This is a genomic window from Pseudomonas hefeiensis (genome assembly GCF_030687835.1).
Classification (GTDB): domain Bacteria; phylum Pseudomonadota; class Gammaproteobacteria; order Pseudomonadales; family Pseudomonadaceae; genus Aquipseudomonas; species Aquipseudomonas hefeiensis.
Map to the genome: position 1 here is coordinate 4,995,065 of NZ_CP117449.1, position 55,993 is coordinate 5,051,057.

Annotated in this window: 52 protein-coding genes and 1 pseudogene (2 of these 53 cut by a window edge); 36 read left to right on the plus strand and 17 right to left on the minus strand. The window is 60.4% G+C overall.

What is annotated here, in order from left to right; all coding sequences use genetic code 11:
• Positions 1 to 695: the start of an arginine-ornithine antiporter gene (gene arcD, locus PSH57_RS22425; protein ID WP_305385629.1), read on the minus strand. Its footprint begins 733 nt before the window's first position; 695 of the gene's 1,428 nt are visible here — the first part of the coding sequence; it begins with the start codon at positions 693 to 695; the stop codon falls past the left edge of the window.
• A gap of 399 nt (positions 696 to 1,094) precedes the next feature.
• On the opposite strand from arcD (PSH57_RS22425), the gene arcD (PSH57_RS22430) reads away from it, so the two are divergent.
• From arcD (PSH57_RS22430) to PSH57_RS22455, 6 genes are all read left to right on the plus strand, one after another.
• Positions 1,095 to 2,522: an arginine-ornithine antiporter gene (arcD, locus tag PSH57_RS22430; RefSeq protein WP_305385630.1), complete on the plus strand. Its 1,428-nt coding sequence runs from the start codon at positions 1,095 to 1,097 to the stop codon at positions 2,520 to 2,522.
• 33 nt (positions 2,523 to 2,555) lie between these two features.
• Positions 2,556 to 3,812: an arginine deiminase gene (arcA, locus tag PSH57_RS22435; protein WP_305385632.1), complete on the plus strand. Its 1,257-nt coding sequence runs from the start codon at positions 2,556 to 2,558 to the stop codon at positions 3,810 to 3,812.
• 69 nt (positions 3,813 to 3,881) lie between these two features.
• Positions 3,882 to 4,892, plus strand: coding sequence for an ornithine carbamoyltransferase (locus PSH57_RS22440; protein WP_305385634.1), 1,011 nt, complete (start codon positions 3,882 to 3,884; stop codon positions 4,890 to 4,892).
• A 166-nt stretch (positions 4,893 to 5,058) separates the two neighbouring features.
• Positions 5,059 to 5,988, plus strand: a complete 930-nt coding sequence (gene arcC, locus PSH57_RS22445; protein WP_305385637.1) for a carbamate kinase — start codon at positions 5,059 to 5,061, stop codon at positions 5,986 to 5,988.
• A 64-nt stretch (positions 5,989 to 6,052) separates the two neighbouring features.
• A complete protein-coding gene (locus PSH57_RS22450) occupies positions 6,053 to 6,412 on the plus strand; it encodes a DUF5064 family protein (protein ID WP_305385638.1) in 360 nt (119 codons plus the stop codon).
• 279 nt (positions 6,413 to 6,691) lie between these two features.
• Complete coding sequence (locus tag PSH57_RS22455; protein WP_256232061.1) at positions 6,692 to 6,868, plus strand: hypothetical protein; 177 nt, start codon at positions 6,692 to 6,694, stop codon at positions 6,866 to 6,868.
• Positions 6,869 to 6,875: 7 nt separating this feature from the next.
• On the opposite strand, the gene PSH57_RS22460 is transcribed toward PSH57_RS22455, so the two are convergent.
• The gene (locus tag PSH57_RS22460) at positions 6,876 to 7,769 is read right to left on the minus strand and encodes a helix-turn-helix domain-containing protein (RefSeq protein WP_305385639.1); all 894 of its coding nucleotides are present in this window, start codon (positions 7,767 to 7,769) and stop codon (positions 6,876 to 6,878) included.
• Positions 7,770 to 7,932: 163 nt separating this feature from the next.
• Here PSH57_RS22460 and pobA point away from each other — a divergent pair, with 163 nt between their 5' ends.
• Positions 7,933 to 9,123, plus strand: coding sequence for a 4-hydroxybenzoate 3-monooxygenase (gene pobA / locus PSH57_RS22465; RefSeq protein WP_305385641.1), 1,191 nt, complete (start codon positions 7,933 to 7,935; stop codon positions 9,121 to 9,123).
• Positions 9,124 to 9,171: 48 nt separating this feature from the next.
• A complete protein-coding gene (locus tag PSH57_RS22470) occupies positions 9,172 to 10,707 on the plus strand; it encodes an MDR family MFS transporter (protein WP_422766053.1) in 1,536 nt (511 codons plus the stop codon).
• Between the two features lie 145 nt (positions 10,708 to 10,852).
• Here PSH57_RS22470 and PSH57_RS22475 read toward each other — a convergent pair whose 3' ends face one another.
• A complete protein-coding gene (locus tag PSH57_RS22475) occupies positions 10,853 to 12,202 on the minus strand; it encodes a spinster family MFS transporter (protein WP_305385644.1) in 1,350 nt (449 codons plus the stop codon).
• 363 nt (positions 12,203 to 12,565) lie between these two features.
• On the opposite strand from PSH57_RS22475, the gene PSH57_RS22480 reads away from it, so the two are divergent.
• Positions 12,566 to 14,743, plus strand: a complete 2,178-nt coding sequence (locus PSH57_RS22480) for a hypothetical protein (protein ID WP_305385646.1) — start codon at positions 12,566 to 12,568, stop codon at positions 14,741 to 14,743.
• A 298-nt stretch (positions 14,744 to 15,041) separates the two neighbouring features.
• Here the strand turns inward: PSH57_RS22480 and PSH57_RS22485 are convergent, their stop codons facing one another.
• Positions 15,042 to 15,347: a DUF2288 domain-containing protein gene (locus PSH57_RS22485; RefSeq protein WP_256232055.1), complete on the minus strand. Its 306-nt coding sequence runs from the start codon at positions 15,345 to 15,347 to the stop codon at positions 15,042 to 15,044.
• Positions 15,348 to 15,685: 338 nt separating this feature from the next.
• Here PSH57_RS22485 and PSH57_RS22490 point away from each other — a divergent pair, with 338 nt between their 5' ends.
• The 9 genes from PSH57_RS22490 to PSH57_RS22530 all read left to right on the plus strand — a co-directional run bounded on the left by PSH57_RS22490 (position 15,686) and on the right by PSH57_RS22530 (position 23,393).
• Positions 15,686 to 16,813 (plus strand): branched-chain amino acid ABC transporter substrate-binding protein, encoded by a 1,128-nt coding sequence (locus PSH57_RS22490; RefSeq protein WP_305385648.1) that lies wholly within the window; start codon positions 15,686 to 15,688, stop codon positions 16,811 to 16,813.
• Positions 16,814 to 17,043: 230 nt separating this feature from the next.
• Entirely contained in the window at positions 17,044 to 17,967 is a 924-nt protein-coding gene (gene livH / locus PSH57_RS22495; protein ID WP_047228386.1) for a high-affinity branched-chain amino acid ABC transporter permease LivH, read from the plus strand.
• On the plus strand, positions 17,964 to 19,220 hold the full coding sequence (locus PSH57_RS22500) for a high-affinity branched-chain amino acid ABC transporter permease LivM (protein WP_305385654.1): 1,257 nt from the start codon (positions 17,964 to 17,966) through the stop codon (positions 19,218 to 19,220). The genes livH and PSH57_RS22500 overlap by 4 nt, the downstream gene beginning before the upstream one ends.
• A complete protein-coding gene (gene livG, locus PSH57_RS22505) occupies positions 19,217 to 19,984 on the plus strand; it encodes a high-affinity branched-chain amino acid ABC transporter ATP-binding protein LivG (RefSeq protein WP_047228388.1) in 768 nt (255 codons plus the stop codon). The genes PSH57_RS22500 and livG overlap by 4 nt, the downstream gene beginning before the upstream one ends.
• The gene (locus tag PSH57_RS22510) at positions 19,985 to 20,686 is read left to right on the plus strand and encodes an ABC transporter ATP-binding protein (protein WP_092397010.1); all 702 of its coding nucleotides are present in this window, start codon (positions 19,985 to 19,987) and stop codon (positions 20,684 to 20,686) included.
• A gap of 266 nt (positions 20,687 to 20,952) precedes the next feature.
• Entirely contained in the window at positions 20,953 to 21,258 is a 306-nt protein-coding gene (locus tag PSH57_RS22515) for a BufA1 family periplasmic bufferin-type metallophore (protein ID WP_139050991.1), read from the plus strand.
• A gap of 25 nt (positions 21,259 to 21,283) precedes the next feature.
• Positions 21,284 to 22,153 (plus strand): MNIO family bufferin maturase, encoded by an 870-nt coding sequence (gene bufB / locus PSH57_RS22520; RefSeq protein ID WP_305385659.1) that lies wholly within the window; start codon positions 21,284 to 21,286, stop codon positions 22,151 to 22,153.
• Positions 22,150 to 22,920, plus strand: coding sequence for an HvfC/BufC N-terminal domain-containing protein (locus PSH57_RS22525; RefSeq protein WP_305385661.1), 771 nt, complete (start codon positions 22,150 to 22,152; stop codon positions 22,918 to 22,920). Before bufB ends, PSH57_RS22525 begins: the two co-directional genes overlap by 4 nt.
• Positions 22,917 to 23,393, plus strand: coding sequence for a DoxX family protein (locus PSH57_RS22530; protein WP_305385662.1), 477 nt, complete (start codon positions 22,917 to 22,919; stop codon positions 23,391 to 23,393). The genes PSH57_RS22525 and PSH57_RS22530 overlap by 4 nt, the downstream gene beginning before the upstream one ends.
• 143 nt (positions 23,394 to 23,536) lie before the next feature.
• On the opposite strand, the gene PSH57_RS22535 is transcribed toward PSH57_RS22530, so the two are convergent.
• Entirely contained in the window at positions 23,537 to 24,451 is a 915-nt protein-coding gene (locus PSH57_RS22535; RefSeq protein ID WP_305385664.1) for a LysR family transcriptional regulator, read from the minus strand.
• Positions 24,452 to 24,555: 104 nt separating this feature from the next.
• On the opposite strand from PSH57_RS22535, the gene PSH57_RS22540 reads away from it, so the two are divergent.
• From PSH57_RS22540 to PSH57_RS22550, 3 genes are all read left to right on the plus strand, one after another.
• Positions 24,556 to 25,155, plus strand: a complete 600-nt coding sequence (locus tag PSH57_RS22540) for a short chain dehydrogenase (RefSeq protein ID WP_305385665.1) — start codon at positions 24,556 to 24,558, stop codon at positions 25,153 to 25,155.
• Positions 25,156 to 25,214: 59 nt separating this feature from the next.
• Complete coding sequence (locus PSH57_RS22545) at positions 25,215 to 25,889, plus strand: COG3650 family protein (RefSeq protein WP_305390457.1); 675 nt, start codon at positions 25,215 to 25,217, stop codon at positions 25,887 to 25,889.
• A 74-nt stretch (positions 25,890 to 25,963) separates the two neighbouring features.
• Complete coding sequence (locus PSH57_RS22550; RefSeq protein ID WP_305385666.1) at positions 25,964 to 27,577, plus strand: NAD(P)/FAD-dependent oxidoreductase; 1,614 nt, start codon at positions 25,964 to 25,966, stop codon at positions 27,575 to 27,577.
• Between the two features lie 61 nt (positions 27,578 to 27,638).
• Here PSH57_RS22550 and PSH57_RS22555 read toward each other — a convergent pair whose 3' ends face one another.
• Positions 27,639 to 28,733: a PLP-dependent cysteine synthase family protein gene (locus tag PSH57_RS22555; RefSeq protein WP_305385667.1), complete on the minus strand. Its 1,095-nt coding sequence runs from the start codon at positions 28,731 to 28,733 to the stop codon at positions 27,639 to 27,641.
• A gap of 269 nt (positions 28,734 to 29,002) precedes the next feature.
• Here PSH57_RS22555 and nhaA point away from each other — a divergent pair, with 269 nt between their 5' ends.
• Entirely contained in the window at positions 29,003 to 30,193 is a 1,191-nt protein-coding gene (gene nhaA, locus PSH57_RS22560) for a Na+/H+ antiporter NhaA (protein WP_305385668.1), read from the plus strand.
• A 1,067-nt stretch (positions 30,194 to 31,260) separates the two neighbouring features.
• On the opposite strand, the gene PSH57_RS22565 is transcribed toward nhaA, so the two are convergent.
• A complete protein-coding gene (locus PSH57_RS22565; RefSeq protein WP_047228399.1) occupies positions 31,261 to 31,725 on the minus strand; it encodes an outer membrane lipoprotein in 465 nt (154 codons plus the stop codon).
• 172 nt (positions 31,726 to 31,897) lie between these two features.
• On the opposite strand from PSH57_RS22565, the gene PSH57_RS22570 reads away from it, so the two are divergent.
• Positions 31,898 to 32,182, plus strand: a complete 285-nt coding sequence (locus tag PSH57_RS22570) for a hypothetical protein (RefSeq protein WP_305385669.1) — start codon at positions 31,898 to 31,900, stop codon at positions 32,180 to 32,182.
• Here PSH57_RS22570 and pdxH read toward each other — a convergent pair.
• The 4 genes from pdxH to dinG form a co-directional block, all read right to left on the minus strand.
• Positions 32,130 to 32,777, minus strand: coding sequence for a pyridoxamine 5'-phosphate oxidase (gene pdxH / locus PSH57_RS22575; protein WP_305385670.1), 648 nt, complete (start codon positions 32,775 to 32,777; stop codon positions 32,130 to 32,132). The genes PSH57_RS22570 and pdxH overlap by 53 nt on opposite strands.
• A gap of 24 nt (positions 32,778 to 32,801) precedes the next feature.
• Positions 32,802 to 33,911, minus strand: a complete 1,110-nt coding sequence (locus PSH57_RS22580) for an OmpA family protein (RefSeq protein WP_305385672.1) — start codon at positions 33,909 to 33,911, stop codon at positions 32,802 to 32,804.
• 118 nt (positions 33,912 to 34,029) lie between these two features.
• Positions 34,030 to 35,175 carry a serine hydrolase domain-containing protein gene (locus PSH57_RS22585; protein ID WP_305385673.1) on the minus strand — a complete coding sequence of 382 codons (1,146 nt, stop codon included), beginning with the start codon at positions 35,173 to 35,175 and terminating at the stop codon, positions 34,030 to 34,032.
• Between the two features lie 240 nt (positions 35,176 to 35,415).
• Entirely contained in the window at positions 35,416 to 37,560 is a 2,145-nt protein-coding gene (gene dinG, locus PSH57_RS22590) for an ATP-dependent DNA helicase DinG (protein WP_305385674.1), read from the minus strand.
• Positions 37,561 to 37,659: 99 nt separating this feature from the next.
• On the opposite strand from dinG, the gene PSH57_RS22595 reads away from it, so the two are divergent.
• Positions 37,660 to 38,124: a CopD family protein gene (locus PSH57_RS22595; RefSeq protein WP_305385675.1), complete on the plus strand. Its 465-nt coding sequence runs from the start codon at positions 37,660 to 37,662 to the stop codon at positions 38,122 to 38,124.
• Positions 38,125 to 38,253: 129 nt separating this feature from the next.
• On the opposite strand, the pseudogene PSH57_RS22600 reads toward PSH57_RS22595, so the two are convergent.
• From PSH57_RS22600 to PSH57_RS22615, 4 genes and pseudogenes are all read right to left on the minus strand, one after another.
• Positions 38,254 to 39,013 (minus strand): annotated as a pseudogene (locus PSH57_RS22600) (collagen-like protein).
• Positions 39,006 to 39,278, minus strand: coding sequence for a DUF1145 domain-containing protein (locus PSH57_RS22605; RefSeq protein WP_305385676.1), 273 nt, complete (start codon positions 39,276 to 39,278; stop codon positions 39,006 to 39,008). The pseudogene PSH57_RS22600 and the gene PSH57_RS22605 overlap by 8 nt, the downstream one beginning before the upstream one ends.
• A 145-nt stretch (positions 39,279 to 39,423) precedes the next feature.
• Positions 39,424 to 40,149: a PA1041 family peptidoglycan-binding anchor lipoprotein gene (locus PSH57_RS22610; protein ID WP_305385677.1), complete on the minus strand. Its 726-nt coding sequence runs from the start codon at positions 40,147 to 40,149 to the stop codon at positions 39,424 to 39,426.
• A 90-nt stretch (positions 40,150 to 40,239) separates the two neighbouring features.
• Complete coding sequence (locus PSH57_RS22615; protein WP_305385678.1) at positions 40,240 to 40,935, minus strand: PA1041 family peptidoglycan-binding anchor lipoprotein; 696 nt, start codon at positions 40,933 to 40,935, stop codon at positions 40,240 to 40,242.
• Between the two features lie 194 nt (positions 40,936 to 41,129).
• Here PSH57_RS22615 and PSH57_RS22620 point away from each other — a divergent pair, with 194 nt between their 5' ends.
• From PSH57_RS22620 to PSH57_RS22635, 4 genes are all read left to right on the plus strand, one after another.
• Positions 41,130 to 41,627, plus strand: a complete 498-nt coding sequence (locus PSH57_RS22620; RefSeq protein WP_305385681.1) for a DUF6231 family protein — start codon at positions 41,130 to 41,132, stop codon at positions 41,625 to 41,627.
• A gap of 14 nt (positions 41,628 to 41,641) precedes the next feature.
• Positions 41,642 to 42,118 (plus strand): YchJ family protein, encoded by a 477-nt coding sequence (locus tag PSH57_RS22625; protein ID WP_305385683.1) that lies wholly within the window; start codon positions 41,642 to 41,644, stop codon positions 42,116 to 42,118.
• Positions 42,119 to 42,186: 68 nt separating this feature from the next.
• Complete coding sequence (locus PSH57_RS22630; protein WP_305385684.1) at positions 42,187 to 42,672, plus strand: LEA/WHy family protein; 486 nt, start codon at positions 42,187 to 42,189, stop codon at positions 42,670 to 42,672.
• Between the two features lie 5 nt (positions 42,673 to 42,677).
• Positions 42,678 to 42,881 carry an SEC-C metal-binding domain-containing protein gene (locus PSH57_RS22635; protein WP_256232572.1) on the plus strand — a complete coding sequence of 68 codons (204 nt, stop codon included), beginning with the start codon at positions 42,678 to 42,680 and terminating at the stop codon, positions 42,879 to 42,881.
• A 265-nt stretch (positions 42,882 to 43,146) separates the two neighbouring features.
• Here the strand turns inward: PSH57_RS22635 and PSH57_RS22640 are convergent, their stop codons facing one another.
• Complete coding sequence (locus tag PSH57_RS22640; protein ID WP_305390458.1) at positions 43,147 to 43,704, minus strand: cysteine hydrolase family protein; 558 nt, start codon at positions 43,702 to 43,704, stop codon at positions 43,147 to 43,149.
• Between the two features lie 140 nt (positions 43,705 to 43,844).
• Here PSH57_RS22640 and PSH57_RS22645 point away from each other — a divergent pair, with 140 nt between their 5' ends.
• The 4 genes from PSH57_RS22645 (at position 43,845) to PSH57_RS22660 (ending at position 50,146) form a co-directional block, all read left to right on the plus strand.
• A complete protein-coding gene (locus tag PSH57_RS22645; protein WP_305385685.1) occupies positions 43,845 to 44,489 on the plus strand; it encodes a glutathione binding-like protein in 645 nt (214 codons plus the stop codon).
• A gap of 338 nt (positions 44,490 to 44,827) precedes the next feature.
• Positions 44,828 to 47,278 carry a penicillin acylase family protein gene (locus PSH57_RS22650; protein ID WP_305385686.1) on the plus strand — a complete coding sequence of 817 codons (2,451 nt, stop codon included), beginning with the start codon at positions 44,828 to 44,830 and terminating at the stop codon, positions 47,276 to 47,278.
• 154 nt (positions 47,279 to 47,432) lie between these two features.
• On the plus strand, positions 47,433 to 48,458 hold the full coding sequence (locus PSH57_RS22655) for a ligase-associated DNA damage response exonuclease (protein WP_305385687.1): 1,026 nt from the start codon (positions 47,433 to 47,435) through the stop codon (positions 48,456 to 48,458).
• Positions 48,455 to 50,146, plus strand: a complete 1,692-nt coding sequence (locus tag PSH57_RS22660; RefSeq protein WP_305385688.1) for an ATP-dependent DNA ligase — start codon at positions 48,455 to 48,457, stop codon at positions 50,144 to 50,146. Before PSH57_RS22655 ends, PSH57_RS22660 begins: the two co-directional genes overlap by 4 nt.
• Before the next feature lie 36 nt (positions 50,147 to 50,182).
• On the opposite strand, the gene PSH57_RS22665 is transcribed toward PSH57_RS22660, so the two are convergent.
• Complete coding sequence (locus PSH57_RS22665; RefSeq protein ID WP_305385689.1) at positions 50,183 to 52,093, minus strand: ECF-type sigma factor family protein; 1,911 nt, start codon at positions 52,091 to 52,093, stop codon at positions 50,183 to 50,185.
• Positions 52,094 to 52,528: 435 nt separating this feature from the next.
• On the opposite strand from PSH57_RS22665, the gene PSH57_RS22670 reads away from it, so the two are divergent.
• The 4 genes from PSH57_RS22670 to PSH57_RS22685 form a co-directional block, all read left to right on the plus strand.
• Positions 52,529 to 53,677 carry an acyltransferase family protein gene (locus PSH57_RS22670; protein ID WP_305385690.1) on the plus strand — a complete coding sequence of 383 codons (1,149 nt, stop codon included), beginning with the start codon at positions 52,529 to 52,531 and terminating at the stop codon, positions 53,675 to 53,677.
• Between the two features lie 216 nt (positions 53,678 to 53,893).
• A complete protein-coding gene (locus PSH57_RS22675) occupies positions 53,894 to 54,676 on the plus strand; it encodes a transporter substrate-binding domain-containing protein (protein WP_256232578.1) in 783 nt (260 codons plus the stop codon).
• Positions 54,677 to 54,733: 57 nt separating this feature from the next.
• Positions 54,734 to 55,462 (plus strand): ABC transporter permease, encoded by a 729-nt coding sequence (locus PSH57_RS22680; RefSeq protein ID WP_092397737.1) that lies wholly within the window; start codon positions 54,734 to 54,736, stop codon positions 55,460 to 55,462.
• Positions 55,459 to 55,993, plus strand: the 5' portion of a protein-coding gene (locus tag PSH57_RS22685; protein ID WP_256232579.1) for an ABC transporter permease. Its footprint extends 176 nt past the window's final position; 535 of the gene's 711 nt are visible here — the first part of the coding sequence; its start codon is at positions 55,459 to 55,461; its stop codon lies off the right edge, out of view. Before PSH57_RS22680 ends, PSH57_RS22685 begins: the two co-directional genes overlap by 4 nt.

The following is a 55,993-nucleotide window of genomic DNA, read 5'->3' on the forward strand; positions in this document are numbered from 1 at the left end:
CGGCCTACGTCCGCACGCTTGTGCGCCCGCGCCGAATACACGCTGGCCCCTTCGATGCCGATGAACACGAACACCGTCACCAGCATCATGTTGCGCACCTGATTCATCACGCTGCCCAGGTCCGGGTTCATCGCCCCCCAGATATCCCGGGAAAACACCTCGGCCCTGAACGCCACGGCGGCGATGACAACGAACATCACCAGCGGTACCACCTTGGCGATGGTGGTCACCAGGTTGATGAACGCGGCTTCTCTGATGCCCCGCAGCACCAAAAAATGCACCGCCCACAGCAGCAACGACGCGCAAGCGATGGCCACCGGCGTGTTGCCCTGGCCGAACACCGGAAAGAAATACCCCAAAGTGCTGAACAACAGGACGAAGTAGCCGACATTGCCCAGCCAGGCGCTGATCCAGTAGCCCCAGGCCGATGAAAAGCCCATGTAGTCGCCGAACCCGGCCTTGGCGTAGGCGTACACCCCCGAGTCCAGTTCCGGCTTGCGGTTGGCCAGGGTCTGGAATACGAAGGCCAGGGTCAACATGCCCACCGCGGTGATCCCCCAACCGATCAGCACCGCACCGACATCGGCCCGAGCCGCCATGTTTTGCGGCAGGGAAAAGATCCCGCCGCCAATCATCGAGCCCACCACCAGTGCGATCAATGCACCGAGTCGGAGCTTTTGCATCGGCTGCGCCATATTTTTCTCGCTACTAATTAATTAGATAAAGCGTCATAACGTTTTTAAATAACGACATCCATTTAAAGTCTGTAAGTTTATTAACGCAGTCAACAGCCGAAAATAACAATGAAAAAGACCAAAATGGCAGATTCATTCTGTCATGAAAGCAACCTACAAATAGTTGCCAACTCGTAAAAACCAACTAACGTGAATATTCCGATGCCGCGACAGGACTGCTTGCCCACCCTGGAAAACCTCTCTAAGCCGGACATCACAGCCCCACCTTGATCTTCCCACCAGGGACATTAAGTCTTTCATTAACAATGGAATGTTGTCATGCACTGATCCAGATCAGCTATTCAATTTTCAAATCGACTTAGTCTGTTGACTCTCTTCTCCTGCACTGGAGTCTCGCAAATGTCTGATACCCCCGGAAAACTTCGATTGGGTGCGCTGGTTGCACTGGTGGTCGGTTCAATGATCGGCGGGGGAATTTTTTCCTTGCCACAAAACATGGCGGCCAGTGCCGATGTCGGCGCCGTACTGATCGGCTGGGCGATTACCGCCGTCGGCATGCTGACCCTGGCCTTCGTGTTCCAGACCCTGGCCAACCGTAAACCCGATCTGGACGGCGGTGTATATGCCTATGCCAAGGCCGGTTTTGGCGACTACATGGGCTTCTCGTCGGCCTGGGGTTACTGGATCAGCGCCTGGCTGGGCAACGTCGGTTACTTCGTGTTGCTGTTCAGCACCTTGGGCTACTTCTTCCCGATTTTTGGCGAGGGCAACACCGTAGCCGCAGTGATTGGCGCCTCGGTATTGTTGTGGGCGGTGCATTGGCTGGTGCTGCGCGGCATCAGAGAAGCCGCGTTCATCAACCTGGTAACCACCGTCGCCAAGGTCGTGCCGCTGGTGCTGTTCGTGCTGATTGCAGTGTTCGCCTTCAAGCTCGATATCTTCACCGCCGACATCTGGGGCCTGAAGAACCCAGACTTGGGCAGCGTGATGGATCAGGTACGCAACATGATGCTGGTCACCGTGTGGGTGTTCATCGGCATCGAGGGCGCGAGTATTTTTTCCGCCCGCGCCGAAAAACGCACCGACGTGGGCAAGGCCACCGTCATCGGCTTCATCACCGTGCTGCTGTTTCTGGTGCTGGTGAACGTGCTGTCGCTGGGGATCATGACTCAGCCTGAACTGGCAAAACTGCAAAACCCGTCCATGGCTGCGGTGCTGGAGCATGTCGTCGGCCATTGGGGCGCGGTGCTGATCAGCGTCGGCCTGATCATCTCGCTGCTCGGCGCCCTGCTGTCCTGGGTGCTGCTGTGCGCCGAGATCATGTTCGCCGCCGCCAAGGACCACACCATGCCGGCGTTCCTGCGTAAAGAAAACGCCAACCACGTCCCGGCCAACGCCCTGTGGCTGACCAACGCGATGGTCCAGGTGTTTTTGGTCATCACCCTGTTTTCGGCCAGCACCTACTTGTCGCTGATCTACCTCGCCACCTCGATGATCCTGGTGCCGTACCTGTGGTCAGCCGCCTATGCGCTGCTGCTGGCGGTGCGCGGCGAGACCTACGAGAACGCGCTGGCCGACCGCCGCAAGGACCTGACGGTTGCGGCGATCGCCCTGATCTACGCGGTGTGGCTGCTGTATGCCGGCGGGATCAAATACCTGCTGCTTTCCGCCCTGCTCTACGCCCCCGGCGCGATCCTGTTCGCCAAGGCCAAGCGCGAAGTGGGCAAACCGGTTTTCACCTCTGTCGAGAAGCTGATTTTCGCCGCAGTGATCGCAGGCGCCGTGGTGGCTGCCTACGGGCTCTACGACGGCTTCCTGACTCTGTAACCGACTGATTGTTTTATCTGGAGGATCTTTGTAATGACCACGGAAAAAGTGAAGTACGGCGTCCATTCCGAAGCCGGCAAACTGCGCAAAGTCATGGTGTGCTCCCCAGGCCTGGCCCATCAGCGGCTGACCCCTAACAACTGTGACGAGCTGCTGTTCGACGATGTGATCTGGGTCAACCAGGCCAAGCGCGACCACTTCGACTTCGTCACCAAGATGCGCGAGCGTGACGTCGATGTGCTGGAGATGCACAACCTTCTGACCGACATCGTCGCCATCCCCGAGGCGTTGGACTGGATTCTTGAGCGCAAGATCACCCCCAACTCGGTGGGCCTGGGCCTGGTGCATGAAGTCGATTCGTGGCTGCGCAGCCTGGAGCCGCGCCACATCGCCGAATTCCTGATCGGCGGTGTTTCCGCCGATGATTTGCCGGACAGTTTCGGTGGCAAGACCATCCAGATGTTCCGCGACTTCCTCGGCCACTCCAGCTTCATCCTGCCGCCATTGCCCAACACTCAATTCACCCGCGACACCACCTGCTGGATCTACGGCGGCGTGACGCTCAACCCGATGTACTGGCCGGCGCGCCGCCAGGAAACCCTGCTGGCCAGCGCCATTTACAAGTTCCACCCGGAGTTCACCCAGGCTGACTTCCAGATCTGGTACGGCGACCCGGACCAGGAGCATGGCAACGCCACCCTCGAAGGCGGCGACGTGATGCCCATCGGCAACGGCGTGGTGCTGATCGGCATGGGCGAACGCTCGTCCCGCCAGGCCATCGGCCAACTGGCGCTGAACCTGTTCAAGAACAAGGCCGTGGAGCAAGTGATCGTCGCCGGCCTGCCGAAGTCCCGCGCAGCCATGCACCTGGACACCGTGTTCAGTTTCTGCGACCGCGACCTGGTCACGGTATTCCCCGAAGTGGTGAGCCAGATCGTCGCTTTCTCCCTGCGCCCCGACGAGAGCAAACCCGGCGGTATCGACGTGCGCCGCGAGGAAGGCAGTTTCCTCGATACTGTGGCCGCCGCCCTCAAGTTGCCGACGCTGCGCGTGGTGGAAACCGGCGGCAACAGCTTTGCCGCCGAACGCGAGCAATGGGACGACGGTAATAACGTGGTGGCCCTGGAACCGGGCGTGGTGATCGGCTACGACCGCAACACCTACACCAACACCCTGCTGCGCAAGGCCGGCGTGGAAGTCATCACCATCAGCGCCAGCGAGCTGGGCCGAGGCCGTGGCGGCGGTCATTGCATGACCTGCCCAATCATTCGCGACCCGATCGACTACTGACCTTTGAGCCTGGGTTGCTGTTTATCCAACACAACCCAGGGGATAACCGAACCCAAGGAGATCCACATCATGGCTTTCAACATGCGCAACCGCAGCCTGCTGAGTTTGATGCACCACACCAACCGCGAGCTGCATTATCTGCTGGACCTGTCCAGGGACCTCAAGCGTGCCAAATACACCGGCACCGAGCAGCCACACCTCAAGGGCAAAAACATCGCGCTGATCTTCGAGAAAACCTCGACCCGCACCCGCTGCGCCTTCGAAGTCGCAGCCCATGACCAGGGCGCCCACGTCACCTACATCGACCCTGTCTCTTCGCAGATCGGTCACAAAGAGAGCATGAAAGACACCGCCCGGGTGCTGGGACGGATGTTCGATGCCATCGAGTATCGCGGCTTCGAGCAGGAGATCGTCGAGGAGCTGGCCAAGTTCGCTGGCGTGCCGGTGTTCAACGGCCTGACCGCTGAATTCCACCCCACCCAGATGATCGCTGACACCCTGACCATGCGCGAACACAGCGATAAACCGCTGCACGACATCAGCTACGCCTATCTGGGCGATGCCCGCTACAACATGGGCAATTCGCTGCTGATGATCGGCGCCAAACTGGGCATGGACGTACGCATCGGTGCGCCAAGAGCCCTGTGGCCGCACCAGGATTTCATCGACCAGTGCCAGGCCTTCGCCGCCGAAAGCGGCGCACGCATTACCATCACCGAAGACCCGCAGGAAGCCGTCAAGGGCGTGGACTTCATCCACACCGACATCTGGGTGTCGATGGGCGAGCCGGTGGAGGCATGGGACGAGCGCATCGAGCAACTGCTGCCGTATCAGGTCAACGCAAAAATGATGAAAGCCTCGGGCAACCCCCGGGTGAAATTCATGCACTGCCTGCCGGCTTTCCATAACAGTGAGACCAAGGTCGGCAAAGACATCGCCGCCCGTTATCCGAACCTGGCCAATGGCGTGGAAGTGACCGAAGAGGTCTTCGAATCGCCGGCCAACATCGCCTTCGAGCAAGCGGAAAATCGCATGCATACCATCAAGGCGATCCTCGTGTCGGCGCTGGCGGATATCTAAAGACCCACCCGGCCCCATGTTGGAATGCGATCCAGTGTGGGAGCGGGCTTGCTCGCGAAAGCGGTGTATCAGTCTAAATAAATGTTGCCTGTAACACCGCCTTCGCGAGCAAGCCCGCTCCCACAGGGGACTGCGTTGTTCGTTCCATTTTTGAAAGGACAGCATTATGCGCATCGTCGTAGCCCTGGGCGGAAACGCCCTCCTGCGTCGGGGTGAACCCCTGACCGCCGACAACCAACGCAGCAACATCCGCACGGCGACCGAACAGATCGCGAAAATCCACCCTGGCAACCAACTGGTCATCGCCCACGGCAACGGCCCCCAGGTCGGTCTGCTGTCGCTGCAGGCCGCGGCCTACACCTCGGTCACGCCGTATCCGCTGGACGTGCTCGGCGCCGAGACCGAGGGCATGATCGGCTACATCATCGAACAGGAACTGGGCAACCTGCTGGACTTCGAAGTGCCGTTCGCAACGCTGTTGACCCAGGTCGAAGTGGACGCCAACGACCCGGGGTTCCAGAACCCCACCAAGCCCATTGGCCCGGTCTACACAAAGGCTGAGGCGGAAAAACTCGCGGCCGAAAAAGGCTGGGCGATTGCCCCGGACGGTGACAAGTTCCGCCGCGTGGTCGCAAGCCCCAGGCCCAAGCGCATCTTCGAAATCCGCCCGATCAAGTGGCTGCTGGAAAAGGGCAGCATCGTGATCTGCGCCGGCGGTGGCGGTATCCCGACGATGTACGACGCCGACGGCAAGCTGCAGGGTGTCGAAGCTGTGATCGACAAAGACTTGTGCTCGGCGCTGCTGGCTGAACAACTGGAAAGCGATCTGCTGGTGATCGCCACCGACGTCAACGCCGCGTTCGTCGATTTCGGCAAGCCAACCCAGCAAGCCATTGCCCAGGCCCACCCCGATGAAATGGATAAGCTGGGGTTTGCCGCCGGTTCCATGGGGCCGAAAGTCCTGGCCGCCTGCGAGTTTGCCCGCAACACTGGCAAGGTCGCGGTGATCGGCTCACTCTCGGACATCGAAGCCATCGTCCAAGGCAGCGCCGGTACCCGTATCAGTACGGCCCAACCTGGCATCGCTTATCGGTAACAGGAAACTTGCAGGGCGGACTCACGGTCTGCCCTACACCCACGCCTTCGAAGGAGAGTCGTTTATGGCCATGTTCGAACCCGGTCACCTGCACATGGAACGCCACGCGCTGAGCAAGGATGATTTCAGCTACAACCTGTGTATCGACTATCAGGTTGAGCAAGATCCCAAGGAAGGTCAGGGCATGTCATTCCGGTTGCACGGCACGGTCGAGGACAAAACCGTGGACGAGACTTTTTTCCTGGCCAAGGACCAGGCCTTCGACTTCGCCCGCCATGCCACGCGCATCGCTCAGACATACGGCATGCCCAAGAGCGCCAGCATTGGCTCGATGCACAAGTATTACGACGAGATGTTCGAAGACGTACGCAAACAACTGGACGTCAAGCCAGGGGATCCGATGAAGCCCGAACACCTGGAATAATCGCCCGAAAGCCCCTACTCCCTGTTTGTGGGAGCAGATGTGTGGGAGCAGACCTGTGGGAGCAAGGCTTGCCCGCGATGGCATCGCCTCGGTCTATCAGTTACACCGAGGTGTTTGCATCGCGGGCAAGCCTTGCTCCCACAAATCGGCTCCCACCAACAGGGCGTTATCAGCGTTCTGAATATCGGGTTACACACAAAGCCTGGCTGACTGGCAACCCGCTACGGCTGACCTATGCTGAAAGTAGTACCCCCGGGTATTCGTTCAGAGGTCACCGCCATGAACATCAAAACAAGAAGACGCCTCGCCATTTTTGTCACCTGCACCGCCACGCTTGCGCTGTATGGCACGGCGGCCTATCGGGTCGAACAGGCCAGGCAGTTGCCGCGTGAATACGCCAGTTGCAACTTCGAACGCTGCATCCCTCACACTGCGACCCTGAACGCCCTGCGCTGAGGCGTGCTCAGTCGTCCGGCTGATCGGTCTTGAGCCGGTCACGGAAAGCCTTGGGGGAAATGCCAACCCGCCGGCGAAACAACCGGGTGAAATTGGTCGGGTCGGAAAAGCCGAGGATTTCGGAAATCTCGTAAATCGTCATGCCCGTGTAGGTCAGCAGCCGCTTGGCCTCCAGCAGTTGACGCTCATGCATGATCTGCAGGGCCGGCTGCCCCGCCAGCTCCCGGCAAGTGCCGTTGAGGTGCGACACCGAGATGCCCAAGCGATGGGCCAGGTCTTCGACCTTGACATGCTGGCGATAGGTTTCTTCCACCAACTGAATGAACCCGTTGAGGTACTCGCGCGCGCGTTGTGGGCGCTGGGCCTGCGTGCGCCGCTGCATCACCTGACGACTGACCCAGACCATGATCACGCTGACCAAGGCATGCATCAGCATTTCCCGGGCCGGTTGATGCCCACTGTATTCAGCCTGCAAGGCGCTGAACAGGCTATTGAGGTATTCGGCATCTTCCAGGGCCGGGTAGCTTTCGGCCTGGGCCAGCACGTTGACCGAATGGCCCAACTGCGATTGCAGGTGCGTCACCAACGGTGCCGCCAGGGTCACCACGTAACCCTGCACATCCTCGGAAAAACGGAAGCCATGCACCGACAACGGCGGCAGGATCTGCACTGCCGGCTCGTCGAGCCGTGTGCGCTGGCCTTCGATTTCCAGCTCCGCCTGGCCCTTGAAGACAAACAACAACTGACAGAGATCGGCATGCCGATGGGGTTTGATCTCCCATTGGTGCTCTCGGCTGCGCTTGGAAATGGTTTCACAGTGCAGCAGGTCCGGCGTCGGCCAATCCAGGCTCTCGCCGTAGAGCTTGAATACCGGGATTGAAGGCAGGTCTGTTTTTTTCATCACGAGGATCGGCCTGGGTTGCGGGCGATAATCGCACCGATTGGTAGAAAGTACAGGTATCGGCTCAGTTTTCCCCTTCAATTGACAGGTCCGCAAGCGAAAAATGCAAGCACCCCAAACAACACCGGCCCTGGTCGCGTGCTTCGTGCGAGTCATAACAACAATGAAAACCCTCAAGACCCAAGTTGCCATTATCGGTGCCGGCCCCTCTGGGCTGCTGCTCGGCCAGTTGCTGCACAACGCTGGAATTGACACAGTGATCCTCGAACGCCAGACCCCGGACTATGTGCTCAGCCGCATCCGCGCCGGTGTGCTGGAGCAAGGCATGGCCCAACTGCTGCGCCAGGCCGGCGTCGGCCAGCGCATGGACGCCGAGGGACTGCCCCATGACGGCTTTGAGCTGGCGCTCAACGGTCGTCGGGTGCACATCGATCTAAAGGGGCTGACCGGCGGTAAAAACGTCATGATCTATGGCCAGACCGAAGTCACCCGCGACTTGATGGCCGCCCGTGAAGCCGCCGGCGCCCGCACGCTTTATCAGGTCGGCAACGCCCAGCCCCATGACATGCAGACTGACAGCCCCTTCGTGACCTTCGAGCACCAAGGGCAAACCTGGCGCCTGGACTGCGATTACATTGCCGGTTGCGACGGTTTCCATGGTGTGGCGCGCCAGTCGATCCCTGCGGAAAAACTCAAGGTCTTCGAGCGGGTCTACCCGTTTGGCTGGCTCGGCATCCTGGCCGACACTCCGCCGGTTCACGAGGAGCTGGTCTACGCCCGTCACGACCGTGGTTTTGCCCTGTGCAGCATGCGCTCCAAGACTCGCACCCGTTATTACCTGCAAGTGCCCGCCGAGGAGCAAGTGGCCGATTGGCCGGACGAGCGCTTCTGGTCGGAACTGAAAAACCGCCTGCCAGCCGACCTGGCGCAAGCCCTGGTGACCGGTCCCTCCATCGAGAAAAGCATCGCGCCGCTGCGCAGCTTCGTGGTCGAGCCGATGCAATATGGACGGATGTTCCTGGTGGGTGACGCAGCCCACATCGTCCCGCCCACCGGCGCCAAGGGACTGAACCTGGCCGCCAGTGATGTGAGCACGCTGTTCAACATTCTGCTCAAGGTCTATCGCGACGGCCGTACGGACTTGCTGGAAAAATACTCCGCCATTTGCCTGCGACGGGTGTGGAAAGCCGAGCGCTTCTCCTGGTGGATGACTTCCATGCTGCACCGCTTCGACGACGACGCCTTCAACCAGCGCATCAGCGAAGCGGAGCTGGAATATTTCGTCGACTCCGAGGCCGGTCGAAAAACCATCGCGGAAAACTACGTCGGACTTCCTTATGAGGCTATCGAATAGCCGGCTATCGACTTAAACTGCGGGCAGTCCCTTCGCCACCCAGGCGTGATGCCCGCAGGTTCTGCCTTGACTCAAGCCCATACCCCCCAAGCCCCACAGCCCGCCATCCGTAGTGTGCTAGTAGCCCTGATGCTGGCGATTTTTCTCGGTGCACTGGACCAAACCATCGTTGCCGTCTCGATGCCGGCCATTTCCGCCCAATTTGGCGATGTCAGCCTGCTGGCTTGGGTGATTTCCGGCTACATGGTCGCCATGACCGTGGCGGTGCCGATCTACGGCAAGCTCGGAGATCTCTATGGACGGCGGCCGTTGATGCTGTTCGGCATGGGGCTGTTCACCCTGGCCTCGCTGTTCTGTGGTCTGGCGCAAAACATGGAACAACTGGTGCTGGCGCGCATTTTCCAGGGCATCGGCGCCGGCGGGATGATTTCCGTGAGCCAGGCCATCATCGGCGACATCGTGCCGCCGCGCGAACGCGGCCGCTACCAGGGGTATTTCAGCAGCATGTACGCGGTGGCCAGCGTGGCCGGGCCGGTGTTGGGCGGCTACATGACCGAGTACCTGTCCTGGCGCTGGGTATTCCTGATCAACCTGCCCCTGGGCCTGGGTGCCTGGCTGATTGCCCGGCGCACCCTGGTCGGGTTGCCGGTGCCGCACCGTAAGCCGATCATCGATTACCTGGGTACCGTGCTGCTGATCATCGGCCTGACCGCGCTGCTGCTGGGGATTACCGAGGTTGGCCAGGGCCACGCCTGGCACAGCCGCGACGTCCTGGGGCTGCTGAGTTGTGCCGTGATGGCGTTGGGAGTGTTCGTCTGGCAGGAGCGCCGGGCCCGGGAACCGTTGTTGCCGATGCACCTGTTCCTCAACCGCAGCGCGGTGTTGTGTTGGTGCACGGTGTTTTTCACCAGTTTTCAGGCCATTTCCCTGACGGTGCTGGTGCCGTTGCGCTATCAGAGCGTGACCGGTGCTGGCGCTGACAGCGCAGCGTTGCACCTGTTGCCATTGGCGATGGGGTTGCCGATGGGTGCGTATTTCGCCGGACGCCGTACCTCGATCACTGGCCACTACCAACCGATGATCCTCAGCGGCGCCCTGCTCTTTCCGTTCGCCATCCTCGGCATGGCCTTCACCCCGCCCGGCGCGTTCTGGCTCAGCAGCCTGTTCATGCTGCTCAGCGGCATCGCCTCCGGCATGCAGTTCCCGACTTCGCTGGTGGGGTCGCAAAATTCGGTGCAACAGCACGACATCGGGGTCGCCACCAGCACCACCAACCTGTTCCGCTCCCTCGGTGGCGCCGTGGGCGTGGCGCTGATGTCGGCGTTGCTGCTGGCCTTGCTGCAGGATTCAGGCTTTGCCCAACTCGCCGGTTCGTCGCCGATGGGTGAAGGACATTCCGGCAATGTGTTGCTGGATGGATTGAACGCTGCACCCGGCGAAGCACAGCACGCCTTGCGTCAGGAGTTGCAGACAACGTTCCGGCATTTGCTGCTGATCAGCGCAGCGGTGTCGTTGTTGGGGCTGGCGGCGGCAGTGGCGATGCCCAATCACGTGTTGCGTGGGCGGGATGACAAGGTTCGGTAGGCAGAATGCACGAAATACCTGCCAAGAGGGATCTGTGGGAGCAAAGCGTGCTCGCGAAACAGGCGCCTCGGTTTTCTGAAAGACCGCATCGCTTTCATCGCGGGCAAGCCTTGCTCCCACACAAAGCTTGCTCCCACAGATGCTATCAAGCCGGCGCCACCACTCCCTCCAGCGGCGCCACCCCACTCATCCCATCCTTCATCCGCTTGGCATCACGCACGAAACAGCGCGACGCCAGGAACAGGAACACCATGGTCAGGAACAGCGCCACCGGGATCAGGAACATCGCGTCATGCAAGCCAATGGCCTTGAACGCCTCGGTCATCTGCGGAGCGCTGGCCGCAGCCATGGCTGCATGGGCAAAGTAGTCAGACAAACCACCCACCACCACCGGCCCCATGCCTCCGCCCAACAGATACAACCCGGCAAAGAACAACGCCATCGCCGTGGCCCGCAGGCGCGGTTCGACTACGTCCTGGATCGCCGTGTACACGCAAGTATAAAAGGTATAGGCAAACAGCCAGCCGACACTGAACACCGCGACGAACACACCAATTTCAATCCGCCCGGCATACAACGCCCAAGCCGTGGTGGCCGTCGAGATCACCAGGCTGAACGCGGCGAACAGCAGGCGTCCGTTGGGTACTCGTTGGTGAATCTTATCGGCAATCCAGCCGCCCAGGGTCAACCCGAACAGCCCGGTCACGCCCACCATGATCCCGGTGGCAACCGCCGCGTCGTGCAGCGGCATCAGGAAGTAGCGCTGCAACATTGGCACCAGAAACGAGTTACAGGCATAGGTGGCGAAGTTGAAACACAACCCCGCCAGCACCAGCCATAGGAAAGTAGGAATCGCCAGCACCCGCCGGATCGGCCTGTCGATTTTTTCCTGGGATATCTGCACCGCTTCCGCCGCGCCGCGCTTGGGTTCCTTGATGAAAAACATGAACACCGCCAGCACCAGTCCCGGCACCGCCGCGATAAAGAACGGCGCGCGCCAGCTGTCGAAGGCCTTGACCATCGCCCCGATGGTGAAGAACGCCAGCAGCAAACCGATCGGCAGCCCCAGCATGAAAATGCCCATGGCCCGCGCCCGGCGGTGGGCCGGAAACAGATCGCCGATCAGCGAATTGGCCGCCGGCGCGTAACTGGCTTCACCGATCCCCACGCCCATGCGTACCACCAAAAACGCCCAGAAACTGCCCACCAAACCATTGACCGCCGTCAGCCCGCTCCAGGTCGCCAGGCCCCAGCCCATCAACTTGCTGCGCGAACCGGTATCGGCCATGCGCCCCAGCGGCAGCCCGGCGATGGCGTAGACGATGGTGAAGGCGGTGCCGATGATGCCGATCTGGAAGTCGCTCAGACTCCATTCCATGCGGATCGGCTCGATGATGATCGCCGGGATGGTGCGGTCAAAGAAGTTGAACAGGTTGGCCAGGAACAGCAGGAACAGAATGCGCCAGGCATTCGCCGCTTGGGTCGAGTTCTGCATGGGTCCGTCTCTTTATTGTTATGGGGCACGGCGAGGCGTCCGAACCCGGAGTCTGCAATCTAGACAGCGGCGCGCGCGCTGTCTCCAATCATTCGCATGGCTGATACCCGCCCATGGCGGGCGGCGTGTTTAGTGACTATGGTCAATTCCCTGAAGCAATTGACATCATTTTGCCTTATTTCGACTAAAGATCGCCTTCTGATGGCCGATTCAACCTATCAGGAAAAGATTTTCCCGAGCGCTGCTCAGGCTGCCCCCTGAACGCTTGGGCCGACCTTCGCGCCACCAAGGGCGCGAGCTCCCATCCTCGACGGTCCGATGACAGCGCTCATCGAACCGACCAGTTCAGGCATATGGCGCACAATGACCTCTAAAAAAACAGCCACTGCAGTATCCGATCTGACGCTGAGCCCGGCGGCCAACGGCCCTGAAACCTCGAAACCATCGAGCAGCTCGCGTCCCCTGGCGACTCAGCAGTATCTGTATTTCACCGAAACCAACACCGACCGCATCCTCGACAACCTCGACGGCCTGCGTAACAGCGTGTTCCCGCGCCCGCCGCACCTGGTGGACGACGAAAGCGAACGCGACCAGCAGGAGTTCCCGTCCGTGTGCCTGATCGGCCTGGGCCGCTGTGGCTCCAACATCGCTCTGGACGTAGCCGAGCTGGTGTACAACGCCCGCAAGTTCTATCTCAACGAATTCAACGCCGAAGACAAAGGCTACAACGACAAGGGCTACAGCCCGGCGCAGTGGATCCGCAACAACCTGCGCCTGGGCGCCAGCAAGGCGAGCAAACCGGTGTTCCTGGTCGAGCCGCTGGTGATGCTCGGCGACCTGGACAAGGATATTGCCGGACGCATCCGTTTTTCGCGCAAAGGCGAAAAAAGCGGCTTTTTGCGCGACTACAGCAAGATGAAAATCATGGACCTGTCAGAAGTCCACGCCGGCGGCGCGGGTAACGCGCCGATCCTGGGCCAGTACCTGGCCAAGATCATCCTGAACAAGGACACCCAGCGCTTCTCCAGCCCCGACTGGAAAATGATCCACTCGTACCTGATCGACAGCTGCGGCATCAAGGCCAACCAGTCGCGCCTGTATTTTTCGATCTTCAGTGCCGGCGGCGGGACCGGTTCCGGCATGGCCTCGGAGTTCGGCCTGGCCCAGCAGTACTCGTACATGAACAAGACGTTCGACACCAAGCCGATGGACGAACACGACAGCAAGAGCGGTCATTCCTTCGTCTTCGAGCCGATCTTCACCAGCGGCATTTGCGTACTGCCGAACATTTCCGATCACCGCAGCGAAATGTCCGAAGCGCTGCACATCAACGCCGGACGCCTGCTGTGCAAGTACCTGTCCGAAGAATGGGATTTCTCGTACAACTTCGCCAACGAAGACAGCAGCGAAGCCAGCGTCATGGGCCGAATCCGCCCCTGGAACGCGATGATGCTGATCTCCAACGACATCATGCGCTACGCCGAAGAGAGCGATGACGGCAACATCCAGAACATTGACGTCAATGCCATGGAGAAACACGCCAACCAGTACATTTCCCAGCAGATTTTCAACATCCTCACCGCCCAGGCCGTGACCACCGACTACGACCAGAACTATTTCCGTCGTGCTGGAATCGACATTGGCGAGACCATCCGCCTGGACGCCAACGACCTGTTCATGAGCCTGGCCGGCCCAGTGGCGATTGCCTATGCCGAGTCCGTCGTTCCGGAGACCCCGGCGCCCAGCGGCGACAAGTTCAAGGTGTTCGAGAAAGAGCCGCCACGCCTGAATATCGATGACCTGTTCTTCCGCTCCATCGACCTGCCGCACTTCAACAAGGTCACCCAGGCGATCGAAGGCATCAGCCTGTTGCCAATTGAATCCAAGCGCTACCGGGCCTCGCTGGAGCAATACAAGAACTCCGGTTATGACGCCGCCGCACTGCATGACCTGCACTTTTTCAAGAACTGCTCGTCGGTGGTCTCGATCGTCTCGTTGCCCAAGGACTACAAACTGTCCTACATGGACCTGAACCGGCTCAAGACCCACCTCAACAGCCTGTTCCCCAACACCACCCTCAAGCGCTACGCACTGGTGATCGGCGCCTCGGCCAACCTGTCGCTGACCACCCTGATCGCCAAGAGCCCCTGCCTGTCGGATGACTTCCTGACCCTGATCGTGGCATTCATCAAGCGCTGCTTTGCCCGCACCCCGTATCGCTTCGATGAGACCCTGGACAACTCGATCCTGGACTTCATCATCAATGAAGACTTCGACGAAGAGCGCATCGACGATCTGCTCAACGAGTTCGAAAACCCGGCGAAGATCCTCGACACCAACTGGTACGCGATCAAGCCGATGTACGAGAAGAAATACCGCGAGCTGATCAGCGACAAAGACAAGTTCGTCTCGATCAACGACATCCGCCTGTCCCGCGACTGCGTGAAGAAATCCATCAAGTACCTGCGCGAGATCTACCGTCACCGCATTGGCAAGACCAAGGTTATTTCGCTTAATAACCATACGGGCAAGACTTATTGAGGCAGGCGCAACACCGCGTCGCCCCTTTCGCGAGCAAGCCCGCTCCCACCGTGGACCGCATTCTTTCTGAAGAAACGCGGTTCCATGTGGGAGCGGGCTTGCTCGCGAAGGCGGCCTTGAACACACCATCGAGACAACATTCAGAAACAATTAAGCAGCCCACCGGCTGCCCCATAAACTGTTCCCGTTACGTATACGTCACCCTCCCCTGTGGCGTTTCACCACGGCAGGGTGCCATCACGCTACTCACCTACACACTTTTAGCCCGGAGGAAATACGAACCAAGTTGGTGCGCAAATTAAATCGACGCCCTTTCCTGGATCATAATCCACGGCGAAACCACCACGGCCCATAGCTGCGGATCGCGCTCGAAAAAATCCAGCGCCCGCGTTTCAGACAGCTTGGCGAGCTGGTCGGCAGCCAGCCAGGCGGCGACTTTGGTACCTTCGTCCCGGGCCACGGCCTCGGCGGCAACGATCAAATCCAGGGCCGGATCGACCCACAATAGGGCACCCTTGGCAAAGAACGGCTCCAGCTCCTTCCAGGTGATGGATGCGGTTTCACCAAGCAGTTTGGCATAGAGGGTGCTAGGTTCTTGATTCATGGGAGCTGTCCGGAAAAGAAATCGGCGCGAATGATAACGTCGGTGGTCTGGCAGAAAAACCCGGTAGCAATTGGAGTACCGATTGAAAAGCGCAGGAAAGCCAGGGATTGCCGATTTGTCCGACGAACCCCGCCGCCATTCTGTCTTTTTCTTTCAATTAAGCGACACCCTCAGGTTTTGCCCCCAAGCGCCAGCTTCCCTTGCCAACAATCGGCGCTCTACACTGTACCGGTACAGTTGCCGGGGGCATTTTCCGCGAGGATATCCAAGATATCTGACCCGGTTCTGCTGCTTCGGCGCCAGGACTATAAAAACTACAACAGCATGAGTGGAGCACTATGACTAAGGCTACTAAGCAGATTTCCAAACTGTTTGCCGCTATGGTTCTGGCCGGGGTTGCCAGCCATTCGTTCGCCGCCGACACCATCAAGATCGGTATCGCCGGCCCTAAGACCGGCCCCGTAGCCCAATACGGCGACATGCAATTCAGTGGCTCCAAAATGGCCATCGAGCAGATCAACGCCAAGGGCGGCGTCAACGGCAAGCAACTGGTCGCCGTTGAATACGATGACGCCTGTGATCCAAAACAAGCGGTCGCGGTGGCGAACAAAGTCGTCAACGACGGCGTCAAGTACGTGGTCGGCCACCTGTGCTCCAGCTCCACCCAACCGGCTTCGGACATCTATGAAGACGAAGGCGTGATCATGATCACCCCGGCCGCTACCAGCCCGGACATCACCGCTCGCGGCTACAAGATGATTTTCCGCACCATCGGCCTGGACAGCGCCCAAGGCCCTGCGGCCGGTAACTACATCGCCGACCACGTCAAGCCGAAGATCGTCGCGGTTCTGCACGACAAGCAGCAATACGGTGAAGGCATCGCCAGTGCCGTGAAGAAAACCCTCGAAGACAAAGGCGTCAAGGTTGCCGTGTTCGAAGGCGTGAACGCCGGCGACAAAGACTTCTCCTCGATGATCGCCAAGCTCAAGCAAGCCAACGTCGACTTCGTCTACTACGGCGGCTACCACCCGGAGCTGGGCCTGATCCTGCGTCAGTCCCAGGAAAAAGGCCTGAACGCCAAATTCATGGGTCCGGAAGGCGTGGGTAACGACTCGATCTCGCAGATCGCCAAGGAAGCTTCCGAAGGCCTGCTGGTGACCCTGCCGAAATCCTTCGACCAGGATCCGGCCAACATCGCCCTGGCTGACGCGTTCAAGGCCAAGAAAGAAGACCCGAGCGGTCCGTTCGTGTTCCCGTCCTACTCGGCCGTTCAAGTGATTGCCCAGGCCATCACCGAAGCCAAGAGCGAAGACCCGGAAAAAGTGGCTGAAGCCATCCACGCCGGTACTTTCAAGACCCCGACCGGTGACCTGAGCTTCGATGACAAGGGCGACCTGAAGGACTTCAAGTTCGTGGTTTACCAGTGGCATTTCGGCAAACCTAAAACCGAAGCTTCGCCTCAGTAAGGCCTGGCCTGACTGACTGCCAACAAAGCCCACGGCGTGCCGTGGGCTTTGTTTTAAATGTATTGGGCCGCGCTGGCGTGATCCGCCAGTCTCCCCACCTGAAAATCTCAAAACCGTCATCAGCGGTTCGCTGGCAAACCTCGTGCTCGAAGTGGATGCAGATCCATGGGGCCCGGGCGGGAAAATGACTCCACCAGTGAAATGCGTATCAGGTTTTTAGGAGCGCTGTAATGCCTGACATCTATCACTTCTTCCAACAGCTGGTTAACGGCCTGACCGTTGGCAGCACGTATGCCCTGATCGCCATCGGCTATACGATGGTTTACGGCATCATTGGAATGATCAACTTCGCCCACGGCGAGGTGTACATGATCGGCTCCTACGTGGCGTTCATCGCCATCGCCGGGCTCGCCATGATGGGACTCGACAGTGTCCCGCTGTTGATGACCGCGGCTTTCATCGCGAGCATCGTGGTCACCAGTTCCTATGGCTACAGCATCGAACGGATCGCCTACCGCCCCTTGCGCGGCAGCAACCGTCTGATCCCGCTGATTTCCGCCATCGGCATGTCGATCTTCCTGCAGAACACCGTTCTGCTTTCGCAAGACTCCAAGGACAAATCCATTCCCAACCTGATTCCGGGTAACTTTACCTTCGGGCCAGGGGGGGCACAGGAAGTGCTGATTTCCTACATGCAAATCGTGGTGTTCGTGGTGACCCTGGTCGCCATGCTCGGCCTGACGCTGTTCATCTCCCGTTCCCGCCTGGGCCGCGCCTGCCGCGCCTGTGCCGAGGACATCAAGATGGCCAACCTGCTGGGCATCAACACCAACAACATCATTGCCCTGACCTTCGTCATCGGCGCGGCCCTGGCGGCCATCGCCGCGGTGCTGCTGAGCATGCAATACGGTGTGATCAACCCCAACGCCGGTTTCCTCGTGGGCCTCAAGGCCTTCACCGCCGCGGTACTGGGCGGCATCGGCAGCATCCCCGGAGCCATGCTCGGCGGGCTGGTGCTGGGCGTGGCGGAAGCCTTTGGCGCCGACATCTTCGGCGATCAATACAAGGACGTCGTGGCGTTCGGCTTGTTGGTTCTGGTGCTGCTGTTCCGGCCGACCGGCATCCTGGGCCGTCCGGAGGTTGAGAAGGTATGACTAAACATCTTAAATCGGCGCTCTTCAGCGCGCTGTTGGTCTGGGCGGTCGCGTACCCGGTACTCGGCCTGAAACTGACCATCGTGGGCATCGACCTTGAAGTACACGGCACCAGCCCGGCCATCCTGGCGACCATCGCCATGTGTTCGGTGCTGATGTTCCTGCGTGTGCTGTTCAGCACGCAGATCAGCGCCGCCTGGAAGGCATCGCCCGGCCTGCCGATAGTCCCGGCCAAGGCCAGTAACTTCCTGACCCTGCCGACTACCCAGCGCTGGATCATCCTGGCCCTGGTCGTCCTGGCACTGGTCTGGCCGTTTTTCGGTTCTCGCGGTGCGGTGGACATCGCCACGCTGATCCTGATCTACGTGATGCTGGGGCTGGGCCTTAACATCGTGGTAGGTCTGGCCGGTCTGCTGGACCTGGGTTACGTCGGCTTCTATGCCGTCGGCGCCTACAGCTACGCGCTGCTATCGCATTACTTCGGCTGGAGCTTTTGGATCTGCCTGCCAATCGCCGGGATGATGGCCGCCACCTTCGGTTTCCTGCTGGGTTTCCCGGTGCTGCGCTTGCGCGGCGACTACCTGGCAATCGTGACCCTGGGTTTCGGCGAGATCATCCGTCTGTTCCTGCGCAACCTGACCGACATCACCGGCGGCCCGAACGGCATCAGCAACATCGAGAAGCCAACGTTCTTCGGCCTGACCTTCGAACGTAAAGCCGCTGAAGGCCTGCAGACCTTTCACGAGTACTTCGGGTTGCCCTACAGCTCGATCAACAAGGTGATTTTCCTCTACCTGGTGGCGCTGTTGCTGGCCCTGGCCGCATTGTTCGTCATCAACCGCCTGCTGCGCATGCCTATCGGCCGTGCGTGGGAAGCGCTGCGTGAAGACGAGATCGCCTGCCGTGCCCTGGGTCTCAATCCTACGGTGATCAAGCTGTCGGCCTTCACCCTCGGTGCCGCTTTCGCCGGTTTCGCCGGTAGCTTCTTTGCCGCCCGTCAGGGTCTGGTGACGCCGGAATCCTTCACCTTCATCGAGTCGGCAATCATCCTCGCCATCGTGGTGCTGGGCGGGATGGGCTCGCAGTTGGGTGTGATCCTGGCGGCGATCGTGATGATTCTGTTGCCCGAAATGATGCGTGAATTCAGCGAATACCGCATGTTGATGTTCGGCGCCTTGATGGTGCTGATGATGATCTGGCGTCCTCAAGGTCTGCTGCCTATGCAACGCCCACACATGGAGCTGCGCAAATGAGCCGCGAGATCCTCAAGGTTGAAAATTTAAGCATGCGCTTCGGCGGCTTGCTGGCGGTCAACGGCGTGGCCCTGACCGTAAAAGAGAAACAGGTCGTTGCATTGATCGGGCCCAACGGCGCGGGCAAGACCACGGTGTTCAACTGCCTGACCGGCTTCTACCAGCCCACCGGCGGCACCATTCTGCTGGACGGCGAGCCGATTCAGGGCCTTCCCGGCCACCACATCGCCCGCAAGGGTGTGGTGCGTACCTTCCAGAACGTGCGGCTGTTCAAGGACATGACGGCGGTCGAGAACCTGTTGATCGCCCAGCATCGTCACCTGAACACCAACTTCTTTGCCGGCCTGTTCAAGACCCCGGCGTTTCGCAAGAGCGAACGCGAGGCCATGGAGTTTGCCGAGTACTGGCTGGAGAAGGTCAACCTCAAGGAGTTCGCCAACCGTACCGCCGGGACTCTGGCCTACGGTCAGCAACGGCGCCTGGAAATCGCCCGCTGCATGATGACCCGTCCGCGGATCCTCATGCTCGACGAACCGGCCGCCGGCCTGAACCCGAAGGAAACCGAAGACCTCAAAGCGCTGATCGGCGTGCTGCGCGAGGAGCACGATGTCACCGTGTTGCTGATCGAGCACGACATGAAGCTGGTCATGAGCATTTCCGACCATATCGTCGTGATCAACCAGGGCACGCCGCTGGCCGACGGTTCGCCGGAACAGATCCGCGACAATCCTGAAGTGATCAAAGCCTACCTGGGGGAAGCGTAAATGCTGCAGTTCGAAAACGTTTCCACCTTCTATGGCAAGATCCAGGCCCTGCACAGCGTCAACGTCGAAGTCCGCCAGGGCGAAATCGTGACACTGATCGGCGCCAACGGTGCCGGCAAATCCACGCTGCTGATGACGCTCTGCGGTTCGCCCCAGGCTCACAGCGGCAGCATCCGCTACATGGGTGAGGAACTGGTGGGCCAGGACTCTTCGCAGATCATGCGCAAGAGCATCGCCGTAGTGCCGGAAGGCCGTCGGGTATTTGCCCGGCTGACTGTGGAAGAAAACCTCGCCATGGGCGGTTTTTTCACCGACAAGGGCGACTTTCAGGAGCAAATGGACAAGGTGCTGCACCTTTTCCCACGCCTGAAAGAACGCTTTAGCCAACGCGGCGGCACCATGTCCGGCGGCGAACAGCAAATGCTTGCCATCGGCCGTGCGCTGATGAGCAAGCCCAAGCTGCTGCTGCTCGACGAACCTTCCCTGGGCCTGGCGCCGATCATCATCCAGCAGATCTTCGACATCATCGAACAGTTGCGCAAGGATGGCGTGACGGTGTTCCTGGTGGAGCAGAACGCCAACCAGGCGCTGAAAATCGCTGACCGGGCGTACGTGCTGGAGAACGGCCGCGTGGTGATGCAAGGCACCGGTGAAGCGCTGCTGACCGATCCGAAAGTACGCGAGGCGTATCTGGGCGGTTGAGTCTGTTGCTGCATGAGAAAACGGCCTTCGGGCCGTTTTTTTTGTGGGAGCAAGGCTTGCCCGCGATGAAGATGATGCGGTCTCTCGGCAATCGCGGCGCCTGTTTCGCGAGCAAGCTTTGCTCCCACAAAAACAACCTCTATCGCCACAAATTTCAGGGCGACCAAAAAAAATCGAGAACCTGCTGTAACGCATTCCCCCACCCCCTCTCTAGTTCAGCAGACCGGCGCTGTCGCCGGTTCATTTCCTGAACCTGGAGAATCATCATGACTGCTTCGACCCGCACCCTGTCCGCCGCTGCCCTGGCCCTGGCCCTTGGCTCCGCCTTGAGCATGACAGGCGTCTCGACTGTCCATGCCGCTGACGACACCATGGAAAAATGCTTCGGTGTCGCCCTCAAAGGCAAGAACGACTGCGCCGCCGGCGCTGGCACCACCTGTGCCGGCACCGCGAAAATGGACTATCAGGCCAACGCCTGGAAATCGGTCCCTAAAGGCACTTGCACCACCATGGAAAGCAAAACCTCCCCGACTGGTTTCGGCCAGCTCGAAGCGTTCAAAGCCAAGTCCTGATCGCATCTGCCTGAGGCCAACCTCCATGTCGAAAGCCCCCTCCCTCGCCACCGATACCCGGCTACCGCCAAGGGCTGGGTTGGGGCTCAAGACCGAGCATTTTCGTGAAGTGCTCCAGACCCGACCGGATCTGGGCTTCTTCGAAGTGCATGCGGAAAACTACATGGTGGCCGGCGGGCCGTTTCATCACTTCCTGGGGCGGATACGCGAACAGTATCCGCTGTCATTGCACGGCGTCGGTTTGTCGATCGGTGGGGAGGGACCGCTGGATGTTGCGCACTTGCAACGCCTGGCCACACTGATCGAACGCTATCAGCCCCAGTCTTTTTCCGAACACCTGGCCTGGTCCAGCCATGGCCCGGTGTGTCTCAACGATCTGCTGCCCCTGGCCTACGATGAAACGACGCTCAAGCGCGTCTGCGAGCACGTCGATCAGGTCCAGTCCAGCCTCAAATGCACGCTGCTGCTGGAAAACCCAGCCACTTATCTGGCGTTCGAGGATTCAACCCTCGACGAGCCTGACTTCATCAGTGAGGTCATCCGTCGCACCGGCTGCGGACTGCTGCTGGATGTGAACAACGTCTACGTTTCATGCATCAACCATTGTCGTGATCCCTTGGCTTACCTCGACGCACTGCCTCTGCAGGCCACCGGGGAAATTCATCTGGCCGGATTCGCCGAAGACACCGACAGCCTGGGCGAGCGTTTACTGATCGATGACCACGGTGCGCCAATCGATAATGAGGTCTGGCGCTTGTATCGCACGGTATTGGCACGGACCGGGCCGGTCGCCACGCTGATCGAGCGTGACAACCGCATCCCGGCGTTGGAAGTGCTGCTGGCCGAAGCCGGTCAGGCCGACCAACTGTTAAACGCCGCTGGGGTCCGGCCATGAGCCGCTACAGCGAATTCGCCGCCGCCCTGCTCGACCCGCGCAGGGCGTGTCCGCAGGGTTTGACCTGCGCCACTGGCGCCGATCCAGAGAGCCGGTTCGCGGTGTATCGCAACAACGTGCTCAGCTCATTGATCAAGGCCCTGGCCGACAACTATCCGGTGGTGGCGCAACTGGTGGGTGAGGAGTTTTTCGGCGCCATGGCCGGAACCTACGTCCAGTCGGCCGCACCGCAAAGCCCGGTGATGAGTGACTACGGGGCCGACTTTGCCGGCTTCATCGAACATTTCGAACCCGCCGCCAGCGTACCTTACCTGGCGGATGTCGCCCGACTGGAGCGACTGCAGGTGCAGGCCTGGCACGCCGCCGACGCCCGGCCCATGGACGCACAACAGATCATGCAAGGGCTGTCATCGCCCGCCGCCCATGATCATCTGAGGGTCGGTCTTCACCCGTCACTGCACCTGTTGCAGTCGTCCTTCGCCGTGGTGGCGATCTGGGCGGCCCATCAACAAGAGCCCGTCGTGCCGTTCGACCCCTTCTCACCGCAATGCGCCCTGGTGCTGCGCAACCACCTGGACGTGGAAGTGTTTGCGATCAGTCCCGGTGCCCACGATTTCATCAAAGACCTGCAGCAAGGCTTGTCCCTGGCCGCCGCCATTGATGCCTCAACCGGGCGCGACACCGATCTGGAACTGGAACACACCCTGGCGCAGCTCATCAGCCACCAAGCCATCACTCATCTGTTAGCCGAGCAGGTATTACCATGAACTCCATGATTACTCGCGCCATTCAATGGCTGGATAAAATCCCTCACAGCCTGATCGCCTTCGTGGGACGATTTTCCATCGCTGCGGTGTTCTGGAAATCCGGCCAGACCAAAATCGAGGGATTGGCTATCGATCTGGTCGACGGCACTTTTCAGCTCGGCCTACCACGGCTGGCGGACTCAACCATTCCCCTGTTCAAAAGCGAATACGCCTTGCCGCTGCTGTCGCCAGCGCTGGCGGCACATCTGGCAGCCGTGGCCGAGCATGTGTTCCCGGTCCTGATCCTGTTTGGCCTGGCGACACGTTTCTCGGCCCTGGCCCTGCTGGGCATGACCATAACCATTCAACTGTTCGTCTACCCCGCTGCCTATCCGACCCATGGCACCTGGGCGGCGGTATTGCTTTATCTGATGGCGCGCGGGCCGGGCAAACTGTCAATCGACCACCTGATTGCCAGGCGCTACGCCCATTGATTACGACCAGGACTCCTGTGGGAGCGGGCTTGCTCGCGAAGGCGGTGGGTCAGCTTGCATAAATACTGGATGTACTACTGCCTTCGCGAGCAAGCCCGCTCCCACATAGACTTGTCCAACAGTCGGATTACAGCCCCAGGCTACTATCGCTGAAGCCGATCCAGCGCCTCGCCACTGCGCTTGAACCAGTCGATCAAATAGTCCGCCAGCACCTGGGTGCGCTTGGGCAAACCACCCTGGTACGGGTGCACGAGGTACATCGGCATGCGCCGGGTCTGAAAATCCCTTAGCAACCAGCGCAATCGTCCGTCAGCCAATTCTTCATGCAACAGATAGGACGGTAAACGGGCGACCCCAGCGCCGGCCAGGGCGGCTTTTTTCAGCAAGCTGTAGTGGTTGCTGGCGAACGGCCCCGATACCCGTACCCGCAACAATTCGTGTTGCTGGTGATAGAGCCATTCCTCCCGACCGCTGTAATGACTGTTGAGCAGGCAACGGTGTTCCGCCAGACCCTGGGGGGTGAGGGGTTCACCGTAGTGTTCGAGGTAAGCCGGGCTGGCGCAGGTCAGCGCATGCCAGGCGAGCAACGGACGCGCCACCAGGCGCTCATCGAGGGCGGCGTCGGAACGGATCGCCAGGTCGAAGCCATCGCGGGTCAGATCCCGGTAGCCGTTGTTGAGCTCCAGTTCGATCTGCACGTCGGGGTAGCGCTGGGCGAACTCCGTCAGCAACCCCTCAAAGAAAGTTTCGCCCAACGACACCGGAACCGTCATACGCACCGGCCCGGAAATTTCATCCTTCAGGCGAGCCAGCGCCTGACGCGCCCTTTGCACCTGCACCAACAATGCCTGGGCCTGGGGCAATAACGCAGCCCCCGCTGCCGTGAGACTCAAGCGCCGCGTGGTGCGCTGTAGCAACACCACTGAAAACCGACTCTCCAGCAGGCTGATGCGCTTGGACAACTGGCCCTTGCTGCAGCCCAATTGCTGGGCCGCCAGGGTGAAACTACCCGCCTCTATCAACACGGCGAACGCTGCCAGATCGTCCATTTCGCTCATCGGATTGTTTCCAATTGAAAACCAAAGGTTGCCTATTACCACGATTATCAACAGAAAAAACCTCTCTAGACTGCAATCTCATCCAGCCCATTGAGGAACAGCTAATGAAAATCCTGTTGATCGGCGCCAGCGGCACCATCGGTTCGGCCATTGATAACGAACTGTCGCCGCGTCACGACATTGTCCGTATCGGCCGTCACAGCGGCGACCTGCACGTGGATATCAGCGACAGCACTTCGATCCGTGCCCTGTTCGAAAAGACCGGCCGCTTCGATGCGCTGGTCTGTGCAGCGGGAAACGTCACGTTCGCGCCCTTGGACGAGATGACGCAGGACAGCTTCGCCCTGGGCTTGAAAGACAAGTTGATGGGCCAGGTCAACCTGTTGCTGATCGGCCGCGAATTCGCCAACGACGGGGCGTCCTTCACCTTCACCACTGGTGTGCTCAGCCACGACCCGATCAGGAGCGGCGCGTCGGCAGCGCTGGTCAACGGCGCCCTGGACAGTTTCGTGCGTGCCGCGGCAATCGAATTGCCCCGGGGCTTGCGGGTCAACTCGGTGAGTCCGAACGTGCTGCTCGAAGCCATGGACAACTATGCCCCGTACTTCCGTGGCTATAAGCCGGTGCCAGCGGCCGATGTCGCATTGGCCTACGCCAAGAGTGTCGAAGGACTGCAGACTGGCCAGACCTTTCACGTCGGTTGACCCCTTGTGATGCAGGATCAGTCTGCGTAACGTGGCGGCACTTGTCTGGAGACTCAATGATGCGTGCCGCCCGTTCCCTGCTGTTTGTTGCCGTCCTGCCGCTCTTCGCCGGCTGCCAGTTGCTCGACGCTCCACGCCAGAGCGTCTCCCATGCAGGCCAGATGCGCATGCAGGGCGAACTTACGGCGGCCGATGGCCAACTGGTGTTCCAGCCGTGCCAGGAACAGCGTCGCTACATCGTCAACGACAGCGGCGGCACCAGCGTACTGCAACAGGCCGCCAACCTGGCCGATGACCAGGGCAAACTGTTTGCCGATGTGCGAGGCCGTATCGTCACCAGCGCAGCGGCCGGTACCGACAGCCAATTGAACCTGGAACAACTGTATCGCCTGGAGCGCTCGGGCAGCGCTTGCGACGACGCCGACTTCAAGCGGCTGCTCCTGCGCGCCACCGGCCATGGCCCCGAGTGGAATCTGGAGGCCAGCGGCAAGGGCCTGGTGCTCGAACGGGAAGGCCAGCCGCCGCTGGCGGTGCCTTTCATTGAAGAACAACTGGGCGATGGCCGCTTCAACCTCGGCACCGAAGCCAACGGCCAGAAAGTCGAGCTGTGGGTCACTCCCCAGCGCTGCGTCGACAGCGTGACCGGCAGCGTGCAGCACATGAGCGCCGAGCTGCGGGTCAACGGTCAGGTCCAGCGCGGCTGCGCTTACTTCGGCGGTGCGCGTAACGACTGATTAGAAGGTTTTTGGCTTATAATCGCCGCCTCACGCCCTGGCGCAGTTGTGCGTCCCGCGAACCGGATCCTGTCATGTTACGAATCACCGAACTCAAGCTGCCAATCGACCATCCCGAAGAAGACCTGCGCCCAGCCATCCTGCAACGCCTGGGCATCGCCAGCGATGACCTGCTCGACTTCACCCTGTTCAAACGCAGCTACGACGCGCGTAAAAAGTCCTCTGAACTGTGCTTCATCTACACCATCGACCTGACGGTGCGCGATGAAGCCAGCTTGCTGCGCAAGTTCGCCGATGACCGTAACGTCAACCAGGCACCGGATGTCAGCTACAAAGTGGTCGGCCAGGCGCCCGCCGACCTGAGCGAGCGGCCGATCGTGGTCGGCTTCGGCCCGTGCGGGATCTTCGCCGCCATGTTGCTGGCGCAAATGGGCTTCAAGCCGATCATCCTCGAGCGCGGCCCCGAAGTGCGCCAGCGCACCAAGGACACTTGGGGCCTGTGGCGCAAAAGCGTGCTCAACCCCGAATCCAACGTGCAGTTCGGCGAAGGCGGTGCGGGGACGTTTTCCGATGGCAAGCTCTACAGCCAGATCAAGGATCCCAAGTTCCTGGGTCGCAAAGTGCTGCACGAATTCGTCAAGGCCGGCGCGCCGGAAGAGATCCTCTACGTCAGCAAGCCGCACATCGGTACGTTCCGTCTGACAGGCGTCGTGGAAAACATGCGTGAGCAGATTCGCGCCCTGGGCGGTGAAGTACGCTTCCAGCAGCGGGTCACGGATGTGTTGATCGAGGACGGCCAGCTGGTCGGTGTTGAGCTGGCCAGTGGCGAACGTATTCATTCAAAACATGTGATTCTGGCCCTGGGCCATAGCGCCCGGGACACCTTCCGCATGCTCCACAGCCGCGGCGTGTACATGGAAGCCAAGCCGTTCTCGGTGGGTTTCCGTATCGAACACCCGCAATCGCTGATCGACAGCGCGCGCCTGGGCAAATATGCCGGTCACCCGAAGCTTGGCGCCGCCGATTACAAACTGGTGCACCACGCCCGCAATGGTCGCTCGGTGTACAGCTTCTGCATGTGCCCGGGCGGCACCGTGGTGGCGGCCACCTCCGAGCCGAACCGCGTCGTGACCAACGGCATGAGCCAGTATTCACGCAACGAGCGCAACGCCAACTCCGGTATCGTGGTGGGCATTACCCCGGAAGTCGATTACCCCGGAGGCCCGCTGGCGGGCATCGAATTGCAGGAGCGTCTGGAATCCCACGCTTTCGTGCTCGGTGGCAGCAACTACGAGGCCCCGGCGCAACTGGTGGGCGATTTCATCGCCGGCAAACCGTCCACAGCGCTGGGCAGCGTCGAACCGTCCTACAAACCGGGGGTGTCTTTGGGCGACCTGGCCCTGGCCCTGCCCGACTTCGCCATCGAAGCCATCCGCGAAGCCCTGCCGGCGTTCGAAAAGCAGATTCGCGGCTACTCGCTGCACGACGCCGTGCTGACCGGCATTGAAACCCGTACCTCGTCGCCGCTGCGCATCACCCGCGACGAAACGTTGCAAAGCCTGAACGTCAAGGGCTTGTTCCCGGCTGGCGAAGGCGCCGGCTACGCGGGCGGGATTCTGTCGGCGGGCGTGGACGGGATCCGGATTGCCGAGGCGGTGGCACGGGATATCCTGGGTCTCAAGGCCTGACACATTATCCCAATGTGGGAGCAAGCTTGCTCCCACAAAGGAACTCAGTGTTTTCAAGTATTCAGATATTGGCCCGGAGCACACTTTCCGGCAGCGCTTCACCTCGCTCGACACTCGCCGCCACGGCGTCCATCAATCCACTCAACTCATAGCCCTGGGCCTTGAGCCACGCCGGATCGTAATAGGTCGTGGCATAGCGCTCTCCGCCGTCACACAAGATTGCCACGATCGAGCCCGTCTCCCCTGCTTCCACCATTTGCCTGGCGGCGATTAGTGCACCGATCAGGTTGGTGCCGCTGGATCCGCCGACCCGTCGGCCCAATTGCTGGGCCAGGTAGTGCATGGCTGCCAGCGACAAGGCATCCGGCACTTTGACCATCGCATCGATCACCTTGGGCAAAAACGACGCCTCGACCCTTGGCCGGCCGATACCTTCGATCCGCGAACCGCAATCCAGGCGCAGGCTTGCATCGCCGCTGCGGTAGTAGTCGAAGAACACCGAACGCTCGGCGTCGGCACACAGCACACGGGTACAGTGCTGGCGGTAGCGTACGTAACGCCCCAGGGTCGCGGTGGTGCCGCCCGTGCCAGGGCTGGAAATCAGCCAGCTCGGCTCCGGATGCCGCTCGAAACGCATCTGCTGGAAGATCGATTCGGCAATGTTGTTATTGGCGCGCCAGTCCGTGGCGCGCTCGGCGTAGGTGAACTGGTCGATGAAGTGGCCGTCATGCTCACGGGCCAAGCGCTCGGACTCGGCGTATATCTGTGTAGGATCGTCCACCAGATGACTCTGGCCACCATAGAAGGCGATCTGTGCGATTTTTTCCCTGGAAGTGGTCGCCGGCATCACCGCAATAAAGGACAAGCCCAGCAACCTCGCGAAGTAAGCCTCGGAAATGGCCGTCGATCCGCTTGAAGCCTCGATCACCGGGGCACCAGGCTTGAGCCAGCCATTACACAACGCGTAGAGAAACAGCGAGCGGGCGAGTCGATGCTTGAGGCTGCCGGTGGGGTGGCTGGACTCATCCTTGAAGTACAACTCGATACCCGGCAGCCCTGGCAGCGCCAATGGAATCAGATGGGTGTCGGCGCTGCGCTGGAAGTCAGCCTCAATGATACGGATCGCTTCACGCGCCCACTGGCGGTGGTCATTCATGGTGTCTTCTCACTGGATCAATGCGACGCGGGGGTAACCTGACATTCAGGCAGGCACGACTTGTCTCGGAAAAACCAGTCGCAAGCTTAGGAAAAAACCGACATCACGCACAGGTACAGCTAAGGTCCAATATGGCCTGTCACTGCCTGACCACGGGCTGCACGCGTTGTAACGACATATAACAAAAAAGAATATAACTTTTGTTTTAACAACTAACAGTACCGGTTAGGGTGAACCATCTTTTTTGATTAGATCCATGGAGAGCAACCGTGCCTCTACGCAATACTTTGACCCGTTTCCTTCAGTTGGAAGCTGCCAGCGGCCTGCTGTTGATCGCCGCTGCCGCCTTGGCCCTGATACTCAATAACTCACCGCTGTCCTGGCTTTATACAGACTTTCTGGACACGCCCGTGGTGGCCCAGATCGGGGTGCTGAAAATCGCCAAACCGGCGTTGTTGTGGATCAACGACGGCCTGATGGCGATGTTCTTCCTGCTCATCGGCCTGGAAGTCAAACGTGAGGTTCTCGACGGGCAACTGTCGAAACCTTCGCAAATCGTCTTGCCGGGTGCGGCAGCGATCGGTGGCATGGTCGTCCCCGCCCTGATCTACTGGTTCCTCAACCGCGACAATCCGGCCGCCCTCGCAGGCTGGGCAATCCCAACAGCCACCGACATCGCGTTCGCCCTTGGCGTCCTGGCCCTGCTGGGCAAACGGGTACCTGTGTCGCTCAAGCTGTTTTTGATGACCCTGGCGATCATCGACGACCTGGGGGCCATTATCATCATTGCCATCTTCTACTCAGGCGCCCTGTCGACTTTGTCACTGGTACTGGCAGCCGCCTGCATCGCGGCGCTGGTGGCGATGAACCGCTCGGGAGTGGTCAAGCTCGGCCCCTATATGGTTGTCGGCCTGATTCTCTGGGTCTGCGTGCTCAAGAGCGGCGTCCATGCCACCCTGGCCGGTGTGACCCTGGCATTCTGCATTCCGCTGCGCACAAAAAATGCCGAGACCTCGCCGCTGCTGACCCTGGAACATGCCCTGCACCCCTGGGTGGCCTACGGCATCCTGCCGCTCTTCGCCTTCGCCAACGCAGGCTTGTCCCTGAGCGGCGTCACCGTCGAGAGCTTCACCCATCACGTGCCGATGGGCATTGCCATCGGCCTGTTGCTGGGTAAGACCGTGGGTGTCTTCGGCCTGACCTGGCTGGCGGTCAAGATCGGTATCGCCAGCCTGCCCGCCGGCGCCAACTGGGGACAGATACTGGGCGTGGCAATCCTGTGCGGCATCGGTTTCACCATGAGCCTGTTCGTCGGCTCCCTGGCGTTCGCGCCCGGCACCAGCGAGTACGCCGGCATGGACCGAATGGGGATTCTCACCGGCTCGATCCTGGCGGCGTTGCTGGGTTATGCGGTGACAGCGGCGGCTAGTCGTAAGCAGACTGCATTTAAAGCCAACTAAAATCACCTGATTGTGGTGATGTTTGTTGTGTGTTTATTGGTGTGTATATCCGTTTTTTCGGTGACGGCCACTGGCGGTTCCGCCCTTACAGCGGGTCACTTTTGGAGGAGCGCCAAAAGTAACCAAAAACGCTTTGCCCCACCACTCGGCACCTCGCCTAGGCTCGGTGTGCCCGAACGAAGGCATTGCTCCGTGGGCCCGCCGCGAAGGGCCATCCATGGCCCAGCGCGGCTATCCCGGCATCCATGCCGGGATGCCCACTGCGCAACGCCTGCGTTCGGCCAGCGTGGTTAACGGGGCGTCCAAGATCAACATCCTCCGCGAGGCGGCCTTATAGCCGACCTGTTTTTTTTGATGATCGCGTTTTTCCTGTGGGAGCGAGCCTGCTCGCGAAGAGGTCGACACATGCAACATCTTCGTCAACTGTGTAGCCGCCTTCTCAGCCTTGCGATAGTTCAGTTACATAGCGATTGAATTGGATGCCGTCATCGCGAGCAGGCTCGCTCCCACATTCGATCTTTCAGTGAGCACAAATTTATATCCAACACAGAACCACTGAGGGAGCGGGCTTGTTCGCGAAAAGGCCAACACACCCAACATCTTCATCGACTGTGATACCGCTTGCGTGAGCAAGCCCGCTCCCACAGGAGAAACGCGGTCCCACCAAGAATCAGGCCGGCTATAAGGCCGCCTCGCGGTGGACGTTGATCTTGGACGCCCCGTTAACCACGCTGGCTGAACGAAGGTATTGCGCAGTGGGCAACCCGGCATGGATGCCGAGTTAGCCGCGCTGGGCCATGGATGGCCCTTCGCGGCGGCCCACGGAGCAATGCCTTCGTTCAGGCATGCCGAGCCTAAGCGAGGCACCGAGTGGTGGGGCAGAAGCGTTTTGCTTACTTTTGACTGGGCCGGCTTCCGGGCTGTTCAAAAGTGAGCCGCTGTAAGAGCGGAACCATAAGCGGCCGTCACCGAAGAAACGGATATACACCCCCCCCCCGAAACGAAGCCATAAAAAAATCGCGCCTCCCGTTCAGGAAAAAGCGCGATTTTCTCTTAGCGATTCCAGCTTAGTGCGATACGCGGCTCGTACCATCCACAGTGGAAATACGAACCCGCTCACCCACACGGAACACTTCGTTTTCCTGAACCTGTTGCACATAGGCGCGCATGCTGCCGTCGTCTTCGCGAACGGTGATTTCCACACCCTGGGTACGGGTCAGGCCTTCTTCGGTCGCGGAGCCGATCAGGCCGCCGGCAACGGCGCCGATCACGGCGGCAACGATGCTGCCACGGCCACCACCGATGGCGCTGCCACCCACACCACCCACCACTGCACCGGCCGCGCCGCCGATCGGGGTCTTGGTGCCTTCGATCTTGACCGGACGCAAGGCTTCAATGGTCCCCATGCGAATCGTCTGCACGCGACGCGCTTCGTCACGGGAGTAGGAGTCACCGGTCAGGCTCGACTGACAGCCTGTGAGCAACATCGCCATCGTGGAAAAGGAAGCAACCAGCAAAACAGACTTACGCATAGCATCAAACTCCAAAAGACAGGTATTCATTAAACTCCGCAGCTTGACGCCTGTCACGGCCTCGCCGGGATAAAATTGTTTTCATTCAGGTGGGATACAGGCTCGCCCGAAAAATTCACCCAAACAGTAGCGCCAATTTCCGATATCCGCGTCACTGACCTGAGGATTTCTCATGGATTACTTCATCATAGCCGCTACCACCGTAGCCGGTTTGTACTTTCATTGGTGGCTGTACGTGCGGATCAAACGCTGGATGGACCGCGATCTGGCGCTGTCATTGGCGGGGCAGGATGAGCTGAAAAAAACTTACATGCTGCAACAATTGGCCGACGCCCAGAAGCATGGGGTCAAGCGGCGCGACCTGCCGCAATGGCTTCAGGCCGCTGCGGCAGGTTATCCCCAGGCTAAGGCGCCAGACGCTCGCGGACCCAGTTCGCCTCTTGCAGGCGGTAGTTGAGGCGATCATGCAGACGGCTCGCCCGCCCCTGCCAGAATTCGATACGCTCGGGCAGCAGACGATAGCCTCCCCAATGCTCCGGGCAGTGAGGCTGGCTGTCACTGAAGCGTTGTTCGGTGGCCTTGAGCAAGTCTTCCAGCTCACCTCGACCCGCAATCACCCGGCTTTGAGGTGAAGCCCAGGCCCCGAGGCGACTGCCCAATGGCCGTACCTGGTAATAGGCGTCCGACTCTTGCGCCGTGACCTTCTGCACCTTGCCCTCGATACGCACCTGACGCTCCAGCGTCGGCCAGAAAAATGTCATGGCCGCGAACGGGTTCGCGGCCAGTTGCTGCCCCTTGGCGCTGTCGTAGTTGGTGAAGAACGTGAAGCCTTGGGCATCAAGTCCCTTGAGCAGCAGGATCCGGCAGTGCGGGCGCCCCTGGGCATCCACGGTCGCCAAAGTCATGGCATTGGCCTCCACCGGCGCCTGTTCGGTTTTCACCGCGTCGGCGAACCACTGGTGAAACAGCGTGAACGGCTCGGCCGGGGCCTGCGCCTCGGTCAGGCCATCGCGGGTGTAGTCGCGACGCATATCAGCCAGCGTCTGGGTCATGGCGCGTTCCTTGTAGTTAGCCCATCACTGCTTGGATGCATCGGCGGCCGCGACTTTCTTGGCATCGGTAGCGGCTTTAGTCGGTTGCGGTTTCTTCGCCGCCGTCGCTTTCTTGGCCGGGGCTTTTTTGGCAGGAGCCTTGGCCGCGGCCTTTTTGACCGGCGCTTTTTGGGTGGCAACAGCCTTGGCTTTTTTAGCCGCTGGCGCGGGCGCCAAAGCCGCGGGCTTCACGTCCTGGGCCGCCACTAACCTCACTGGCGCCGGGGCTGGCATGTTGTACTTGCTCAGCAGTGCCACCATGGTGTTTTGCGGCGTGACCATCAGCTCGACACGACGATTCAAAGCGCGACCTTCAACGCTGTCATTGGCGGCACGGGGTGCAACCGAACCCATGCCACGCAGCATCAGGCGATCACGCTGCAGGCCGCTGAGACGGAAGATCGCCGCCACGGATTGGGCGCGTTCCTGGCTGAGCTTCAGGTTGACCGGCGCGGCGCCCGACGTGTCGGCGTGACCGAGGATCAGCACGGCGCTTTTCGGGTCAGCTTCAAGAATTTTCGCCACGCGGGTGAACGGGCCGAGGCTCACCGGCAGCAGCATGGCCGGACGGTCGGGGTTGAAGGAGCCGTCCACTGGCGCGGTGACCACCAGCACGTCGTCGCGGCGTTCAAGCTCGAGCTTGCTGTCCTTGATGGCCGTGCGCAATTTCGGCTCGTAGTCGTCGAGCCAGGCCTGGGTGACTTTCGGATCCGGCATCGGTACCGTCTTGGCGGTTTCCTGATGTTTGCCGCCGAATGGCCACCACCATTTGCCGTTGCTTTCAGCTTCAGCCTGGGCCACGGTAGCCGGCGTCTTGACGACAGGTTTGGATTCGACTTTTTTGGCGACGCCGTCGGCAGCGGCGTCATCGGAAGAGAACGGCCACCACCAGTGAGTGGCACCCTCGGCCTTGGCTTGTGGCGCGACGGCAGCCGGTTTCAAGGGCGCCGCTGGCATCGGCTCTTTGGCCGCGACCTTGTCGGAGGCGCCGAACGGCCACCAGCCAGTGCCGCCCTCGGCATCATTTTGTGGGGTTTGTGCGCAACCGGTGATAGCGAAGCACAGCGCCAGAGCGAAAGATTTATTCAATGACATTGGATATCCACAAAATGATGTAAAAGAAAAAACAAAGGCCATGTTCGGGCCGCATAAACAGACGATTGGAAACTGAAAGGAACACGAGGTTCCTGTGCCCGCCGTCTTTGCTAACGTTTTATAGACAAGTGGCAAGTACCCGCGCAAGGTTCTGTGCTCGCGGATCCATCAAAACGTATGGCCCGAGGGTGTTTGTCACAAAGCCAAAAGCCACATCGTGCTCCGGGTCGGCAAAACCCATGGAGCCCCCCGCCCCGGGATGGCCGAATGCCCGAGGGCCGAGGCCGTAGGTCGCGTTCGGCACATCCGGCTGGTCGAGCATGCAACCCAGGCCAAAACGGGTCTGGGTCAACAATATCTTATCCTCGCCGAAGCTGTGCTGGCGGGTCAGTTCGTCGAGCATTTCGCCTTCCAGCAGGCTACCGTCCAGCAGGCCGGCATAGAACCCGGCAAGGCTGCGGGCGTTTCCATGGCCGTTGGCCGCCGGTTGCTCCATGCGCCGCCACTCTGGCTTGTTGGTGCTGGTCATGATCGAGGGCGGGTTAGTGAAGGCCCGGGTAGTCATGGCCGTGGGTTCGCGCATCGTCACTTGTAAAAGACGCTGGGCCGCAGCATCACCAACCTTGCCTTTGCCGCGAGCGATGTGGGCCACGCGATGAAACTCTTCATCAGCCAGGCCGACGTGCAAATCCAGGCCCAACGGTTTGGCAATACGGGCCACGATGGATGCCCCCGGCCCACGACCGTCAGCCCTGCGCAGCAGTTCGCCGACCAGCCAGCCGTAAGTGATCGCCGCGTAACCGTGACCGTCGCCCGGCGTCCACCAGGGCGTTTCAGCGGCCAGCGCATCGACCATGGTTTGCCAGTTGTAAAGTGCTTCGGGCGCCAGCAATTCACGTAACGCCGGCAACCCGGCCTGATGGCAAAGCAACTGGCGTAACGTGACGGATTGCTTGCCGGCTGCCGCGAACTCAGGCCAGTAGCGCGCGACAGGGGCGTCCAGTTGCAGCTTGCCTTCGGCCACCAGTTGCAGGGCGGTGACGGCGGTGAACGTCTTGGTGCAGGAAAACAGATTGGCGATGGTATCGCTGTGCCAGGCTTCACTGCCATCCTTGTCGGCCGTGCCGGCCCACAGATCGATGACCGTGCGGCCGCCGACCTGAATGCACAACGCCGCGCCGCGCTCCTGAGGATCGTCGAACAGCGCCGCGAAGGCTTCACGCACCGCCTCGAATTGAAGCTCATAATGGCCTTGAATCTGCACCCGCAACTCCCTTGAAACAAACACTTTTTTGAAGTGACCTGCATTGTTTCAGCCATTGAGGTTTTTGGGAACCGCCGCAAGACGGCTGGCTAAACACGACCCTCTGTGGCAAGAGGAACCTGTGGGAGCCAGGCTTGCCCGCGATGAGGCCTGTGCGGTCTTTCTGAAACCGAGGTGCCTTCATCGCGGGCAAGCCTTGCTCCCACAACTATATTGCGTGGCTACAAAGTCACAGCAGCCTCAGGAAATCTCCCGCCGGAACGGTGGCAGGGCGTTGAGGATCGCCTTGCCGTAGCGCTGGGTCACCAGTCGGCGGTCGAGCAAGGTGATGGTGCCGCGGTCTTCTTCGGTGCGCAGCAATCGACCGCAGGCCTGGACCAGTTTCAGCGAGGCGTCTGGCACGGAGATCTCCATGAACGGGTTACCGCCGCGGGCTTCGATCCATTCGGCCAGCGCGGCTTCCACCGGGTCGTCCGGGACCGAAAACGGGATCTTGGCGATCACCACGTGCTCACAGTAAGCGCCGGGCAAATCCACGCCTTCGGCAAAACTCGCCAGGCCGAACAGCACACTGGAATCCCCCCCGTCGACGCGTGCCTTGTGCTTGTTCAGGGTTTCCTGCTTGGACAGGTTGCCCTGGATGAACACTTGCTTGCGCCAGTCACGGTCGAGGCCGTCGAAGACGTCCTGCATCTGTTTGCGCGAGGAAAACAGCACCAGGGTGCCCCGCGAGCCTTCCACCAGTTCCGGCAGGTCGCGAATGATCGCCGCGGTGTGGGCGGGGGCATCCCGTGGATCAGCCTTGAGATCCGGGACCCGCAGCACGCCAGCGTCGGCATGATGGAAGGGGCTCGGAACCACAGCGGTCACGGCTTTTTTCGGCAGGCCGGCGCGCATACGGAAGCGGTCGAACGTACCCAGGGCAGTCAACGTGGCCGAAGTCACCAACGCGCCGTAGGCCACATTCCACAGGTTGCGGCGCAGCATTTCCGCCGCCAGGATCGGGCTGGCATTGACTTCGATATCGAACAGCGAGCCGCTTTCGGCCAGGGTCAACCAGCGCGCCATCGGCGGGTTGTCTTCCGGGTCTTCAGCTGTAAACGCGGTCCACAATTCCCAGTTGCCCTGGGAGCGGGACAGCAAACTGCCGAACAGCGGGTACCACTCCTCGGCCTGGTTGCTGGCGATACCGATATTGACCTCGCCATCCATGCCTTCCTTGAGCAGATCGGTCAGACGGGTGAACAGGTCGGTCAGGCGGGCAAAGCCTTTCTTGAGTTCGATGCCCATCTCGCGCATGTGCTCAGGGATGACGCCGCCGACAAAGCGATGGCGAGGCCGCTCGCGGCCCTCAACGTCTTCGCCGGGTTTGAAATCCGCCACTTGCTCGCAGGCACTGAACATGAACTGCTGGTTAGTTTTGATCTCACGCGCAAGCTCGGGCACCTGCTCGATGAACTTGCCCAGGTCACCCGGCAGCGGGTGTTGGGCCAACAACTTGGTGAGGTTCTTGGCGGTGGTTTCCAGCCAGTCAGCGGTGGAGCGCAGCCGGGTGTAATGGGCGAAATGGCCGATGGCCTTGTCCGGCAGGTGGTGGCCTTCATCAAATACGTAGATCGTGTCCCGCGGGTCCGGCAGCACCGCGCCACCGCCCAGGGCCAGGTCGGCCAGGACCATGTCGTGGTTGGTGACGATAACGTCGACCTTGCCCATGCCTTCGCGGGCCTTGTAGAAGGCGCACTGGCCGAAGTTCGGGCAATGACGGTTGGTGCACTGGCTGTGATCGGTGGTCAGGCGTGACCAGTCGGCATCTTCCAGGGCGGTCGACCAACTGTCGCGGTCGCCGTCCCATTTATTGCCGGCCAGTTTCTCGATCATGCTGGTAAACAGCTTCTGACTGGCCTCATCGACTTCGATCTTGAAGCCTTCTTCTTCAAACAACTGGGCCGTGGCGGTCTGCGCCTGGCCTTCCTGGAGCAACATGTCGAGCTTGGACAGGCACATGTAGCGCCCACGGCCCTTGGCCAGGGCGAAACTGAAGTTCAGCCCGCTGTTGCGCATCAGGTCGGGCAGGTCCTTGAAAACGATCTGCTCCTGCAGGGCAATCGTGGCCGTGGCGATCACCAGGCGTTTGCCGGCGGCCTTGGCCGTGGGAATCGCCGCCAGGCTGTAGGCCACGGTCTTGCCGGTACCGGTGCCGGCCTCCACCGCCACGATGGCGGGTTCGCCACTGCGCCGGCCTTCATCGTCGGTGTCGATGTCACCCAGGACTTTTGCCACTTCGGCAATCATCAGGCGCTGGCCATATCGCGGCTTGAGGCTCTTGGCTTCGAGAAAACGCGAATAGGCGCCCTGGATCGTGGTTTTGAGTTCGGTGCTGATCATGAATGGTCGGGCGCTAAAAACGCTGGATAAATTTTCAGTGGTTCGGATCGGCGGCTATCATACCCCGCTAATGAATCCTGCGCAGAACGGAGTAACTCAATGACACCCTTTGCCCTCGTCTACACCCTGCATTTACTGGCGGCCCTGGTCTGGGTCGGCGGCATGTTCTTTGCCTGGATGATCCTGCGCCCCGCCGTAATCGCGGCCCTTGAGGGCCCGCCCCGGCTCAAGTTATGGACAGAAGTGTTTCAGCGTTTTTTCGTTTGGGTCTGGGTGGCAGTGGTGCTTTTGCCGATCAGCGGCGTGGGCCTGATCCACATGCGCTTCGCCGGCTTCGAATCCGCACCCCGTTATGTACAGATCATGATGGGCTTGTATGTGGTGATGACGGCGCTGTTTATCCGCATCCAGGGATTGCAATTGCCGGCACTGCGCAAAGCCGTAGCAGCCCAGGAGTGGCCGACGGGCGCGGCAGTGCTGGGAAAAATCCGGCAGTTGGTGGGGGTTAATCTGTTGATCGGGTTGCTGGTGGTGGTGATTGGCGCGGCGCGGCCGATGTTCTGAAGAGATCGTCAGTTGGACCCAGTCCTGTGGGAGCGGGCTCGCTCGCGAAAGCGGTGGGTCAGTTGGCATTGGCTAACCTGACACTCCCTCTTCGCGAGCAAGCCCGCTCCCACAAGTGTTTTGCAGGTCTTAGAAGCGCTGTACCGTCACCGCCCCCGCCGCTCCGGCTGGCCCTGGCTGGCCATCAGCACCAGGGCGACCGCTTTTACCACCGTCGGCGGTATAGACGAAGCACCCCTTGGCCTTGCCACCAGCGCCGGGTTTGCCCCCGGGCCCGGCGGTGCCGCCGGCCCCCCCCCTGCACCGCTACCTGGATCTGCTCGGCTGGATAGTCACGGGGCAGTTCGAGACGCACCTGCGCACCCGCCGCACCCGGCTGGCCATCGCTGCCATTGCTGCCGTCGGCACCGCGACCGGCCGCCCCCCATGTACAACCCGGCGCCTGGCCGTTGGCGCCGTCGAGGCCCACGTAGCCTGGCGCACCGGTTCCACCGCGGGCATCCACCGACAACAATGGCGCATTCAGGGCATTGAAACGCAGATTGAGATCACGCCCCGGTCGTGCCGCTTTGGTATAGGTTCCGGGCGCGCCGCGAGCAGTGATCTGACTGCCGTCGGCCAGTTCCCCCTCGACCACTTTTATCTGCAGTGCCTGCTTCGCAGGCACGATGGCGATCCGCGCTTCGCGCCCCAGGTGCAATTGGCCAATGGACAATTCAGTGACGTTGGAAGGCACCAGCAACGTGCCGTAATCAGCCACGTCCAGCCGTTCCAGAGTCAGTGCACTGGTGGTATTGGGCAGGCGCATCAACGAGTGGCTTTCGACCTGGATCACTTGGGCACTGGCCCATGGGCACACGAGTGCGACAAGCAGACACAATTTACGCATGGGAAGCCTCGGCGGCGATCGGGAGGGTTTGCAGGTGAAAGATGCCGAACAGCAGCACTCGCAGGCGATCCCGGCCTGAAGCGGGCCGGCCGCGCAAGCTGGCTCGGAAAAACACCAGTTCCAACAAATGAATCGCCAGCAACATCGCTGCGCCGAGATTGACCAGCAGATGCAGCGGATGAACGAACGGCATGACCAGGTTGACCAGCACCACCAGCCAGAACAGCAGGGTCAACAAGCGCCCCAGCCCCCATAACAGCTTCATACATCCCCCCGGTAAGTATTATTCTTTGGACGCACAGTAACGGCTTGCGCGCAGAATAAGCCAGAGGCCGGGGCAAATTTAATCTGACGCAAACCTCGGCTCACCGGATCGCCCCACTGGCGACCCGACGGCTCTGGCTCGCGGTTCAACGCTGGATATGCAGCTCAACCCGACGGTTCTGCGCCCGCCCTTCATCGGTCTCGTTGTCGGCCACCGGCTCGCTTTCCCCCTTGCCCTCACTGGTGAGTTTGTCCGGTGCAAGCCCCTGGGTGAGCAGATACGCCACCACGCTGCTTGCACGACGCTCGGACAGCCCCTGGTTGTAGGCATCAGTGCCGACGCTGTCGGTGTGCCCCACCACGCGGATACTGGCGACATTGGCATGACTCAATTTGCTCATCAGCCCATCGAGTTGGCTTTGCGCGTCTTGAGTGAGATCGGATTTATCGAAGTCGAACAACACCTTGCCGGCATCGTTGAGGGTGATCACTTCAGTGGCCGGTGCCTGAGGTTCAACCGGCGGGGTGCTGGCCGGGTATTGCGGCAACGGGCAGCCGTGATGTTCAACCGGGGTATTGGCCGGCGTGTCGGGACAACGGTCACGGCGGTCGAACACGCCGTCATCGTCCTCGTCGCCATCCTGGGCGTAACAGATCAGCCCGCCGGTCAGCAGGCCCAATGCAGCGCCGCCCGCCGCCCAACCGCTGCTTTCGAGGGCCCCCAGGCCGCCGCCAACCAGACCGCCGATCAAGCTACAGACTGGCCAGGTGCGTTGATTAAGAGGTGCGCCGCCATCGCTGTGAGTGGCACAACCTGACAACAGACTGCCCGCCAGCAGTACCGGTAAGGCAGCCCTGGATAGAACGTTCATGGTGAATGCTCCTGTGTTACCGGCCCATACCGGTCACACAGGAGTAAAGACCCGCATCCGCGACTGTACAAGCCGCGGATGACGTGGGCTTCAGCGATTTATCTTGATTTCCGTACGACGGTTCATGGCCCGGCCGTCGGCGGTGCTGTTGTCCGCCACTGGCTGGCTCTCACCGGCACCCTCCACCGAAACGAAACTGGCACGGGGCACGCCGCTCTCGACCAGGTATTGCACCACCGAGTTGGCCCGTTTATCAGACAGGCGCTGGTTATAGGCATCGCTGCCAACGCTGTCGGTGTGGCCGGTGACGCGCAGTTGCGCGGTGGACGTTTCCTGTTTCAGCCGGGTCGCAATCGTACTCAGGACCTCCTTGTCTGCCGCCGTCAGCGTGGCCTTGTCGAATTCGAAATGCACGTCACGGATCACAATGGTCTCTTCCTGGACCACCACGACTTCTTCAACCATCGGCGCCGGTGCCGGTGGCGGGCAGCCGTCGGCATCGACCTGCACGCCCTTAGGTGTGCCCGGGCACTTGTCGCGGCGGTCCGGCACGCCATCGCCATCTTCATCGCCGTCGCCATGCACCCAGCAATAAGCCGCTGCCATGGTGCCGACAAACAAAGCACCGCCGCCGGCCCAGGAGGTGCTTTCGATGGCGCCCAATCCAGCGCCCGTCACGCCACCGACCGCCGCGCAGGTCGGCCAGTCGGTTTTCTGCAAACCTGCGCAACCAGTCAACACACCGGTTAGCAGAACCAAGGGTAATGCTGTGCGAACTATGCTCATCGGTTTTTCTCCTTGAGGGATCGGCTTTTTGCGCCGATTCAGGGGAGTAAAGACCCGACTCCGCATCCGCGCCAGCATCACGCTATCGCGGTTTTTGCCCCATATTTGCCGTAGATCGATACGGTTAAGCGCAAACCGCTCTAGGCCATGGGGTCCGCGCAGGCTATCGTGGCAGCTCTGACTGAGGAACTTCGATGACCGTTGCCATTTCTTCTCGTACGCCCCAACAAGCCCTGGCTGCCTTGCTTGACCGCTACGCTCCGCAAAAACTGCTGTTGATCGGTGCCAGCAGCTTCCCTGCCCTTGAGGCGTTCCAGCAGGCGCATCCCGAGACTGAGGTGGTCCACGCCGCCCCTGGCACCCTGGCGGCGGACGTGGCGGCGCGGCGTTTTGACCTGGCCCTGGCGCTTGATTGCCTGGAGCATTTGCCCAAACGCGACGGTCTGAACCTGTTGGGTGGCATCCGCAACCTCAACGCCAGCCGTATCGCCGTGCTGGCGGACCTCAATGCCTGCGGCTGGCAAGAAACGGATTTCTTTTCCCTGGCCCTGCAGGCCAGTGAGCGATTCCAGCGCGAGGAGCAGGTGCTGACGCTGTTTACCTACGATCTGCTTGAATACAAACAAGTCCCTGACTGGCTCAACTCACGCTTTTGGGCCAACCCGGAAAACTTTGGAAAATACTGGTGGTAGCCGTGAACACAAGCATGCACACAACCATTTGCCCGTGCGGCAGTGGCAACCCTTTGGAGGCCTGCTGCGGCCATTACCACGACGGTCACCCGGCGCCCTGCGCCGAAGCCTTGATGCGTTCGCGTTACAGCGCCTACGTGCTGGGGCTGGTGGACTATCTGGTGGCCACGACCTTGCCCGCCCAGCAGGACGGCCTGGATCGCCAATCCATCAGCGAGTGGAGCGCCAAAAGTACCTGGCTGGGACTGGAGGTAGAAAGCAGCGACGTGTTCGGTGGCCAGCCGGAACACGCCTTTGTCACCTTCACCGCACGCTGGCACGACGGCCAGGGGGAACACAGCCACCGCGAACAGTCCTCTTTTGTACAGAACGGCGCACACTGGTACTTCATCGACCCGACGGTGCCGGTCAAGGCCGGACGCAACGACAGTTGCCCATGCGGCAGTGGGTACAAATTCAAAAAGTGCTGCGCCAGTTACTTCAATCGCTGAACTGGCAATCGTCTGACGCCACTCCGTTGCCCGGCGGGCTAGACTGGTCATAAACCAGAGGCACGGACATGAGCCACTCATCCCCTTTGCTGCGCATGACTTGCCTGCTCCTGTTCGTCGGGCTAGGCAGCTGTGTGTCCTGGCGAGGTGACGAGGCTCCCGAACCTCAGGTGCATCTGGTCAAGGTTGAGGTGGTGCGGGCCCGGCTGGTGGAACAGCGGTTCATGCTGCACTTTCGCGTGGATAACCCCGGCGACAGCGACCTGACCGTGCGCGGCCTGACCTACCGCATCCATCTGGGTGACCTGCTGCTGAGTGAAGGCGAGCATGAACACTGGTTCACGGTGCGCCCCCAGCGCAGCGGCTATTTCAAGGTGCCGATTCGCACCAACCTGTGGCCGCAAGTGCGCAAGCTGGTGAAAATGCTCGAGAAACCTCGCCAGCAGATCCCCTATCGCCTGGAAGGAGAGCTGGAAACCGGTTTATTCATCGCTCACTACGTGCACCTGAGGCGCAATGGCGTGATAATCGCCGCCGATTTTATTGCGGAGTAACCCCGATGACCCAGCAACCTCACGTTCATGGCCCTGACTGCAACCACGAGCATGACCATCACCACGATCATGATCACGGCCATGTCCATGGCCCGAACTGCGGCCACGCCCACCAGGAACCGGTGCGCAACACCCTGAAGGATGTCGGCCGCAACGACCCTTGCCCGTGCGGCAATGGCAAGAAATTCAAGAAGTGCCACGGCGCTTGATGGTCCGGGCGAAGATTATCTTCGCCTGTTGAACTGCCATCGCGAGCAGGCTCGCTCCCACAGGGATTTGGGGTGCAGGGAAACCGGAACCACCACAAGACCGCTGTGGGAGCAAAGCTTGCTCGCGATGACCGAGGCACATTCAAAATTGATGCAAGCTGACCCACCGCTATCGCGAGCAAGCTTTGCTCCCACAGAAGAAGTATGGGTGGCCGGGAAATCGAAGGCTAAATAAACCATCCAAGACAGTTGCCCCCACGGTTAATCAATCGGCCGCAAGAATCTGCGTCACGCTGACCACCGTTGCATACTCCCCATGCAAGTTGCTCAGCGACATGGCATGCACCTCGCCAGCCGAACGGGCATGGCCGAAATAATCAGCCTTGTCGAAGGTAAAACACGCGTCTTCGGCCACCCAGGTATCGAATCCAAGATTGCCGGCCGTACGCGCCGTGGACTCCACCGAGTTGTTCGTCGCCACGCCCACGATCACCAACTGCCCAATCCCCGCTTCATGCAGGTCCGCCTCCAGGCGCGTGCCGCAGAATGCATCCGGCACCTGCTTTTGAACCAGCCTTTCCCCGGCCAACGGCTCGAACCGCTCCTGAACCTCCACACCCGATTGCCCAGGCCAGAACACTGAGTCCGGCGAGCGGGACAGGTGGTGGACATGGATTACCGGCCGTGCCGATTGTCGCCAGAATCCGAGCAACTGGAGCATGCGCTGCTCCGCATTGGGGTTGTTGCGAGGGCCTAGCCTGGGATGAAGGATGCCTTTTTGTTGATCAATAAGAATCAGAGCTGCGTTTTTCTGTAGCTGCATGCCGGTTTTCTCGTGCGCGGTCATTGAATTTTCCACACTTGAGCATCACCTCTTCCTACAGGCAAGCCTTTCGGCAATCAGGACGACCTCCTGCCGTCATTTGTTGTCCATCCATCACGATGTCCTATCTGGAGCCTTCCATGATCGACCTGTATTACTGGACCACGCCCAACGGCCACAAAATCTCGTTGTTCCTCGAAGAAGCCGGCATGCCCTACAAGGTGCACCCGATCAACATCGGCCAGGGAGAGCAATTCAAGCCCGAGTTTCTGAAAATCGCCCCCAACAACCGCATCCCGGCCATTGTCGACCACGAACCGGCCGACGGCGGCGAGCCGATTTCGCTATTCGAGTCGGGCGCGATCCTGCTGTACCTGGCGGAAAAAACCGGCCAGTTCATTCCAGAGGATTTGCGTGGTCGGCAAGAGGTTTTGCAGTGGCTGTTCTGGCAGATGGGCGGCCTGGGGCCAATGGCCGGACAGAATCATCACTTCAGCCGGTTCGCCCCGGAAAAAATCCCCTACGCGATCAAGCGTTATGTCGAGGAAACCGCTCGTCTGTACGGTGTGCTGGATCGCCGCCTGGCGGACCGTGAATTCGTGGCGGGCAACGAGTACAGCATTGCCGACATGGCGATTTATCCCTGGACCGTTTCACACCAATGGCAAAGCCAGCACCTGGAAGACTTCCCGAACGTGCAGCGCTGGTTCAATCGCATCAAGGAGCGCCCGGCCACCGTCAAGGCCTACGCCCTGGTGGACAAGATCAACCCGCCCAAGCCCTGAGCGCTCCTGACACACCCAAAACCCGCTGTGGGAGCACGGCTTGCCCGCGATGAAGTCGATGCGCTCATCAAAGATCGAGTCGCCTGTTTCGCGAGCAAGCTTTGCTCCCACACTGCCACAGCAAGCTTTGCTCCCACACTGCCGGGGTGCCTCACAGCAGGCTTTGCTCCCAGGCTGCTGGTGAGCCTCACAGCAGGCTTTGCTCCCACACTGGTGGCGAGCTCACAGCAGGCTTTGATCGCCAAATCAACAAATAACCCTTACCCCCGCTTGCGCGCCCCCCTCCTGCTCACTAACGTAGCGCCTTTATTGGTGCCCCCTCCCGCAGGAGCTTTGCCATGGCTTCGCCAGCCTCTATTTTTTCCTTCCCCCGGCTCGGTGTTGCCGCCGCAGTGGCCAGTGTGCTCGGTCTGAGCGGTTGCCAGACCTGGAACGCTCAGGACACTGTCCCTCCGACCTCCGGTGTGCAACCGCTCAAGGGGCTGGCGCAGAACGTCTCGGTTCGGCGCAATGCCATGGGCATGCCGCTGATCGAAAGCAACAATTTCCATGACGCGCTGTTCAGCCTCGGCTACGTCCATGCCAGCGACCGCATCAGCCAGATGGTGACCCTGCGCCTGCTGGCTCAGGGTCGTCTGGCAGAAATGTCCGGAGCCGAACGACTGGACGTCGATCGCTACATGCGTGCGGTCAACCTGAAGAAAAGCGCCGACGAGTTGTACAAAGCCTCCTCGCCGCGGCTCAAACGTTTCTTCGAAGTCTATGCCCGCGGCGTCAACGCGTACCTGTTCCGCTATCGCGACAAGTTGCCGCCGGATCTGGCCGCCACCGGCTACAAACCCGAATACTGGAAACCGCAAGATTCAGCGCTGATGTTTTGCCTGCTCAATTTCAGCCAGTCGGCCAACCTGCCAGAAGAAATCGCCGCATTGGTACTGGCCCAGACGGTCACCCCCGACAAACTGGCCTGGCTGAGCCCCTCGTACCCGGATGAACAACTGCCGATGGCCGAGGCCGACAAGCTGCAGGGCATCCGGCTCAGCGGCCAGGTCCCGGGCCTGAACGAAGTCAGCAAGGCCAGTGCCCAGTTGTCCGAACTCAACTTGCTGAATGTCGCGTCCTCCAGCAACTGGGCCATCGCCCCGCATCGCAGCCGCAATGGCAAGAGCCTGCTGGCCAGCGACAGCCATGGGCCGTTGAGCGTGCCGTCATTGTGGGTCCCCGTGCAGATTCGCGCGCCCAAGTACCAGGCGGCCGGAGTTTCCGTGGCGGGCATCCCGATGATTCTGGCAGGGTTCAACGGCAAAGTAGCCTGGAGCATGAGCAGCGTCTTGGGCGACAACCAGGACCTGTTCCTGGAAAAAATCCGACGCCAGGGCAACGGCTTGTCCTACGAGGTCAATGGCAAATGGCAGCCAGTGATGGTGCGCAACGAGACCTACTTCATCAAGGGCCAACGGCCGATTCGCGAAGCGGTGTATGAGACCCGCCACGGCCCACTGCTCAACAGCGTTCAGGGCCCGGCCATGGCCAACGGTCTTGGCCTGGCCTTGCAGACGCCGAGCTTGAGCGACGACAAAACCCTGGACGCGTTCTTCGATTTGTCCCGGGCGCAGAATGTCGAAAAAGCCTCCGATGCCAGCCGTGAAATCCGCGCCATCGCGGTGAACATGATCTTTGCCGACGCCAGCCACATTGGCTGGCAAGTCACCGGGCGCTATCCGAACCGCCGCGAAGGCGAAGGCCTGTTGCCATCGCCCGGTTGGGAAGGTCGCTACGATTGGGATGGCTACGCCGACCCGATGCTGCACCCCTACGATCAGGATCCGGCCCAGGGCTGGCTCGGCGCCGCCAACCAGCGCGTCATTCCCGACGGCTACGGCATGCAGTTGTCCAATTCCTGGGCCGCCCCAGAGCGTGGCGAGCGCATGGCCGAGCTGGCCGGGGCCGGCAAGCACGACAGTCGCAGCCTGACCGCCATGCAATATGACCAGACCACGACCTTTGCCGCCAAGCTCAAAAAAGTCTTCGAAGCCCCGGGCATGGCCCAACCGCTCAAGCAGGCGATCGACGCGCTGCCAGTGGCGGACCGGGCCAAGGCTCACGAGGCCTATACCCGGCTGATGGCTTTCGATGGCCGGCTCAGCCCAGGTTCCGCCGACGCAGCGATTTATGAACTGTTTCTGCAGGAAAGCATGAAGCAGATCTTCCTCGACGAACTTGGCCCGGACAGCAGTCCGGCGTGGAAAGCACTACTGGCCAACGGTCAGTTGTCCTACTCGGCTCAGGCCGATCACTTGCTCGGTCGCGAAGACAGCCCGTTCTGGGACGATGTGCGCACACCGCAGAAAGAAGACAAATCCGTGATCCTGGCCCGCAGCCTGGCAGCGGCCATCACTGCTGGCGACAGCCAGTTGGGCGGTGACCACAGGGCCTGGCAGTGGGGCAAGCTGCATCGCTACCAATGGAAGAACAGCAGCGGCCAGATCGTGCGCGGCCCGATACCCGCTGGCGGCGATGCCACCACGCTCAACAGCTCGGCATTCGCCTGGGGCGAGGATTTCAACACCACCCTGGCGCCCGCCATGCGGTTCATCGTCGACTTCGGCCAGCCCGAACCGTTGATGATCCAGGGCGGCCCTGGACAGTCCGGCAACCCCGCCAGCCCGAACTACGTCAATGGCATTGATCCGTGGATCAAGGGACAGTATCAGCACCTGCCGTTGCAGCCGCAGAACTTTGAGCGGGCGTACGGCAAGGCGCGCTTGACCCTGGTGCCCGGTAAATAGGCTGTCCGGTGTGGCGAGGGAATTTATCCCCGCTGGGCTAACCCCCCTCGCCACATTTGTCCGCCCTGTCACCTGATCCTGCCGCACCAAACCCGATAGAACTTCTCCTCCCGCCCCCGCCTCTACCAGACAAGCCCATCTTCCCGGTGAATGCATGGATCTTGTCATTGCCCGCCCCGAAGGCCTGTACTGTCCGCCTGGAGATTTCTACATCGACCCCTGGCGCCCAGTGGAACGTTCGGTCATCACCCACGCCCACGGCGATCATGCCCGCGGTGGTAACCAACACTACCTGGCGGCGGCCCCCGGCGAAGGCATTTTGCGTTCGCGATTGGGCCAGGACATCAACCTGCAAACCCTGGCCTACGGCGAGCGATTGCTGCACCACGGCGTGACCTTGAGTTTTCACCCTGCCGGCCACGTACTGGGCTCGGCCCAGGTGCGGATGGAGTATAGAGGTGAGATCTGGGTGGCGTCCGGGGACTACAAGGTCGAACCCGACGGCACCTGCGCACCGTTCGAATCGGTGAAGTGTCATACGTTCATCACCGAATCCACCTTCGGCCTGCCGATTTACCGCTGGCAGCCTCAGGCGCAAATCTTCGACGAAATCAACCAGTGGTGGCGCGGCAACATTGCCGTCGGCCGGGCCAGCGTACTGTTCTGCTATTGCTTTGGCAAAGCCCAGCGAATTCTCCACGGAATCGACGACAGCCTGGGCCCAATCCTGGCCCACGGCGCGGTAGGACCACTGAACCGGGTCTACCGCGAAGCCGGGGTCCGTCTGCCAGCGACGATCTATGCCGGCGATATCAAAAAGAACGACCCGATCATGAACCAGGCGCTGATCATCGCTTCCCCCTCTGCCGGCGGCAGTACCTGGATGCGCCGTTTCGGTGACTACAGCGACGCCTTCGCCAGCGGCTGGATGCGCTTGCGTGGCACCCGTCGGCGGCGCGGCGTGGATCGGGGTTTCGTGCTGTCCGACCACGCCGACTGGCCCGGCCTGCTCTGGGCCATCGAACAGACCGGCGCCGAGCGGGTGATGGTCACCCACGGCTCAGTGGGCGTGCTGGTGCGCCATTTGTGCGAGCAAGGCCTGGATGCCCAAGGCTTCACCACCGAATACGGTGACGATGAAGAAGACGTCGCCAGCGCCACTGGCGAGGACGCGTCATGAAAGCCTTCGCCCAGTTGTATGCCGAACTGGACGCCACCACCTCCAGCAATGCCAAACTCGCCGCCATGCAGGATTACTTCACCAAGGCGCCGCCCCAGGATGCGGCGTGGGCCGTGTATTTCCTGTCCGGCGGGCGCCCGCGACAACTGGTGCCGGTCAAGACCTTGAGGGAATTGGCGGTGCAGATATCCGGTTTGTCACTGTGGCTGTTCGAAGAAAGCTATCAGGCCGTGGGTGATCTGGCTGAAACCATCTCACTGATCCTGCCAGAATCGCCCCACCGTTCCGACGAAGGCCTGGCGCTGTGGATCGAAGAGAAACTCCTGCCGCTGCGCGGCGAATCGCCCGAGGTGCTGGCGGTGCAGTTGCCGGCGTTGTGGGCGCAACTCGACCGAGCCAGCCTGATGCTGTGCATCAAACTCATCACCGGCAGTTTTCGCGTGGGGGTGTCCAAGTTGCTGGTCACCCGCGCGCTGGCGGCCATGGCCGGGCTGGACAGCAAACGGGTCGCCCAGCGGCTGGTGGGTTATACCGACCTGTCCCATCGCCCGACCGCTGCCGGCTACCTCAAGCTCATCGCTGCCGAATCCGATGATGAGCACGCCCAGCGTGGCGGCCAGCCTTATCCGTTCTTCCTGGCTCATGCGTTGGCGCAAGCGGTGGAGCAATTCGACACGACACTGGGGCCGGCCAGTGACTGGCAAGTAGAATGGAAGTGGGACGGGATTCGCTCCCAGGTGGTCAAGCGCGATGGCCATTTGTGGGTCTGGTCCCGGGGCGAAGAGCTGGTCACCGAACGCTTCCCCGAATTGCACTCCTTGGCGCAGGCGTTGCCCGACGGCACGGTGATCGATGGCGAAATCGTGGTCTGGAAAGCCTCTCAACCGGTCACCGAGGATGCGTTCGACCCGGACACACCGCTGGTACCCAAAGTCCAGCCCTTCGCCTTGCTGCAGCAGCGCATCGGTCGCAAGACCCTGGGCAAGAAAATCCTCGAGGATGCCCCGGTAGTCGTAATGGCCTATGACCTGCTGGAATGGCAGGGCGAGGATTGGCGCAGCCGTTCCCAGGCCGAGCGCCGCGAGCAGTTGGAGGCGCTGATTGCCCACTGCCGCAGCGCGGTGCTGCTGCCGTCGCCAATCGTCACGGGCGATGATTGGTTCGACCTCGCCCGGCAGCGCGAAGCGTCCCGCAGCCTCGGCGTCGAAGGCATGATGCTCAAGGCCCGCGACGCGCTGTACGGCGTCGGCCGGACCAAGGACATGGGGGTGTGGTGGAAATGGAAGATCGACCCGTTCAGTGTCGACGCGGTACTGATCTATGCGCAACGCGGGCATGGCCGCCGCGCCAGCTTGTACAGCGACTACACCTTTGCTGTCTGGGACAACCCGCCGGGCAGCCGCGAACGCACACTGGTGCCGTTCGCCAAGGCGTATTCGGGGCTGACCGATGAACAAATGCGCCAGGTCGACAGCATCGTGCGCAAGACCACCGTGGAGAAGTTCGGCCCGGTGAGCAGTGTTACCCCCACCCTGGTTTTTGAGCTGGGCTTCGAGGGGATCGCCTTGTCCAAGCGCCACAAGAGCGGGATCGCCGTGCGCTTCCCGCGGATGTTGCGCTGGCGCCAGGACAAGAGCGTCGACGAGGCGGACACGCTGGCGACGCTTCAGGATCTGTTGAAAAGTTGACCGCCCGCCTCCAACTGGAACCCGCTTCGGCCCGTGTCATGACGGCCTCCACGTCAAGGCGAAAATATTCTCACCCGGTACTTCAAAACGAATGCGTCCATCCCGGCACTGGACAGGGGCATCGCGCTGGCGGCTATCAGGTCCGAAAAGGCTGAGGGATGGGCAGACAGTGCCTGCGCCCCGCAGGCTGATCCGTTGCAGGCGGTCGCCCTTGTTTACGCCCAGCACGCTGCGTTCGTTGCCGCGGGCCATCGCCAGGGCATCGACCTCGAAGGCGCTGTTGTCCATACGCAGGACCTGATCGAGCCAGTGCGACTGGATGAAGTGCTGCGCCAAGCCTACCGGCTTGAGCTCGAAGCGATCAGGCGCTGGCAGGCGGATCATGCCTTTGAGGTGGTGCGGATCGTCAGCGGCCTGAAACCAATTGAGCACGTCGAGCAAACCATCCTGGGCTGAGTTGATCGCAACCGAGGCCCACCACAGCGATGCGAAGTGCGTCTCTTGTTCGTAAGGACTGACGCTTGAACCACTGGAAATATTGGTCTGGTCCAGCAACAGCGCCTTGCGTGGCCGGCCATCGGCTTGCAGGCCGACGACTTCGGCAGCCCGGCGCACGGAGTCGCGGTAGACCCGCGTGGCCAGCAGGTCACGAATCATCCACTCGTGCCAGGCCAGGGCATCGATTTGCGCTGCCGATTCGTCGAGCATGCGCCGAGCCCAGTCGATGCCACGGTGCTGGGCGCCTCGGCGCGTAAACGGTCCGTTGACGAAGCGCGAGCTGGCGGGCATGGCGATACGCACCCCCGCCTCCCGCGCCCCCGGGTAGTCGAGCACCTGGCGATACATGGCATCGAAGAAGTGTTTGTATGTCGCATAGTCGGGGTAGTTGTAGTTGGGTTCATCGGCAAACGAGAGGTAGTGAGTGCCGCTACCCAGGGCCACAGTGGCCGCCAGCCAGGCGTTCAGGCCGGCGATGCTCTGGCTGTCGGCCTTCAGGTCGGCCTTACGCCCAGTGGCGGCCAGCAAGGTGATGTTCGTATCGATGCCACCGCGCTCCAGATAAAAACGCCTGAAGGCATCTTCGTAATGGGGGTCAGCGGCCATGATATCGACGGCGCTGTAAAAGCTACCCGCACGGGGCTTGAGCGCGTCGAGTGCGCTGTGGCTTGCAGGCGGCGCAAGCAGGTAGGGCAAGGCCAAGCCCAGGCGCGGCGTGGGGCCCGAAATCTCGGAGTGCAGGACCAGTTCGGTACGGCCGCTGTCCTGTCGCAGCGGCTGCAGGTGCTGAGCACGCTGGGCAAACAGGTTAGCGGTGCCGTCCAGCCAGAAGGCCGCTTTACCTCTACCCTGCAGGCGCAGACGCCAGTCTTGATCCCTATCGCTGACAGGTAAGGCAATCTGGTCGAACTTTGGGTAGTCCTGGTAGGGTTTGAGTTTCAGTTCGACTGTTTTGCCATCGCCCAGGCGCTCGGCATTCAGAGCCCTGACGCCGCCGAAATACTTGCCCGCCAGGATCGCCTGCTCACCGGCGCGGACCTTGAAATACAACTCGACGTTGGCGGCGGTCTCGACGCTGAAGTGCACTTTCGTCGGCGCGAACAGGGCGACGGTTTTGTCGTCGTGCTCAAAGCGATAGCGCCTGAAGCTATAGCCCGGGACTTCGACGCGGTAGCTGGCGGCGCTGGCGGGCAATGCCCAGCTTTGTTTGCCGCTCCCTTCGCTGGCGGGAATAAAACGCTCGTCGCGCAACTGCCCCTGCCCGTCCAGCAAGTAAATACGTTCTTCATTAGCGTCGGTTTGCCAGGCCGGCACCCAACTGATGCGCAACGTATCGTCGCGCCCCGCCTGCAAATAGAGGCTGCCGTCACGAATATCGCCCCAGCGCATTGGCGCGGCTTGGGCCAGGCTGCTGAACACCAGCGTTAATATCACGGCGATGCGTTTCATAGTGTCCTTTTTACAGCCTAACTCAGGCGCGTTGGCGCTCTGCCATCATCGTTCTACACAGTAGTCGGTATGTAACATGCGTGAGAAAAATAGTGTGAATCGTCGATGAACGGTATTTAAGAACATGTAGCCAGGCGCCGCTTCATGCGCCGCTAAAAAAACTATTGAGGCCCCGCACACTAGCGGTTTTTCTGACGCCGTAATTGCGTCATCAGTGTATTCATCACGACAGAAAAAAACCGCCTTGCTCTTTTAAAGAGCAATGCTAACGTGACATCAGACTCACCATTTATTTAAGTGTCTCCAATCGTCCAGATCCTGTGCCAGGCCCTTCATGCAACAGTGACGGGGATACCGTCATGGCACCTCCCCCAATGGCATGGCGACCGGAGTGAAATCCAAGACGTGCCATTCACACGTGTAAGGGAGCCTGACATGCGCGCAGAGAAGCGGTTTCTTTCACTGGACAGTTTCAGGGGGTTGATGGCCCTTTCAGTAATGGTTTATCACTTACGCGTCAGCGGTAGTTTTACCGAATGGTTGTTATTCCGTCATGCTGAAGTATTTGTATCTTTCTTCTTTGTATTGAGTGGCTTTGTATTGACACATGCTTATGGCCGCTCGGCGCAGTTTAATTTTCGAAAGTTTTTCATAACACGAACTTTCCGCTTGCTCCCCTTGCACCTCTTCATGCTAGGCATTTTTATACTATTAGAGTGCGGCAGATATATGGCCGCCCAAAAAGGCATGGACTTCAACAATGCGCCATTTTCAGGGAAGTTTGCCCCTTCTGAAATCCTGCCGAATGCATTGTTGTTGCAATCCTGGACGCATTTGACTAATCCACTGTCGTTCAACTATCCGTCCTGGAGCATCAGTATCGAGTATTACACCTACATGATCTTCGCCCTGATTGTGAGCATCGCGTTCGGCGTCAGGACGTGGGTATGGGTGACAACGGTGCTCGTGGCCTTGGCGCTGATGCATGCAGGCAATACCTTCTTCACCATCGAGTCGCTACGCGGCCTCGCCTACTTTTTCACCGGCTGCCTGGCTTACGCCGTGTATTTGAGGCTCCCCCATCCCAGCCGCGCGCAGACCTGGTTGCTGACAACGCTTGAAGTGGCGGCGGTGACAGCGGGGCTGATTTTCGTAATCAACGATTTTGCAGCCAAGCAGCTCTGGGCCAGCCCGCTGTTCGGTGTCATCGTTGTGATATTCGCCTTTGATGGCGGCGCCGTGTCGCGCTTGTTGGCGGGCCGTGGCTTCGGTTTTCTGGGCAAGTTGTCTTACTCCATCTACCTGACCCACGCGGCTGTTCTGTTTTGCGTAGTGTCGGCGTTCATGGTGGCGAAGAAAATTCTTGGCGTTGACATTGCACCGGTGATCGACGGGACTCGGTATCTGGACCTCGGCAATGTACTGCTCAATAACCTCATCGCTGTGCTGGTAGCGGGAACGGTAGTCCTGGTGTCGATGTTCACCTACCGATATGTCGAAATGACCGGGCAATCCCTTGGTCGAGCGCTTAGCAACACCCCCTCGCACAGCGGCCCAGTATTGAGACCTGATACTGAGGCGTAAAAAACAGCAGAGTCCGCGCCATCCTGGTGCGTCTTTTGAAGCCTGCTCATCCCCGCGCACCATCACGTCCCGCCGGCTGCCGCCAAAGTTTTTAAAACGCTTGTTCGGCACTCTGGTTCGGAAATTGCTACCTTTATGCCGTCATACCGTTCTCGCCTTCACCGGTAACAATACTTACGCGCCACAAGCGCTCATATTGGTTTTAGGGATTGAATAATGAAAAAAGCACTGCTGACCCTTTCTGCACTGGCGTTGTGCATGGCCGCCGGCGTCGCCACGGCCAAGGAATACAAGGAACTGCGTTTTGGTGTCGACCCGTCCTATGCCCCGTTTGAATCCAAGGCCGCCGACGGTAGCCTGGTAGGTTTCGATATCGACCTGGGCAATGCAATCTGCGAAGAATTGAAGGTCAAGTGCCGCTGGGTCGAAAGCGATTTCGACGGCATGATCCCGGGCCTGAAGGCCAATAAGTTCGACGGCGTGATCTCGTCCATGACCGTGACCCCTGCTCGGGAAAAAGTCATCGATTTTTCCAACGAACTGTTCTCCGGCCCGACCTCGTATGTGTTCAAGAAGGGTTCCGGCCTGAGCGAAGATGTCGCGTCCCTTAAAGGCAAGACCGTCGGTTACGAGCAAGGCACCATCCAGGAAACCTATGCCAAAACCGTACTGGACAAGGCCGGCGTCAAGACTCAGGCCTATCAGAACCAGGACCAGGTTTATGCCGACCTGACCTCCGGCCGTCTAGATGCGTCGATCCAGGACATGCTGCAGGCCGAACTGGGCTTCTTGAAATCGCCAAAAGGTGGTGACTATGAAGTCAGCAAACCCGTGGACAGCGAACTGCTGCCTTCCAAGACCGCCATCGGTATCAGGAAAGGTAACAAAGAGCTGAAGGCACTTTTGGATAAAGGTATCAAAGCGTTACACGAGGACGGCAAGTACGCCGAGATCCAGAAGAAACACTTTGGCGATCTGAATCTGTACAGCGGCAAATAATGCGCAGCGCCCATCCGGCCTCGGATGGGCGCTTTTTTTCTGCCTAAGGCCTCTTTCATGTTCGAACAACTCCTACAAAATCTGGGGCTCAGCGCTTTCAGCCTGCAGGGCTTTGGCCCGCTGCTGATGCAGGGCACCTGGATGACCATCAAGCTGGCGGTCCTGTCTTTGTTACTGAGCGTTTTGCTCGGCCTGCTGGGGGCCAGCGCCAAGCTGTCCAGCGTCAAACTGCTGCGTATCCCGGCCCAGCTCTACACCACGCTGATTCGTGGCGTGCCGGACCTGGTGCTGATGCTGCTGATCTTCTACAGCCTGCAAACCTGGTTGACCTCTTTTACCGACTTCATGGAATGGGAATACATCGAGATCAACCCATTCGGCGCCGGGGTCATCACCCTGGGCTTCATTTATGGCGCGTACTTCACCGAAACCTTTCGCGGCGCGATTCTCGCGGTGCCGCGGGGTCAGGTCGAAGCCGCCACAGCGTATGGCCTCAAGCGTGGCCAGCGTTTCCGTTTCGTGGTGTTTCCGCAAATGATGCGCTTTGCCCTGCCGGGCATCGGCAATAACTGGATGGTGATGCTCAAGGCCACCGCGCTGGTGTCGATCATCGGCCTGGCCGATTTGGTCAAGGCCGCCCAGGATGCCGGCAAAAGCACTTACCAACTGTTTTACTTCCTCGTGCTCGCGGCGCTGATTTATCTGCTGATCACCAGCGTGTCCAATGTCGTCCTGCGCTGGCTTGAACGCCGTTACGCCGCCGGCGCACGGGAGGCGGTGCGATGATCGAACTTCTTCAGGAATACTGGCGACCGTTCCTCTACAGCGATGGCAATCACATCACTGGCCTGGCCATGACGATGTGGCTGCTCAGCGCCTCGCTGCTGATCGGCTTCGTGGTCTCGATCCCGCTGTCCATCGCCCGGGTTTCCCCCAAGGGCTACGTACGCTGGCCAGTGCAGTTCTATACGTACCTGTTCCGCGGCACACCGCTCTACATACAGCTGTTGATCTGCTACACCGGCATCTACAGCCTCGAAGCGGTGCGCGCCCAGCCCCTGCTCGACAGTTTCTTTCGCGATGCAATGAACTGCACGATCCTGGCCTTCGCCCTGAACACCTGCGCCTACACCACGGAAATCTTCGCCGGGGCGATCCGCAGCATGAACCATGGCGAAGTCGAAGCGGCCAAGGCTTATGGCTTGACGGGCTGGAAGCTGTACGCCTACGTGATCATGCCTTCGGCGCTGCGGCGTTCGCTGCCGTACTACAGCAACGAAGTCATCTTGATGTTGCACTCGACGACCGTGGCGTTCA

What these genes read in the sequence shown, in the direction of transcription:
- PSH57_RS22480 (WP_305385646.1), top strand. Translation starts at nt 12,566, where the DNA reads ATGACCTCTAAAAAAACAGCCACTGCAGTATCCGATCTGACGCTGAGC.
- PSH57_RS22490 (WP_305385648.1), top strand. Translation starts at nt 15,686, where the DNA reads ATGACTAAGGCTACTAAGCAGATTTCCAAACTGTTTGCCGCTATGGTT.
- bufB (WP_305385659.1), top strand. Translation starts at nt 21,284, where the DNA reads ATGTCGAAAGCCCCCTCCCTCGCCACCGATACCCGGCTACCGCCAAGG.
- PSH57_RS22650 (WP_305385686.1), top strand. Translation starts at nt 44,828, where the DNA reads ATGGCTTCGCCAGCCTCTATTTTTTCCTTCCCCCGGCTCGGTGTTGCC.
- PSH57_RS22635 (WP_256232572.1), top strand. Translation starts at nt 42,678, where the DNA reads ATGACCCAGCAACCTCACGTTCATGGCCCTGACTGCAACCACGAGCAT.
- PSH57_RS22550 (WP_305385666.1), top strand. Translation starts at nt 25,964, where the DNA reads ATGTTACGAATCACCGAACTCAAGCTGCCAATCGACCATCCCGAAGAA.
- livG (WP_047228388.1), top strand. Translation starts at nt 19,217, where the DNA reads ATGAGCCGCGAGATCCTCAAGGTTGAAAATTTAAGCATGCGCTTCGGC.
- PSH57_RS22645 (WP_305385685.1), top strand. Translation starts at nt 43,845, where the DNA reads ATGATCGACCTGTATTACTGGACCACGCCCAACGGCCACAAAATCTCG.
- PSH57_RS22525 (WP_305385661.1), top strand. Translation starts at nt 22,150, where the DNA reads ATGAGCCGCTACAGCGAATTCGCCGCCGCCCTGCTCGACCCGCGCAGG.
- PSH57_RS22595 (WP_305385675.1), top strand. Translation starts at nt 37,660, where the DNA reads ATGACACCCTTTGCCCTCGTCTACACCCTGCATTTACTGGCGGCCCTG.
- PSH57_RS22540 (WP_305385665.1), top strand. Translation starts at nt 24,556, where the DNA reads ATGAAAATCCTGTTGATCGGCGCCAGCGGCACCATCGGTTCGGCCATT.
- PSH57_RS22580 (WP_305385672.1), bottom strand. Translation starts at nt 33,911, where the DNA reads ATGTCATTGAATAAATCTTTCGCTCTGGCGCTGTGCTTCGCTATCACC.
- PSH57_RS22475 (WP_305385644.1), bottom strand. Translation starts at nt 12,202, where the DNA reads ATGCAGAACTCGACCCAAGCGGCGAATGCCTGGCGCATTCTGTTCCTG.
- PSH57_RS22440 (WP_305385634.1), top strand. Translation starts at nt 3,882, where the DNA reads ATGGCTTTCAACATGCGCAACCGCAGCCTGCTGAGTTTGATGCACCAC.
- arcD (WP_305385630.1), top strand. Translation starts at nt 1,095, where the DNA reads ATGTCTGATACCCCCGGAAAACTTCGATTGGGTGCGCTGGTTGCACTG.
- PSH57_RS22460 (WP_305385639.1), bottom strand. Translation starts at nt 7,769, where the DNA reads ATGAAAAAAACAGACCTGCCTTCAATCCCGGTATTCAAGCTCTACGGC.
- PSH57_RS22625 (WP_305385683.1), top strand. Translation starts at nt 41,642, where the DNA reads ATGCACACAACCATTTGCCCGTGCGGCAGTGGCAACCCTTTGGAGGCC.
- PSH57_RS22530 (WP_305385662.1), top strand. Translation starts at nt 22,917, where the DNA reads ATGAACTCCATGATTACTCGCGCCATTCAATGGCTGGATAAAATCCCT.
- PSH57_RS22535 (WP_305385664.1), bottom strand. Translation starts at nt 24,451, where the DNA reads ATGAGCGAAATGGACGATCTGGCAGCGTTCGCCGTGTTGATAGAGGCG.
- PSH57_RS22680 (WP_092397737.1), top strand. Translation starts at nt 54,734, where the DNA reads ATGTTCGAACAACTCCTACAAAATCTGGGGCTCAGCGCTTTCAGCCTG.
- PSH57_RS22620 (WP_305385681.1), top strand. Translation starts at nt 41,130, where the DNA reads ATGACCGTTGCCATTTCTTCTCGTACGCCCCAACAAGCCCTGGCTGCC.
- PSH57_RS22485 (WP_256232055.1), bottom strand. Translation starts at nt 15,347, where the DNA reads ATGAATCAAGAACCTAGCACCCTCTATGCCAAACTGCTTGGTGAAACC.
- PSH57_RS22450 (WP_305385638.1), top strand. Translation starts at nt 6,053, where the DNA reads ATGGCCATGTTCGAACCCGGTCACCTGCACATGGAACGCCACGCGCTG.
- PSH57_RS22565 (WP_047228399.1), bottom strand. Translation starts at nt 31,725, where the DNA reads ATGCGTAAGTCTGTTTTGCTGGTTGCTTCCTTTTCCACGATGGCGATG.
- dinG (WP_305385674.1), bottom strand. Translation starts at nt 37,560, where the DNA reads ATGATCAGCACCGAACTCAAAACCACGATCCAGGGCGCCTATTCGCGT.
- PSH57_RS22470 (WP_422766053.1), top strand. Translation starts at nt 9,172, where the DNA reads ATGCCCGCAGGTTCTGCCTTGACTCAAGCCCATACCCCCCAAGCCCCA.
- PSH57_RS22655 (WP_305385687.1), top strand. Translation starts at nt 47,433, where the DNA reads ATGGATCTTGTCATTGCCCGCCCCGAAGGCCTGTACTGTCCGCCTGGA.
- PSH57_RS22665 (WP_305385689.1), bottom strand. Translation starts at nt 52,093, where the DNA reads ATGAAACGCATCGCCGTGATATTAACGCTGGTGTTCAGCAGCCTGGCC.
- PSH57_RS22615 (WP_305385678.1), bottom strand. Translation starts at nt 40,935, where the DNA reads ATGAGCATAGTTCGCACAGCATTACCCTTGGTTCTGCTAACCGGTGTG.
- livH (WP_047228386.1), top strand. Translation starts at nt 17,044, where the DNA reads ATGCCTGACATCTATCACTTCTTCCAACAGCTGGTTAACGGCCTGACC.
- PSH57_RS22605 (WP_305385676.1), bottom strand. Translation starts at nt 39,278, where the DNA reads ATGAAGCTGTTATGGGGGCTGGGGCGCTTGTTGACCCTGCTGTTCTGG.
- PSH57_RS22670 (WP_305385690.1), top strand. Translation starts at nt 52,529, where the DNA reads ATGCGCGCAGAGAAGCGGTTTCTTTCACTGGACAGTTTCAGGGGGTTG.
- PSH57_RS22500 (WP_305385654.1), top strand. Translation starts at nt 17,964, where the DNA reads ATGACTAAACATCTTAAATCGGCGCTCTTCAGCGCGCTGTTGGTCTGG.
- PSH57_RS22610 (WP_305385677.1), bottom strand. Translation starts at nt 40,149, where the DNA reads ATGAACGTTCTATCCAGGGCTGCCTTACCGGTACTGCTGGCGGGCAGT.
- pobA (WP_305385641.1), top strand. Translation starts at nt 7,933, where the DNA reads ATGAAAACCCTCAAGACCCAAGTTGCCATTATCGGTGCCGGCCCCTCT.
- PSH57_RS22570 (WP_305385669.1), top strand. Translation starts at nt 31,898, where the DNA reads ATGGATTACTTCATCATAGCCGCTACCACCGTAGCCGGTTTGTACTTT.
- PSH57_RS22630 (WP_305385684.1), top strand. Translation starts at nt 42,187, where the DNA reads ATGAGCCACTCATCCCCTTTGCTGCGCATGACTTGCCTGCTCCTGTTC.
- PSH57_RS22675 (WP_256232578.1), top strand. Translation starts at nt 53,894, where the DNA reads ATGAAAAAAGCACTGCTGACCCTTTCTGCACTGGCGTTGTGCATGGCC.
- PSH57_RS22515 (WP_139050991.1), top strand. Translation starts at nt 20,953, where the DNA reads ATGACTGCTTCGACCCGCACCCTGTCCGCCGCTGCCCTGGCCCTGGCC.
- PSH57_RS22455 (WP_256232061.1), top strand. Translation starts at nt 6,692, where the DNA reads ATGAACATCAAAACAAGAAGACGCCTCGCCATTTTTGTCACCTGCACC.
- PSH57_RS22545 (WP_305390457.1), top strand. Translation starts at nt 25,215, where the DNA reads ATGCGTGCCGCCCGTTCCCTGCTGTTTGTTGCCGTCCTGCCGCTCTTC.
- arcA (WP_305385632.1), top strand. Translation starts at nt 2,556, where the DNA reads ATGACCACGGAAAAAGTGAAGTACGGCGTCCATTCCGAAGCCGGCAAA.
- PSH57_RS22640 (WP_305390458.1), bottom strand. Translation starts at nt 43,704, where the DNA reads ATGCAGCTACAGAAAAACGCAGCTCTGATTCTTATTGATCAACAAAAA.
- PSH57_RS22555 (WP_305385667.1), bottom strand. Translation starts at nt 28,733, where the DNA reads ATGAATGACCACCGCCAGTGGGCGCGTGAAGCGATCCGTATCATTGAG.
- PSH57_RS22510 (WP_092397010.1), top strand. Translation starts at nt 19,985, where the DNA reads ATGCTGCAGTTCGAAAACGTTTCCACCTTCTATGGCAAGATCCAGGCC.
- pdxH (WP_305385670.1), bottom strand. Translation starts at nt 32,777, where the DNA reads ATGACCCAGACGCTGGCTGATATGCGTCGCGACTACACCCGCGATGGC.
- arcC (WP_305385637.1), top strand. Translation starts at nt 5,059, where the DNA reads ATGCGCATCGTCGTAGCCCTGGGCGGAAACGCCCTCCTGCGTCGGGGT.
- PSH57_RS22660 (WP_305385688.1), top strand. Translation starts at nt 48,455, where the DNA reads ATGAAAGCCTTCGCCCAGTTGTATGCCGAACTGGACGCCACCACCTCC.